Genomic DNA, 57,671 nt, shown 5'->3' on the forward strand with positions numbered 1-57,671 from the left:
GCTGTAATCTTTCTGTGTTCGCTTAATATAAAGCGGTTCTTGATGTTCTTTCATAACGATGTTTTTTTTGTGTATCGCTATTTCAGGACTAGACAATGATATAAAAAAGAAAACCTTGAGTTCATCTCAAGGTTTTTTTATTTTTAGAAAATTAGAATTTACAAATCCATTCTTTTTAACTCGTCTATAACTTGTTGAGTAAATTCTTTTAAAGTCTTTAAATCAGTATTATTTTGGATCACAAAATCAGCTAATTTTACTTTATCAACTTCAGGCATTTGTTTATCGATGATTTCTTTTACTTCTCGGTATGTTCTGCCATCTCTATCCATCACTCTTTTTATTCTGATGTTTTCATCAGCAGTAACCAAAATTGAATGATAACAACTTTCATTCAGTTTTAATTCAAAAAGTAAAGCCGTTTCTTTGAAAACAAATTCAGCGTTTTGAGCATTTACCCAATTTTCAAAATGTATTTTTACTGCAGGATGAATGATTTGGTTCAGTTTTAAAAGCAATTCTTGATGGTTAAAAACCTTTTCTGCAACAAATTTTCGGTTGTATTTTCCGTGTTCATCATAAGATTCTTCGCCAAGAAGTTCTATAATTCTAGACTTTAGATTTTCGTCTATATTCACCAATTCTTTTGCCCAAAAATCAGAATCATACACAGGAAATCCCAGCTCTTCAATAAATTTAGAAACCGTAGATTTTCCACTTCCTATTCCGCCCGTAATTCCGATGATTTTAGTTCCGAGTTTCGGGTTTCGGGTTTCGGGTTTTTCAGAACTCGTATCTGGTATCTCGTAACTCATATCTAATACCCAAAAACTTCGTTAAAACTGAAAGTTTCATCTAGCTTCACGCCTTTTTCAGTCATTTTCAGACTTGCCAATTCGTTTTGTGCATCATGTTCGAAGAACAGTAAGTATTCATTCTCTACACATTGTTTTAGAAATTTTCCTTTTTCTTCCATGGTAAGAAGCGGTCTCGTGTCATATCCCATCACGTAAACTTGCGGAATGTGCCCAGCTGTTGGAATGAGATCTGCTGCAAAAACAATCGTTTTTTCTTGATATTGAATCACAGGAAGCATTTGTTTTTCGGTGTGTCCGTCTACAAAGATCACGTCCATTTTCAAATCTGGTGCGAAACCATAATTTCCCGTTTTTGGAGTAGGCAGAAATTGCAATTGTCCGCTTTCTTGCATCGGTAAAATGTTTTCCTTCAAGAAACTTGCTTTTTCTCTTGGATTGGGTTCAGTTGCCCATTGCCAATGATTTTCATTAGTCCAAAACTGTGCGTTTTTAAATGCTGGTCTATAACCTGTTTTGTCATCATTCCACTCAATGGCGCCACCACAATGGTCAAAGTGAAGGTGTGTCAAGAAAACATCTGTAATGTCTTCTCTTACAAACCCGAATTTTTTTAAATTTTTGTCTAAAGATTCGTCTCCATAAAGCGAATAATGCCCGAAAAACTTCTCATCTTGCTTATTTCCTAATCCACAGTCTATTAAGATGAGTTTTTTGCCATCTTCCACCAAAAGAGAACGAGTCCCTAGTTCGATTAAATTTTTAGAATCTGCAGGATTAGTACGTTCCCAAAGAGATTTCGGGACGACGCCAAACATAGCACCGCCATCTAATTTAAAATTTCCGCATTGTATAGGGTAAAGTTTCATATAAAGTGTGATTTTTGCTAATTTAATTAATTTTCTGATAGTTTATATTTTTCATTTTCTTAACCTAACTCTTTGCCTCAACCTAAAAAAGTTCTCCTGGGTTTTTCGGCCTCGAAATTCCTAAATGTTTGTAAGCTTTTTCCGTCACTTCTCTTCCTCTTGGAGTTCTAATGATGAAACCTTCCTGAATTAAAAACGGTTCATAAACTTCTTCCAAAGTTTCAGGATTTTCGCCAATAGAAGTTGCCAAAGCAGAAATCCCAACTGGTTTTCCTTTGAAATTTTCGATCATCACACGCATAATTTTATTGTCCATGTCATCCAATCCATATTCATCTACATTCAGAGAATTGAGTGCAAACTTGGTAATCTCTATTTCAATTTCACCGTTTCCTTTAATTTCTGCAAAATCTCGAACTCTGCGCAAAAGTGCATTGGCAATTCTCGGAGTTCCTCTGCTTCTTCTTGCAATTTCCAGTGCAGCATCTTCATAAATAGGAACGCCCAAAACTCTTGCACTTCTCTCGATAATTATTCCCAAAAGTTCTACCGTGTAATATTCTAATCGAGATTGAATCCCGAATCTTGCTAACATTGGTTTTGTAAGCATTCCAGAACGAGTGGTAGCACCAACTAATGTAAAAGGGTTCAAGCCAATTTGTACAGAACGAGCATTTGGGCCTGTTTCCAGCATAATGTCGATTTTATAATCTTCCATCGCAGAATACAAATATTCTTCAACCACGGGTGAAAGTCTGTGAATCTCATCAATGAAAAGCACGTCGTTTTCTTCCAAATTTGTTAAAAGTCCAGCCAAACTCCCAGGTTTATCTAAAACTGGCCCAGAAGTAATTTTACAATTTACACCCAATTCATTGGCAATAATATGCGCCAAAGTAGTTTTTCCCAAACCTGGAGGCCCATGTAAAAGCACGTGGTCTAAAGCGCCACCTCTATTTTTAGCAGCCGCCACGAAAACCTCTAAATTTTCCAACGTTTTTCTTTGTCCCGCAAAATCCTTAAAACTTTGTGGGCGAATCTGTTCTTCCTGCATTAATTCCTCATCAGAGAAATTTTCTTTATCTGCGTGTAAAAAATCTGGCATCAGTGAAAATTATATCTTCAAATTTATTCTTTTTTACTCAATTTACGACATAGAATTCGGAGGCGTTAAGAAAATTTTGAAATAATTCGTTAAAAAGTTTCTGCTGTTTGAGCATTGTTGGGTTTGTGGTGGAGCGAGTTTCAGGGATTTTAGAATTATTTAGAAATTTTTAGCCGAGAATTCAAGTCTTGAAATAGTATTCGCCGACATAAAGGAGGCAATTTTTGGTTCTTTTGTATCAAGACAAAAGAACAAATTGTTTATTTTTACAATTATGAAACTAATCGGTCCTTTCAAACAAATTCTTACACTCAATAATCTTCCACTTCGAGGAAAACTCTCTGATGAACAATTAGAAATTATCGAAAACGGCGGAATTTTAATTAATAATAACACCTTAATTGAAGAAGTTGATGATTTTGAAAAATTGAAATCTGACTTCCCAAACGCTGAACTCGAACCTCGAACCTCGAATCTCGAACCTCAAATCCTTCTTCCCGCATTCATAGATTGTCACACACATATTTGTTTTGGAGGAAACAGAGCCAATGATTTTGCGATGCGAAATGCGGGGAAAACTTATCTAGAAATTGCAGAAAAAGGCGGTGGAATTTGGAGTTCGGTTCAGCATACCAGAAATGCTTCCGAAAAAGAACTTTTAGAAACGCTTTTAGAAAGAATAAATCGATTAATTTCATTGGGAATTACGACTATTGAAATCAAATCTGGTTACGGATTGAATGTAGAAAGTGAACTGAAAATGCTTCGTGTGATTCAACAGGCGCAAACTAAAACCAAAGCAACTTTAGTCCCAACTTGTCTTTCTGCCCATTTAAAACCAAGAGATTTTGAAGGAAATAATGAAGAATACTTACAATATATTGTAGATGAAATTCTACCAAAAGTAAAAGAAGAAAATTTAGCGAAAAGAGTAGATATTTTCATCGAAAAATCTGCATTTCAACCAGAAGAAAGTCGAAAATTTTTAGAAAAAGCAAAGGAATTAGGTTTTGAAATCACCGTTCATGCAGACCAATTTACAGCGGGAAGTTCTAGAATTGCAGTGGAAGTTGGTGCTGTTTCAGCAGACCATTTAGAAGCGACAATTGATGAAGATATACAATATTTAGCCAATTCAGAATCCGTTGCAGTTGCACTTCCTGGTGCGAGTTTAGGTTTGGGAGAACCTTTTACCCCAGCGAGAAAAATTTTAGATAAAAACGGAATTCTCGCTATTGCAAGTGATTGGAATCCTGGTTCTGCACCGATGGGAAATCTCATTACCCAAGCTTCCATTTTAGCCACTTTTCAAAAATTAAGCACTGCCGAAGTTTTGGCTGGAATTACATTCCGTGCTGCAAAAGCATTAAATTTGACTGATAGAGGAATTCTGAAAAAAGGAATGAAGGCAGATTTCGTAGTTTTTGAAACCGATAATTTTCAGAATATTTTATACAACCAAGGAAGTTTAATGGCGAATGAAGTGTATATTGATGGAGAAAAAATTTAATTAAACATGGACAACATTTGGCAAGGACGTAACGATGGAGATTCACCGCTTCATCACAGAGTATTCCAACGAGTAGAAATAGTGGAGAACTATGAAAATATTTCACCGAATAATTTCGTTTTGTATGGTTTTGCGGTAGATGAAGGCGTTAGAAGAAACAAAGGAAGAGTTGGCGCTGCCAAAGCTCCAGACATCATCCGAAAAAATATGAGCAATTTTCCTGTAGTTTCTCCAGATTTTAAATTATTAGATTTCGGAAATATCACTAGCGAAGACCGAAATTTAGAAAATACTCAAGAAAATCTTGCTGAAAAAGTTTCTAAAATTCTGCAAAAAAATGGAAAATCAATTGTTTTAGGTGGCGGCCATGAATTGACTTTTGCGCATTATTCTGGTATCAAAAAAGCATTTCCCAACCAAAAAATTGGTATCATCAATCTCGATGCACATTTTGATAACCGTGAACCCGAAAATGGAGTAGGAGCAAGCTCTGGAACGGGTTTTTGGCAAATCGCCCAAGAAGGAGAAATTCATTCATTGCACATCGGGATTCAGAAAAATTCTAATACACTCAAATTGTTTGATACTGCTCATCAATTCGGCATGAAATATATTTTGGCAGACGAAATTTTCTTCGAAAATCTTTCTAAAATCTATCAGCAAATAGATGAACTAATTCTTTCGGTAGACCAATTGTACCTCACCATTTGTATGGATGTTTTCAACGCGTCTATTGCGCCCGGAGTTTCGGCTGCTGCGTACAACGGAATCTTTTCAGATGCCACTTTTCTGCATTTTTACAGACATATTTTGAAGTCAGAAAAATTGGTCGCGCTAGATGTTGCCGAGGTAAATCCAGATTTTGATATTGCCGAGAGAACCGCCAGATTGGCCGCCAGTTTGGTAAATGAGTGGTTTATGATTTAGAAGCAACACGTTTATATTTTCTTTCACTTTCAGTCCTGCTTTCGCTACTCGCTTTTTTGTTTTTTTTTTTTGTCATATTGAGCGAATTCGAAATATCTAAAAAAAACAAAAAGAGCTCAAACATGTCGCTCAATCAGGGCTAGAAATTGGTTTCGGTTTTATTTTCACTTTTTTAAATGATAAGCATTTAAAATTTTTATCTTTGGCAAAACCACGTTTAGGCTTTAGTACAGTATCTTTGTACACTTTTTTAATCAAAAATTATGGAACAATTCCTTCAAAATAAATTACAAAATTCTCAAGACGCTTTCCAAAAATGGAAAAAAATTCCATTTGAAGAAAGACAAAAATATTTCACTCAACTATCTGAAATTCTGAATAATAGAAAACAAGAGTTTGCGACAATAATTACCCAAGAAATGAATAAACCCATTTCGCAATCGGTTTCAGAAATAGAAAAATGTGCGGCGTTATGTGATTATTATGCGGCCGCAGAAAATGTACTGAAAACGGAACAATTAGAAACAGAGTTTCAAATTTCCGAAATCCATCACGAACCTTTGGGCGTTATTTTGGGCGTTATGCCATGGAATTTTCCTTTTTGGCAAGCGATTAGATTTGCAGTTCCTACCATTTTAGCAGGAAATGTAATTGTGCTGAAACACGCTTCTATTTGTGAAAAATCTGGTGTAACCATGCAAGAAATTTTTGAAGAAGCAGGTTTTCCAAAAGGTATTTTTACTTTTTTAAAAGTTTCTCACACCGAAGTTGAAGAAATGATTGCCAATCCTATTATCAGAGGCGTTTCTCTCACAGGTAGTGAAGCTGCAGGAAGAAAAATTGCCGAAACCGCGGGGAAAAATTTAAAAAAATGTGTTTTGGAATTAGGCGGGAGTGATGCTTTTATTGTTTGTGAAGATGCAGATGTAGAAAAAGCTGCAAAAGATGGAGCACAAGCAAGATTACAGAATAATGGACAAACTTGTGTAGCAGGAAAAAGATTTATCATTTACGAAAAAATATATCAAGATTTTGTAGAAAAATTCACAGAAGAGTATCAAAAATATCAACCAGAAAATCCTATGAATGAAGAAACGAAATTAGGATTAATGGCGAGAGAAGATTTAGCTACAGATTTAGAAAAACAATATCAAAAAGCGCTTAACAGCGGAGCGAAAGCTATTGTAGCGTTAGAATCTGTAGGAAGTATAGCTTTTAAACCAGGTATTTTAGAAATGAATCCAGATAATCCTATTGCTCAGGAAGAATTATTTGGTCCATTGGCAATGGTTTTTAAAGTAAAAAATGATGAAGAAGCTTTACAAATTGCCAATAATACGATGTTTGGATTAGGAAACGCCGTTTTCACCTCAAATAAAGAAAGAGCTTTGTTATTTGCAGAGAATTTAGAAAGCGGAAGCGTGGCAATTAATCAAATTTTTCGTTCAGATGTAAGATTGCCTTTTGGCGGAAGAAAAAATTCTGGATATGGAGTAGAATTGTCTATGTATGCACTCAAAGAATTTACCGCTCCCAAAACCATTATCGGTAAATTTTAGAAATTTTAAAAAATAAAAAAGCTCCAAATTTTGGAGCTTTCATTTTATATAGTTGTTAATCTGAGTGTATTGGTTTTTCCACCTTCATAAACTGGCATTGCATTGAGATTTACTACAAAATCTCCTTTTTCTACATAACCGTAATGGTGAGTTAACATGTTCACTTGGATTACCGTTTCGTCTGTAGATTTGTTCATGTCATAGTAGAACGCTCTTACTCCCCATAAAAGGTTCAGCATGGTAAGAACTCTTCTGTTAGAACTGAAAACGATAATTCTAGAAGTAGGTCTGTGTGCAGAAATTTGGAAAGCAGTATAACCAGAGTGAGTAAGCGTAATAATGGCTGCTGCACCAGTAGTTTCTGCAATTTTAACTGCGTTTAGACAAACCATATCTGTTACGAAACGATCGTCTACACAAGTTATTTTTTCTATAATATCATTTTTCTTTTCGTAAAGATTAGTAGATTCTATATTCTTAATAATCTTTGTAATGTTTTTAACTACATCTACTGGATATTTTCCTACAGAAGTTTCACCAGAAAGCATCACTGCATCAGCACCGTCTAACACGTTGTTTGCCACGTCATTTACTTCGGCTCTAGTTGGAGTAAGGCTACTGATCATGGTTTCCATCATTTGCGTAGCGATAATTACTGGTTTAGAGTAATATCTGGCTTTGTCTACTAATTTTTTCTGAATGACAGGAACTTCTTCCATTGGAACTTCTACTCCTAAATCTCCACGTGCAACCATTAATCCGTCACATTCTAGAAGAATTTCGTCAATATTTTTTACACCTTCTGGTTTTTCAATTTTTGCAATAATTGGAATTTTGAAATCAGAATGCGCTTCAATTAATTTCTTTAAATCAATAATGTCTTGAGCATGACGAACGAATGAAAGTGCAATCCAGTCGAATTCATTTTCAATCATGAATTTAGCATCTTCGATGTCTTTTTCTGTCAAAGCAGGAAGAGAAACATTAGTGTTCGGTAAATTCACTCCTTTTTTAGAGCTTAATGGTCCACCTTGAATCGTTTTTGCTTTTACCGTATCTTTTTGGTTGGTTTCGATGACTTCGAAAACCAATTTCCCATCGTCAATAAGGATTCTTTCGCCAACTTTTACGTCTTGCGGGAATTTTTCGTAAGTCATGAATACTTTGGTAGAATCTCCTTCGCAAGGCTCATTGGTAAAGGTAAGTACGTCTCCTGGATTAAGGAAAGAACCTTCTTTTACCACACCTACTCTTAATTTAGGACCTTGTAAATCTCCTAAAATAGAGATGTTATAACCGTATTCTTGATTGATTTCTCTAATAATGTCTACATTTCTCTTAACCAGTTCGTAATCGGCATGAGAAAAATTTATTCTAAAAACATCGGCTCCAGCTTTTACCAGTTCTAGCATGATTTCTTTCGTAGAAGAAGCAGGTCCTAATGTTGCGATTACTTTGGTTTTTTTCGCTCTCTTATTCATAATAATTAATTAGCTTGTATAGTTCGCTATTGGGTTGTAAAGAAAAATCTTGTATTTGAAACATGATGTTTTCTGGCAGCAAAATTAGTGAAAAATCTTTAAAACTATCCTTTGCATAAATAATGTAGTCTACATCTTTATTTTTGGGCATCAGAAATTTTATTTCTTCAGTCTGTGCAAAGAGTTCGTTGTCTGTTTTTTTTCGTAATGGTGCTGATTTGTTAGATACTATAGAATAGCAATTTTTAGTTTCTTTGTGATATCCTTCGAATTTTGTAAAACAAAACTGTTTTATTTTTAAGTCGTCTGTTCTTACGAATTGGAAGGGATTTATTTTGTTAATTTCGAAAAATATTTCGTGATCGGGTAATTTTTTAGCCAATCTTAGTAAACCAATGTCCATTGGTTCATCATCTTCTAGGTCAAGAAATATTTTTTTGTTTTTCAACAATGTGTTCTTTTTTATTTAAGGAGTAAAACGCTCTTTGTGCTGCTTTTTCTTCTGCTTTTTTCTTAGAAGTTTCTGTGGCAGAAGAGATTTTTACATTATTTAAGTAGATGCAACTCTTAAATAGAAGGCTCTTATTGGGCAAAGTTTCTTCGGTGATATCATATTTGATAGTCACCTTTTTCTTTTGGCTCCATTCTAGCAATAATCCTTTGTAACTTACGATTTTGTTTTCTAGTTTTTCTATATGTTTATCGGTAAACAATTTTTCTAAAACAATTTTTTCGCAAGTTTCATAATTGGTGTCTAAATATAGCGCACCAATAAAGGCTTCGAAGAGATTCCCCGAAATGTTTTCACCTAAATTACCATTTCCACCATTTTGAATAAAATCTGTAAGCTTCAGTTTTTCGCCTAGAGAGTTAAGGTTTTTTCGATTGACAATTTTTGATTTCATTTGGGTAAGAAATCCTTCATTGGCAACAGGATAATTTTTATAAAGGTAGCAAGAAATGATGCTTCCTAAGACTGCATCTCCTAAAAATTCTAATCTTTCGTAGTTTTTGGCTCCCGTAGTTTTATTAGGAATTTTCAGAGAAAAAGCTTCATGATAGTAATCAAGATTTTTCACATTCTGCCCAATTATTTTACTAACTCTGGCAGAAAGTAGCTTTTCTTTTTCAGTCTTTTTTTTGAAAGGTCTTTTAAGTAGAAATTTTTGTAATGAATTTTTTAAGCCCATTATAATTTCTTGAATAGAACGCAAGCATTGTGACCTCCGAAACCAAAGGTGTTACTCATGGCTACTTTTACATCTTTTTTCACAGGATGATTAAACGTAAAATCTAATCTGCTGTCTATGTTTTCGTCATCAGTAAAATGGTTAATAGTAGGAGGAACAATACCATGTAAAATAGTTCCTAACGCTGCTATAGCTTCTATTACACCAGCTGCACCTAGAAGGTGACCAGTCATAGATTTAGTAGAGTTGATTTGAATATCATATGCATGTTCGCCTAATAGTCTGGCAATTGCATTAGATTCAGCAATGTCTCCTAATGGAGTAGAGGTACCATGCATATTGATGTGGTCTACTTCATTTGGAGTTAATCCTGCGTCTTCTAAACAATTTTTCATTACTAAATAAGCGCCCAAACCTTCTGGGTGAGGTGCTGTCATATGATATGCATCTGCACTTAAACCACCACCTGCAAGTTCTGCATAAATGGTAGCACCACGTTTTTTAGCATGTTCATATTCTTCAAGGATGATACAACCTGCACCTTCTCCTAACACGAATCCATCTCTGTCTTTGTCAAAAGGTCTAGAAGCAGTTTTATAATCATCATTTCTTGTAGAAAGAGCCATCATAGAATTAAATCCTCCCATTCCTGAAGCGGTAACAGCAGCTTCTGAACCTCCACATACAATTACGTCTGCTTTTCCTAACTGAAGAAGCATTTTAGCATCTATCAAAGCATTTGCAGAAGATGCACACGCAGAAACTGTAGTGTAATTAGGTCCGTGAAACCCGTATTCCATAGAAATGTGACCCGGAGTAATATCCGCAATCATTTTTGGAATGAAGAAAGGATTAAATCTAGGTATTCCTTCAGATTTTGCCCAGCCTAGAACTTCGGTTTCGAAAGTTTCTAAACCTCCAATTCCTGAGCCCCAGATTACACCAACTCTGTTTTTATCTACTTGATCTTCGATAATTCTAGAATGTGAAACAGCTTCACGAGCTGCCACCACACCGAGTTGAGTGTTTCGGTCCATTTTTTTTGCTTCCTTTTTCTCAAAATGATCTAAAGGATTGAAGTTTTTTACCTCACAAGCAAATTTTGTTTTGAAGTTAGTAGAATCGAAGAGAGTGATAGGAGCAGCGCCACTTACGCCTTTTACAAGGTTTTCCCAATACTCTTGAGCATTATTACCAATTGGTGTAATTGCACCAAATCCTGTTACTACAACTCTCTTCAATTCCATAGTTTTGTTAATTTTTGTAATAAAAATTATTGTTTGATAACTTCTTCAATATAAGCGATTGCGTGACCTACAGTAGTGATTTTTTCTGCTTGATCATCAGGAATCTGAATGTTGAATTCTTTTTCAAATTCCATAATTAATTCTACAGTATCTAAAGAATCTGCACCTAAATCATTAGTGAAGCTTGCTTCAGGAGTTACTTCTGTTTCTTCCACGTCTAGCTTATCTGCGATGATAGCTTTTACTCTTGATGTAATGTCTGACATAGCAATTTGTTTTAAAAATTTTTGTTAATTCAAGTGCAAATATATAAAATTCTGTGCCAATACAAATTTTTTTCACATATTTTGATTTTAAATTATTGTAAATCAGTCTAATAATATTTTAGTAATATGATTTAGAGATTAATTCTTAATTTTGTGACATTATTTCAGACTATGAGTAACTTTTTTGAAAACGATGATGATGTTTTTACAGGCAAAGACCATACTCCGCTTCGTGAGGATGCTTTTGTAAAAACACCAGAAGAAAAAATAAAAATTATAGAAGAAAAGTTTGCAGAGATTATGCACACTTTAGGTCTTGATATGACCGATGATTCTCTTAAAGATTCACCAAAACGTGTCGCAAAGATGTATGTGAACGAAATTTTTGGTGGACTTTTGCCAGAAAACAAACCAGGGATTTCTACTTTCAGCAATAAATATAAGTATAGACAAATGCTGGTAGAGAAAGATATCACGGTGTATTCTTTCTGTGAACATCATTTTTTACCGATTATTGGCAAAGCGCACGTTGCGTATATTTCAAACGGAGACGTAATTGGGCTTTCTAAAATCAATAGAATTGTTGATTATTATGCAAAACGTCCGCAAGTGCAGGAAAGATTAACGATGCAGATTGTAGATGCACTGAAAGAAGCACTCGGAACGAAAGATGTAGCTTGTATTATTGATGCGAAACATCTTTGCGTAAATTGTAGAGGAATAAAAGATACCGCAAGTTCTACCATTACTGCAGAATTGAGCGGGATTTTTAGAACCAATCCTATTACCAGACAAGAATTCTTACATTATGTAGGAAGTCATGCGAAGTTGGATTAAATAATTTATCTAAAATAGTATTATGACCAGATTTAAAAAAATATCACACCAGATTTTTACAACTATAATTATTTGTTGTTGCTGATTTTTATAAAATAAAATCTTAATTCTTCATTTTTTTAAATCTATCAATCATTAAATAAAAATTCAATGCAACTTAAAATATACAATTCGCTTTCTGCGGAAAAAGAAATTTTCACACCTATTAACGGCAACAAAGTAGGAATGTACGTTTGTGGACCAACCGTTTACAGCAATGTGCACTTAGGAAATGTGAGAACTTTTATGAATTTCGACTTTATTTATAGAAGTTTGAAACATTTGGGTTATGATGTTCGTTACGTAAGAAATATTACAGATGCAGGACATTTAACAGACGATGGAGATGTAAATAACGACCGTTTCGTTAAGCAATCTCGCCTAGAAAAACTAGAACCTATGGAAATTGTACAAAAATATACTGTAGATTTTCATAAAGTTTTAGAAAAATTTAATCTTTTGCCTCCAACGATTGAGCCTACTGCAACTGGTCACATTATCGAACAAATTGAATTAACCAAAGATTTAATCGAAAAAGGTTTGGCTTATGAAAGCAACGGTTCTGTTTATTTTGATGTGCGTGCTTACAACGAAAAAGGCGGAAATTACGGCGAACTTTCTAAAAGAAATATAGACGAACTTTTTGCCAATACTCGTGATTTAGACGGACAAAACGAAAAGAAAAATCCACAAGATTTTGCCCTTTGGAAAAAAGCTTCACCAGAACATATTATGAAATGGATTTCACCTTGGGGCGAAGGTTTCCCAGGTTGGCATCTAGAATGTACTGCGATGTCTACCAAGTATTTAGGCGAACAATTTGATATTCACGGAGGTGGAATGGATCTTAAATTTCCGCACCACGAATGCGAAATTGCTCAAGGAAAAGGTTGCAACGGAGTTTCGCCAGTGAAATATTGGTTGCACGCGAATATGCTGACCATGAACGGACAAAGAATGAGTAAATCTACAGGAAACTACATTCTACCGCAGCAATTAATTTCCGGTGAAAATGATTTTTTTGAAAAACCGTTTCATCCAACTGTAGTTCGTTTTAATTTTTTACAAGCGCATTACAGAAGCGTTCTTGATATTTCAAACGAAGCGATGTTGGCTTCAGAAAAAGGTTTCCAACGTTTAATGGAAAGTTTGAAAGTTTTAAACACTGTCACGCTGAGTGGAGTCGAAGCGTCTTCTAGTTTTGACCTAAAAGAATGGAAACAGAAATGTTATGATGCTTTGAATGACGATTTCAATTCGCCAATTTTAATTTCTCATCTTTTTGAAGCAGTAAGTTTTATTTTCAAACTAAAAGATGGAAAAGAGTCTATTTCTTCGGAAGATTTAGAAGAATTAAAAACCTTGATGAATGCTTTTGTGTTTGATGTTCTAGGTTTACAAAATATTGAAGAAAATAACAATTCAAAATTAGACCAAACATTACAAGTGCTCATAGAACTTAGAAATCAAGCCAGAAAAGCCAAAAATTTTGAACTTTCTGACCAAATTCGTGATAAGTTATTAGAACAAGGTATAGAACTGAAAGACGGAAGAGAAGGAACTTCTTACGTTTTAAATTAAAAAAAAATAAATTTTTATAATAGACCCTTTTTGTGTTCTAAATGCAGAAAGGGTTTTTTGTTTTCTTGAAAATAACTCCTGATTGTAAATTGGGAATACTTTTCACTAAAAAGGATAAATTTTCAACAGAATAGAATTTTTTAAAATACCTTAATTTTTTAGATACTTTACTAAATATTATTATATCATAAAGAGACATTAAATCCCTTTATTTAAAGGCATAAATTATCAGAAACAAATTAAAAATCATATAATTAATTTTTTCTAAAGCATATATATTTTTGTAAATTCGTGAGTTGAAAAACGAAAAAAATGAAATTATATTTCACTATTAATTATGGAACTGAGTTTGGGCAGAAGTTAGCCATTCAAGTTTCTGAAGGGAAAAATGTGAAAACACATGACCTTCATTTCTCGGATAATAGAAATTGGAAGGGCGAAATCGATTTTTTCTCTAAATCTATAGAATACAAATATTTGGTTCTAGATGCTAATAATCAAATCATTAATGAGGAGATTTGTCATCATCGATTGAATTTTGTGAATAATTTCCAAGAGTATAATATTTACGATGTCTGGAACAATAAAAATTTCCCCGAAAACTATCTCAATAATAAAATTCTTCAAAATAAACTAGGAGATTTAAAAGCCGAGAAAGTTGCAATTCTTAAAAAACATACGCATCATTTTAGAATAGAAGCTCCGTTGTATTCGCCTGATTGGAAAATGGTGATTTTGGGAAATAATGAAACTTTAGGAAACTGGAATTATGCAGACGCTCCAAAAATGGCTCAAACTTCTGTTGGCGTTTGGGAATTGGCGGTAGATTTAAAAAAACAAAAAGAATTTGTACAGTATAAATACGGGATTTTCGACGAGAAAAAAGGCGAAGTTATTGCTGTAGAATACGGCGAAAACAGATTAGCTTTCCCTAATCAGGATGCGGAAGTTTTGCAAGTTCACGCAGATCATTATTTCAGATTTAATGCCGAACAATTATACAAAGCAGCTGGAGTTGCCATTCCTGTTTTCAGTTTAAGAAGCGAAAAAGGTTTTGGAGTTGGTGAGTTTGCAGATATTAAAAAATTAGCAGATTGGGCACATAAAACCCATCTTTCTATCATTCAGATTTTGCCAATTAATGATACTACCGCTAATTACAGTTGGACGGATTCTTATCCTTATGCGGCGATTTCGGTTTATGCACTGCATCCACAGTATTTGAGTTTAGAGAATCTGCAATTTTCAATTCCAGAAAATTTAAAAGTAGAATATAAGCACAAGAAAGATGAACTAAATGCTGAAAAGTTTGTGGATTATGAACAAATGATTTCAGGAAAATGGAAATTCATCAAAGCTGTTTTTGAAGAAAATAAATCTGAAATTCTTAAAGACAAAGATTTCTTGAAATTCTTGAAAGAAAATGCAGATTGGCTGAAACCTTATGCTGCTTTTTGTGTTTTAAGAGACAAAAATAACACTCCGAATTTTAACAATTGGAAAACGCATAAAAAATACGTTGCAGGAAAAATTTCTCAATTTTTTGATGCAAAACATGCCGAATTTGAAGGCGTAATGCTTCATTCTTGGGTGCAATATCAGTTGCATTTGCAGTTAAAAGACGCTGTAGATTACACTCACGGTTTAGGGATTTCTCTGAAAGGAGATTTACCAATCGGTATCTACAGATTTTCTGCCGATGCGTGGACAGAGCCAGAACTTTTCGGGATGGATTTTCAAGCAGGAGCACCACCTGATGAATTCTCTGATTTAGGTCAAAACTGGGAATTCCCAACGTATAATTGGGAAGTAATGAAAGAAAACAATTACGATTGGTGGAAAAAACGCTTTAACGTAATTGCGCGCTATTTTGATGCAATGAGAATAGACCATATTCTAGGGTTTTTCAGAATTTGGAGAATGCCAATGACTGCTACACAAGGAATTTTAGGGTATTTTTATCCTGCGGTTCCTGTGACTTTGCAAGAGTTTTCGGCAAGACATATTCCATTTAATTATGATAGATATTGCAGCCCTTTTATCAATGACCAAATTCTTTGGGATAATTTCGGTTACGAAAAAGAGGTGATTGCAGAACATTTCTTATATCAAGAAAATGGAGTGTATCATTTCAAACCAGAATATGATTCGCAAAGAAAATTAGTAGATTATTTTAAAACGCATCCTAGAGATTGGATGGAAGAGAAACTGATTTCACTTGCTGCAAATGTTTTATTTTTAACCGAAAATAACGGCGAAGACATTGTTTATCATCCAAGATTTAATATTCAAAAAACATCTTCATACCAACATCTTTCTGATTGGGAAAAGAATGCATTGCATGAATTGTATATCGATTATTTCTTCAGAAGACAAGATGGACTTTGGCATGAAAAAGCCATGGAAAAATTACCAATGCTGCTTTCAGCAACAGATATGTTAATTTGCGGCGAAGATTTAGGTTTGGTTCCAGATTGTGTTCCTGGTGTGATGGATGCTTTAGGAATTACAGCGCTTAAAGTTCAGCGTTCGCCAAAAGAAGATGTTCCGTATTACAATCCTCAAAATGCAGGTTATATGAACGTAGTTACGGCTTCTTCTCACGACAGTTCTACATTAAGACAATGGTGGAAAGAAAACCGAGAACTCACCCAGAATTACTATAATAATCAATTGAATCAATACGGAACTGCACCTTCGGAACTTCTTCCAGAATTGGCAGAGATTATTATGAAACAGCATTTGCATTCTCAAGCGATGTTGGCGATTTTCCCAATTCAAGAGTATTTTGCTACAGATTATGAAATTGTAAATCCTTATGCAGATGACGAGAGAATCAATAATCCAGCGGTTTTCCCTCATTATTGGAGATACAGAATGCATATTGCACTAGAAGATTTATTACAAAAAGAACATTTTAATGATAAAATTGCACAGTTTGTAAGTGAATCAAACAGACAATAATTGAGATTAAAATTCCTTAGTTACACAATAAAAAAGTTAAAATCGAGTTTAGATTTTAACTTTTTTTATTTTTCTACATCAAATTCTTAGTTAGTAAATATGGCTTAAATTCTACATTTTTAAAAGGATACAACTTCTCATTATCAAAAAATAGAAAGTTTGGCACGTATTTTTAATAATGCATAATAGAACATTAAATAACTAAGAAGATGAAATCTATATTCACAAAATTATTCCTCGTTTCTGCGTTATCAGTTACAGGAATTTCATACGCACAATATTATCCTAATGATGATTATGGCAACAATTATGGCTATGAATATTATTATGATGATTACAATTATCCAGACGAATATTATTATGAATATCCTAATGATTATTACACCAATGATTTATATAGAGGATATTATAATGATTATAGGAACACGATTATTAGCATCAATTGGGATAGATTTTTTGTAGAATTCAGGCTTTCTCCTTATCAAATCAGAGAAATAAGAATTTTAAACTCACGTTTCTCTAGTTACGGAAACTGGCACAGATATTACAGATATAATCCTAACAGATGGTACTATGACAGATTTATTGCATTAGAAAGAATTCTAGGTCCTAGAATTTACGTAGTGTATTATCAAAGATATTATCGCAATTATAATCCAATCGTTTATTATCAAAATTATAGAGTAAAATATTATAGACCAATAGTTTATGTTACGCCTAGATATAGAAATGTAGATGTAAGAACTTTTAAAAATGATGCTTACAGAACAGGTGGTTTCAGAAATAATGATAGATCGTATAATGACAATAGAAACTTCGAAAAATCTCGAGAAAATTCAGGTTTTAGATCAGGTTCATCTGATGAAAGACCTAGAAATAATGGTGGATTCAGAAGTTCAGATTCTAGAAATGATAATGACAGAAACTACGGAAACCAAAGTCAACAACCATCTAGAAATGAAGGCTTCAGAAGTGTTTCTCCTCAAAGAAGTGAAAACCAAAACAGAGGAAATGACGCAGTAAGAGGCGGTGGTTTTAGAAATCAAGGCCAAGAAAATAAAGCTTCAGAAAATCGTTCTTCAGGAAATGGAAGAGGAAATGGTAACGGAAACGGAAACAGAGGTGGCGGATTTAGATAGAAACATCATACTTTACATACTAATATTTTGATTTTTAAATGAGGAACGATTCTATAGTTCCTCATTTTTTATGATAAAAAACATAAACCAATTTTTAGGCACGAGATTTGTTACGTTAAATAAGAGAAGTAATTCTTCATATCAAATTAATTTTTACATTCACACAAAAGCGGAACTTTGGTTTCGCTTTTTTATTTGATATTAAATTTATTTAAACTTGAGTTTTGAGAAAATTTTTGTTCTAACTTCGTAGTTATGAAAATTTTATATGCGATTCAAGGAACAGGAAACGGACATGTTTCCAGAGCAAGAGAAATTATTCCCATCCTCAAAAAATATGGTGAACTAGATATTCTCATCAGCGGAACTCAAGCCGATGTAAATCTAGATGAAGAAATAAAATATCAGTTCAAAGGTTTCGGGTTTGATTTCGGAACCAAAGGTGGAATAGACTACAAAAGCAGTTTCCGAAAAGCAGATTTTTCACAATTAATAAAAGATATTAGAAATCTCCCAGTGAAAGATTATGACTTGGTGATTAATGATTTTGAACCTGTTACCGCTTGGGCTTGTAAACTGAGAGGGAAAAAATCGGTTGCGCTGAGTCATCAATCAGCATTTTTGTCTCCTAAAACGCCTATTATTTCTGGAATTCATTTGGGTGCAATCATTCTCAAAAATTATGCTCCAGCTACTGATAAAGTGGGATTTCACTTCGAGCGATATGATGATTTTATCAGAACTCCTGTGATTCGTTCGGAAATAAGGAATTTAAAACCAGAGAATTTAGGACATTATACGGTATATCTTCCTGCGTATTCAGATGAATTTATTTTGAAAAAATTATCAAAGCATCCAGACCAGAAATTTCAAGTTTTTTCTAAACATACTCGCGTAGATTATTCTCAAGGAAATGTAGAAGTTTACAAAGTGAATAATGAAAAGTTTAATCAATCTTTAGCAAAATCCGAAGGATTATTAACGGGTGGCGGTTTCGAAGGTCCCGCTGAAGCTTTATTCTTGGGCAAAAAACTTCTGTGTGTGCCTATGTTTCATCAGTATGAACAACAATGCAATGCTTTGGCTGCTGAAAAAATGGGAGCAACTGTGATTTGGAGTGAGAAAGAATTTGACCAAAAATTAAATCATTGGCTCAAAAATGCAGAACCCATTCAAGTCAATTTTCCTGATGAAACAGAAGAAGTCATTAAAAACCTCATCGAAAAATACAGCTAAGTTTTTTTAACAAAATTTTAGCTTTTCAGCATTTAACCTTTGTAAGGTTTTGTCATCAAAAAGATAATTAACCAAATAATTACAAAAAAATGACAAAGAAAATAATTTTAAGTGCAGCCATTTTTGGTGCAGTATTTATGTTCGGACAAGAGAGACAAAAACTTACGCCAGAACAAAGAGAAGCTAAAAAAGCAGAAATGGTTCAGAAAGCGAAAGAAAGACAACAGGCTCATTTAGACAAGATGACTACAGAACTTAATCTTTCTAAAAAGCAAGTGGAACAAATAAAAGCTTTGCAAGAAAAAAATAATGCAGAAAGAGAAGCGAATAGAGCAAAAATGGAAGAAGTGAGAAAGCAAAGACAACAAGAAATGCAAGCGAAAAGAGATGCTCATGATGCAGAAATGAAAAAAATCCTTTCGCCTGAACAATATGATAAATGGCAAAAACAAAGATTAGAAAACATGCAGAAACAAAGAGACGCATGGAAAAATAAAGCCATGAGAAAAGGAGGGAAACAAGGCGGAATGAAACCACAAAATACACCTCAGTAAAACACAAACTTTATAAACTTTTTATTTTAATTTTTAATTCACACAGCGAGAAAATTTTTTCTCGCTTTTTTTGTGATTTTTATCAAATTCTTAAAGGTTTGTTTAATAAAATAATTTTTATAAATTTAGCCAAAACTAACAAAACCATTTTATGAACAAGCTTTTCTCTTTTATCTTTCTTGTTTTCAGTACTTTACTATTTTCTCAAAATTATGCAGTTTCTGCGATTCCAGAAAATTTACTTCATAAAGCCAATGCTGTAGTAAGAAATGATGAAACCACTATTGATATTAATGCCATAGATAATATGGTGCAGACTTACAATAAAACCATTACCATACTGAATAAATCTGGTGATAATTTTTCAAGTATTCGTATTCCTTATGATAAAAGTGTTTCGGTAAGCAATATAAAAGTGTCTATTTTAGACCAAAATGGAAAAGTAATTAAGAAATACTCTAAAAGCGATTTTATAGATGCTAGTCATAGTCCTAGTTTTTCTTTTTATGATGATAGTAGAATTTTGTTTCTAAATTACATGTCAATTTCTTATCCGTATTCTATACAGTATTCTTATACCACAGAGACAAGAAATACAGTATTTATGCCAGATTTTTTCCCAATTGATGGCTATAATATTTCTACAGAAAAAAACAGTTTAGTAATTAATAATAAATCTGGAATTAAATTAAGAACTAAAGTTCATGAGAATGATTTCGCGAAAATTTCATTTTCAGAAAATGGGCAAAAATATTTTTACAGTTTTTCTAATGTTCCAGCAGTAGAAGATGAACCACGCTCACCTAGTTTAATAGATTTTTTACCAAAAGCTGAGTTTTCGTTAGATCAATTTTCCTTAGAAGGGAAAAAAGGAAACCTTACTCAGTGGAATGAATTTGGGAATTGGTATTACCAAAGTTTAATTCAGCCTGTTTCAGAAATTACACCAGCACTTCAAGCAGAAGTTGCAGCACTTAATTTAACAGGAGGCACTCATGATAAGGTGAAAAAACTTTTCCAATACATGCAGAGCAAAACCAGATATGTTTTGGTAGCAATAGGAATTGGTGGTTGGAAACCTATGTTGGTAGAAGATGTTAGAAAAAAAGGATATGGTGATTGTAAAGCATTAACCAATTACATGAGAACATTATTGCAAGCGGCAGGAATTAAATCTTATTACTGCATCATCACAGATGATCGGTCACCGATAAAATTTTCTGAAGATTTTCCAAAAATGTTTGGAAATCATGCTATTCTCATGATTCCTACAGAAAAAGGAAACATTTGGTTAGAAAATACTTCACAAGAAATTGCTTTTAATCATTTGAATTATACTTCTTTAGATAGAAATGTGATGGCCATTTCTGAAGATGAAATCAAGTTAGTCAATACGCCTACTTATAAACCAGAAGAAAGCAGTGAAATTCTAAATGCTGAAGTTAAACTAAATCCAGATAATAGTATAAATGTGGATGCTAAATTTAGATTTTCTGGGGCGCAATATGATTTCCAAAGACCACTTACTTCCTTAAACAAAGATGAGGTAAAAGAAGCGCTTAAAGAAAGATTTTATTACCTTAATATGGAAAATCTAGAGGCTAATAATGTGACTAATAATAGAGATGAAGCGCAGATAAATTATGAAGTGAAGTTGCAAGCGAAAAATTATTCTAAAAAATTAGGAAATGACATCATTTTAAGAGCAATGCCGTTCTTAGATCTTATGCAAACTACTATTCACGAAGACAGAAAATTACCATTAGAAGTCTATTTTTCTTATCAAGATACTTACAATTTTTCTCTAGAAATTCCAGAAGGATATAAATTGGCAGAAGTTCCAAAATCTGTACAGTTAAATTCAGAGTTTGGCAGCTATTCTCTCCAATTTTCTATGGAAAATGGCAAATTGGTTACTCAACGAAAAATTACCATTCTGAAAAATATTTATCCTAAAGAAAAATTCAAAGAATATATAGAATTCAGAAAAAAAACCAATAACCTAGATAATACTAAAATTCTTTTAACTAAAATATAACCATGAAGACTAAAATTTTAACTGTTTTTTTATTTTCTATTTCAATGTTTGTGTTTTCGCAGCACAAGTTTTTGAAATATCCAGAATTTAATAAAAATGACCTTTCTAAAACGAAATCTACCATCAAAGAAGATGCTCATGCAGAAATATTATACAGTTCTATTAGTAATTTGATTATTAATGGACAATTAGAAACCAAAGTTTTTAAAAGAATTAAAATTTACAATAAAGAAAAATCTTCTCAGTATCTAGATGTTGAAATACCTTTATATGAAGGAAATGGAGAAAGAGAATATGTTTCTGGATTGAAGGCGGTAACTTACAATTTAGAAAATGATAAAGTCATTAGTTCTAAAGTAGAAAAAGACGCAAAATTTAAGTCTAAGGAACAAAAAAATCAAGTAATTCAAAAATTCACGTTTCCTAATGTAAAAGATGGGTCTATTATAGAATATCAATATCAATTAAATTCTCCTTTTTTACAATTGCTAGACAAAACTTATTTGGAGTTTGATATTCCTGTTATTTATGAAGAATATATTTTTGATTTTCCTAAATTTTTTGGGTACAATTATAATTTTCAAGGAGGATTAATGCCAAAATATAAAGAAGATCAAGCTCAAATGATGTATGGTCAAGATTACTACAGTTTGAGATTAGGTTTCGAAAATGTACCGCCTTTTAAAGCCGAAAATTTCATGAAAAATGAAAGGAATTATATTGCTAGTGTGAGACCTGAGTTAAATTCTACAAATTTTAATAATATTTTTAAATCTTACGCTACAACTTGGGATGATGTTAGAGATAAGTTAAAAGAGTATGATGATTTTGGAGGACAATTAAGTAAAAAATCTTTGGCAAGAAATGTGCTTTCACAAGATATTTTAAGCATGACTTTGCCAAAAGAAAAAGCGGGTAAAATTCTAAAATTTGTTCAATCTACTTATACTTGGGACGGAAATGTTGGGTTATTTACAGGAGATGGTATTAAAAGTTTAATAGACTCTAAAATAGGAAATAGTGCAGAGATTAATCTTTATTTAATTATGCTGATGAGAGAAGCTGGCCTTAATGTAAGTCCAATGATTATGAATACTGTAAATAGAGGAATTTTGAATATTGCATTTCCTACAATTGGTGCTCCTAATTATGTAGTAGCTTGTTTAGAAGATAATGGTAATTACTATTTGTATGATGCAACTTCTAAATTTTCTTTGCCAAACTTATTGCCACCAAGAGCTTATAACTATAACGCTATTCTGTTAAAAGATAAAAAAGCGGAAATTCTACAAATTAATAATTTCATCGAAAGTAAAACCTATCTTAATGTAGATGCTAAACTGAATGAAGATACTACTTTTGAAGGCAACTTTAAAGATAGAGATACTAAAACTTTTGCGATTCTTGCCTATGATGAATATGTAGACAATAAACAAGACTACGAGAAAAAGTACAAAGAAAGATACACCTTTAATTTTAATAATTATAAATCAGAAGTAGTAAATGATAATGAGTTTCAGACCAGTTTTGATTTCAATACAGACGGTTTTGTAGATGGAGTTGGGGGTAAATTAATTTTCAATCCACTGCTATTTTTATACCGACAAAACCACGAATTTAACCAAACCGAAGAAAGAAAATATCCTATAGAGTTTCTTTCTCCTTATGAAACGGTGAAAAAAGTAACCATTACCATTCCAGATAACTATAAATTTGAAAATCTTCCGAAGTCTAAAAAATTCAAAACCGAAGATGAAGGGATTGTTTATTCTTATCTAGTGAGCACTGAAGGGAACAAAATCACTGTAGAAACCTCAGTTAAAATAGACTCGGATAATTTTCCTAAAGAATATTACCCTGCATTTAAGCAGATTTTTGATGCCATTACACAACTCGAAGGTCAGCTCATAACGCTGGTAAAAAAATAAACGAAAAGCGAGATTTTTTCTCGCTTTTTTCTTTGCAAGGATTTGTGTAATTTTAGACAAAATAATTTAAAATGTTAATTTACGGAGTAGACCACTTTACTTACCAAGATGTCATCAATATTATCAATGGTAAGCAAAAAGCAAATTTGGATAAAAAATCAAAAACCCAAATCCAGAATTCTTACCAAAATGTACAGAAAATCGTAAAATCAGATAAAACCGTTTATGGAATTAATACAGGTTTTGGTCCACTTTGTGATGTGAAAATTTCCGAAGAAGAAACCGCACAGTTACAAGAAAATCTTATCATTTCGCATTCTGTAGGAGTAGGAAAACCGATTGCTAAAGAACTTTCAAAAATTATGATGGTGTGTAAAATTCACGCTTTGTCAAAAGGATTTTCGGGGATTTCTTTAGACGTTGTAGAACGATTGATGCTCATGCTAGAAAAAGACATTATTCCTGTAGTTCCAGAGCAAGGTTCAGTTGGCGCAAGTGGAGATTTAGCGCCACTTTCTCATTTGGTTTTACCACTTTTAGGTTTAGGAAAAGTTTGGGATGGCGAAAATACAGTAGAAACTGCTCAAATTTTAGAAAAACATCAATTACAGCCTCTAAAATTACAAGCCAAAGAAGGTTTAGCGCTGATTAATGGAACTCAATTTATCTTAGCACATGCAATTTTAGGCTTAGATAAATTTAAATACTTATTAGATTTAGCAGATGTAGCTGCTGCTTTTTCGATAGAAGCGTATCAAGGTTCTGCAAGTCCTTTTAAGAAAGAATTACACGAAATTAGAGCATACAAAGGCAGCCAATTGGTGGCGAAAAGAATGACCAAACTGCTCAAAAATTCTGAAAATTTAGAATATCACGAAAATTGCGGAAGAGTTCAAGACCCGTATTCTATGCGTTGTGTTCCGCAAGTTCACGGTGCGAGTAGAAATGCTTATGAGCACCTGAAACAAATGGCAGAAACAGAACTGAATTCTGTAACCGATAATCCTATCGTAATTTCTGATGAAGAAGCCATTTCTGGAGGAAATTTTCATGGTCAATTAATGGCTTTACCCATTGATTATGCAACTTTGGCTGCTGCAGAATTAGGAAATATTTCTGATCGAAGAAGTTATCTTTTATTAGAAGGAAAATATGGTTTGCCAAAATTATTGATTGAAAGTTCTGGATTGAATTCTGGATTTATGATTCCGCAATATACTACTGCTGCATTGGTTACCGAAAATAAAACGCTTTGTTTCCCAGCTTCGGCGGATTCTGTTCCTACGAGTTTGGGACAAGAAGACCATGTTTCTATGGGAAGTATTTCGGGGAGAAAATTTAATCAGGTTTTAGGGAATTTAGAAAATATTTTAGCAATAGAATTGATGTTTGCAGCGCAAGGTTTAGAGTTCCGTAGACCGCTGAAATCTTCTAAAATCATAGAAGAAAATTACGAAATCATTCGAGCTAAAGTGAAAAAACTAGAAAACGACAGATTAATTGGCGAAGATATTCTTACCATTGCAGAAATGGTGAAAAATAGAGCATTTAAAGTGGAAATATAAATCAACGATAGCTTAAATAAAGAAAAGGACTTCTATTTTGAAGTCCTTTTCATCTAAATAATGGAATATTAAAGTAAAATTGTTTTAATTTGGGGGTAATTCTATCTTGTATATTTTAGAATTTCCAGCTTCTGCAATGTATAAGAAACCTTTTTCGTCTAATGTAATTTGTTCAGTAGAAAGAAGGTAATTGTCATCTAAAATTACGATTGTATTTTTTGTCTTTGGATCATATCTTAAAATATTAGATTTCGAATAGTTATAAAAATAGATAAATCCATTTTTATCAACATCTAAATCCTTTGGCTCGATTTCGTCGTTAATAGGTAGCTTTTCTAAAGTGTTTTTTGTAAGATCATACTTTAGAATGACTTTGTTATCTCGGTCACCTAACAATACATTACCATCAATATCTACTGCAATGCCCAAATCGTCTCCTACATTTTCAAGTTCTATGTCCTTAAATTCGTGGGTTTTAAAATTGTAAGTTTTTATTCCTTTGTGAAAAAATTCAGTGTAAAAGAGATTTCCATTTTTATCCAAAGCAATATTATAAGGTGTTCCCCAACTTACATTTTTATCAACTATAGAAACTTCTTTTGTTTTAGGGTTTATTTGCTTTATCTGATGATTATTAGTGTCTGCAAAATACATTAAACCAGTAGAAAAATCGGTTGCCATTTGCTGTGGATAGAGAGCATTAGTTTTTTCTAGTATTTCTAATTTTTTAGAATCTACATCCCATATTTTAATTTCGTTGTTTTGAGTATCCGCTATATAGATATTTCCTTGATTATCTGCCGTAACACCTATAGGATATTTAAATTTTCCATCTATCGTTTCCACGATTTTTTGAGCTTGGCAAAAACAAGTACTTATTATTGCTACAAGAATTAAAGATTTTTTCATGATGTAATTATTGGTTTAAAAATCTAGTAAAGGATTTGTTTTCCACGAGACAGCTTCTGTTAAGAAAGTTTCTTTTTCTGCATGAATTTCAATTTCTTTTTCTTCGTTTTTTATTCCAACATTGATGATGTCTTTTTTGAAATCATAAAAAATATTGAAAAAAATGCCGTCACAATTGTGTTGCATACAACCATGAGCAATTAAGACATTGTTTTTGATGAACATTGGAGATTGAACATCAAAATGACTTTCTAAAAAATCAAATTTTTCTTTGCCCAATAATTTTTGTAGTCGTGTTCTTAAAGCACTTTTTTTCTCGATGAGTTTTACTTCGTAAGGATATTTTCCGTTATAATTTTTCATATAAGATAAACTGCTCTTTTTGGTTGTGCTTTTGATTTTCTTTTGTTGAGCATTCAATTGAAAACTTAAAAAAAACGATAAAATAATAATTAAATTTTTCATGAATTTTTATAATTTTTTACTGTAATTATTTGATTTTCTTTTAGATATATTAGACTGCCTTTTACGGTCTTTTAAATTGCTTTTATTTCGGTTACTTTAGATTTGTTGAGGTCTAAAGCACTTATTCCAAATTCATTTTTTCCTAGATAACTGCTTTGAAATTTCCTTTTGATTTTATAGTTAATTTGCAAACGTCTGTAGAACCATCTTTAGAAAAAGTTCCTAAAATGAAGAGTTTATCGATGATTTTATCATCTGTATATTTCATCGTAATTGCAGAAAGAATATATTTTGTATCGGTTGGTTTTCCTTGGTAAAAAAAACTGAACAGCAATTTTATCGTTTAGTTTATCCCAACCAACTGGATGAGCAAAAGTTTCCTCAACTTTCATGTATTGATTTTGGTCAAAAAGATATTTCCAAGCAAGGTTTTGCTCTACATTGAAGTCTAAATTTCCGAACATTTCGTATGAACCAACAGAAGAAATATCTTCGAGTTGCTTAAAACCTAATGCCAAATTTTTGAAATTTAAAATTTTAATGAAGTGCTTTTTCAGAAATTGGTCTTCCAAGTAGCCGGAATAGTTGTTTTTGTATGGTCTTAAACTTCCAGAAGCTATTTTTTCGTTCGAAGTTTTGCTTTTATAAATGCTTACATCAATAAATTCCGCATATTGAGAGATGCTAATTTTGAATTTAGATTTTGAATTTTTGATATAAAATAGATAACCTTCTAAAGTACCATCGCTATTACTTTTTAAGACAATATTAATGGCTTTGTCATCGTAAAATCCTTTGTAGTTTTTAGCTTTTTGAGCAAAATTCAAAATACTGAAAAACATTGTAAATAATAGAAAAATAGAATTGGTAGCTTTCATTTTCATTATTTGGCTCTTTTGTAAAGTTTTTCTATATGCTTGTGAATAGAAACCATATCTGCAACTTCTGGTTTTGATTCTCCGTTAAAAAGAATAAATTCTGAAATGGTAACTTTGGTTTTGTAAGGGTATTTCTTTCCAGTTTTAGAAACAAATATTACTCTTTTCCCAGCATCTACATTTATGGTTTTTATTTTCATACTGTCTAAATATTTTTGAGCTTGTGCAGTATAGTAATAAGCATCATCCGTAACAATGCTATAATCTTCTTCGTCTAAACCTTGCGTAAGACTATCAATTTGTTTTTCAGTAGCAGAAACATGTACCACTTCAAAAGGGTGAATGATTGTTTCTTCTTCTTTTGTGGATTTTTCTAGGGCTAATTTTTCTTGGTTTGTTGAAGAGATAGTATTTTTTTCAACGGTATTTCCAGATTTTATTTTTTGGGTTTCAACTTTATTACAAGAAATAATAGTAAGGATTGATAATACAATTGTTATGGTTATTTTATTGATATTCATGTCTTTAATTTTCTGCGAAAGTAAATTTATTAATCATAATTTTTCTTTAGTAATTAATTAAATGAGGTTTTGAGTTAATTAAATCCCCCAAAATACCGTTTCAAGTTATTTTGAAACTAAGTAAATTGAGGGATAACGTTTAAACTGAAAAAAACTATTACTTTTTGATTATCTTTTTTGTAGTTGTATTGTTTTTATCATCTTCTATTCGCACCAAGTACACACCAGAAGATAAACTAGAAATATTGATTTGTTTTTGAGTGGTTGTAATTAACTTTTGCCCATGAAGGTTATAAATTTCAACTGATTTTATTTTTCCATCAGATTGAATATTGATGAAATCTTTTGCAGGATTTGGGGAAATAGAGATGTTTAATTTGTTTTTCAAATCATTAGTACCCAGATTTGATGTTGTAAAAGAATATACTGCTGGGTAATTAGTTCCACCTACGTTTAGAGAAGCTTGTCCTGTACCTGCACTATTAGTAGATTCAGCAATATAATAGTACACTGTATTTGGTTGAAGATTAGTTAAGCTAATTATTTGATTTACAACTTGATTTCCACCTTGAATTGGAGTAGGTGATGATGCTATATTGGTAAGCGTTCCTGTAGATAATCCATATTTTATAACAGATGTTGTGAGTCCGTTATTTGGGTTTACATCAAATCTTATATCAGCACTTGTAGAGGTAATATTAAAAGCAGGAGTAGAAGATAGATCCCAAGTTACTGTAGGTCTTGTAACGGCTAAAGTGGTAAAGCTCTTTACTTCAGATTCAGTAGTTCCGTTAGAATTAGTAGAAGTGATTTTGTAATAATATGTAGTATTTGCTTGTAAGCCAGTAAGGTCAATGTTTCCTGAAATTGTTCCTGAATTTCCTGATGTACCCGTAGAATGTAAAGTCAAATTATTGCTAGAAGTTCCTAAGTATAATTTACAATCACTGGTTACTCCATCTAATGGAATGTAAGAATAACTAATTTTAGCACCATATCCTGTTACCTCTGTATGAGATGTATTTGTAATAATAGAATAATTTATACCATTATATAAATTGGTGATTTCTGTTGCTGTTAAAGCTCTATTGTATACAAAGAGTTCATCAATAGTTCCTTGATAACCTTTAAAGGGATGAAATCCGTTTCCACTCATGCCATTTCCAAAGACAAAATTATTTGTAGATTTATTAAGCCAAGCTGAAGAGTTAATATTTCCTTTGTAAACTCCATTAAGGTATAACTTCATAGCACTAGAAGAAGATGGCTCATATACTACGGTATAATGACGATAGCTATTCATGTTAGGAAATACATCAGTATAGTCTACTGATAAGTAGCTATTATTGGCATAAACTTCTGAATGTAAATAACTGGTTTGAAATCTTAAAAGATAGCCTCCATATAATTCAAATAAACTTCCATAACTACTTTGTGGGTTTACAGATTCTTTAGCCCAAAATGATAGTGTGAAAGGAGTATTACTATAGCCACTAGTTGCGGGAGATATAATTGGAGAAAGGCTGGTATTAATAATTCCTGTTTGACCTTGAAAATAGACTCCACTTCCTCTTTTTGCTGTATTGTAAGAAATAGTAGCGGTAGTATTAGATCTAGCGGTAAAATTGTTTTGGGAATCATGGCTATTAATATTGGATTCAAAGCCGTAATATGCAATTAATCCATTAGTTGGAGCTTGTCCAAAAATGAAAATATTTGCTAATAATATTAAAAAAAATAGAGATTTTTTCATTCTATGATGTTTTTTATGTATTTGTTTTCTTTTTTAAAGAATTTTTTTTGAAAATTATATAATGCAAAGACCATCAAAAATGGTGGTCTTTGCAAAAAATTAATTATAATTTACTCAGTAATTGTACTTTTCCGTTCATATCAGACGAAGCTTCAAGAAGTAATTTACCTTTTTTTCCTTTTTCAGAAATGTAAAGTTTGTCGCCTTCTTCCATTTTAATAGTTGTAGTAGCGCCTTTGGTTAAAGAATAAGTTCCGCCACTTCCGGCATTGTAAACTTGTACTGCTTCGCTGGTGTCATTTTTGATTTTAATGTCAATTTTAGCTTGAGCAATTATTTCTTTTGCAATTGTATTTGTATACACATTTGAGTTAGCTGTAAGATATGCACTCGCCATAAGACAAGTAAAAAGTACTTTTTTCATAAGTTTAAAATTTTGAGATTATTTTATTAATTGATTGTGTAAAGTTTTGGCAGCAGCTTCGGTTTTAATGAATATAGGGAGATAAGCATTGCCCATATTCATTACAAATCCGTCTTTGTTATATTCGCCAGAAAAGTAATTTGCATCTTTGTTCTTGGCAGAAAGTTGTATTTTGTAGATGTCATCATTAGACCATTTTTCAACATTGCCAATTTCTAAATTAGTATCTTTAAGATTAATGGTGTAATTAAAGACATGGCGTAAATCTCCTCCTTCAGATTGCTTATTATAAGATTCTATAGTAAGATATAGTTTGCCGTTTTCTACTCTGGCATATTGTTTTTCGAAGTCTTCTTCGTCTATGCTATCATCTGGCATTGCAGTTTTGGTGCAGAGTTCTTTACCAGAAATATTGTACGTTTTGCCATTGCTAAATTTACCTGTACTTTGAGCTGAAAGAGAGAGGACAGATCCTAATAAAAGGATTAAAAAAGTTTTTTTCATAAACGTTTTTTTATTTTTTTATTAATTTTTGAGTTTCAGTATTTCCATTTTTATCAGAAATCTTAAGAAGGTAATTACCCCTTGGTAGAGTTGAAATATTCATTTCTTTTAAAGTTGATTCTTTCAGCTTTTTACCAGACAAGTCATAAAGCTCTATTTTAGAAATTGCAGTTTCAGATTTTATCGAAATTTTTTCTGATGCAGGATTAGGATAGATTGATGTTTTTAGCTTAAGTTCATTTTCTTGAATCGCAAGGTTTGTGTTGGAAATTTTTTTAATTTTTGAATTGAAATAATCCGCAATAAAAATATCTCCTGTAGAATTTTTTGTAATTCCATAAGGTGTAAAAAAACTTGAATTAAGTGTAGTTCCGTTTACGTCTCCTGCTGTTCCGTTTCCTGCAAAAGTAGTTACAACACCACCATTAATGGTCAATTTACGAATTCTATTATTATTACTATCAGAAATCAATAAATCACCATTATTATCTGCGAAAATAGCTAGTGGCATATTAAACCTAGCACTAGTTCCCACTCCATCAATATAGTCATATGCATAATTACCAGAAAGTGTGCTTACATAGCCTGTAGGAGAGATAACTTTAATGGTATTTATGTCTGTTACATATAAATTACCATTTCCGTCAATAGTGATTCCCGAAGGATAGCTAAACTTTGCTGCGGTTCCTTGCCCGTCAATCTGTCCATTAGTACTTCCAGCAAAAGTAGTAACGATACCTGTAGGAGTTATTTTTCGGATTCTATGATTATTGTAATCAGTCACATAGAGATTGTCATTATTATCAATTGCAATACCTCTAGGAGCACTAAATTTTGCTGAAGTTCCTGTTCCGTCAGTATTCCCTGCGACACCAGATCCTGCTATAGTAGTTACATTTCCAGTTGGAGTTATTTTTCTGATGATATGGTTACCTGTATCAGCTACATATAAATTATTGTTAGAGTCAATTGCAATTCCAGTAGGGCTATTAAATCTAGCCCAAGTTCCAAAACCATCTGTGTTTCCTGTACAACTTAAACAACCTGCAAATACTGAAACAAACCCAGCTGGTGATATTTGTAAAATGTTAGATCCAGAGCCATTAACTACATATAAGTTATTATATGTATCAATTGTAATTCCTTTTGGACCTGCTAATTCGGTAGAAGATGAAAATGTGGTTACAGTTTGTGCAAAAGCTACACTATTTATTAAAATTGTAACTGCGAAAAGTAGTATTTTTTTTATCATTTTATATGTTTTTTAATTTAAAATTTCGTTTTTTTGATTGTTAAAAAATAATTTTGAAATTCGTTTTCTATGTCTGTTATATCTATTTGTTTTGCGCTTTTTTTCGGCATGTAGAAAATAATATCCCAAGAAAGTTCTTTAATGTTGAATTTCTTAAATCGGCCATTTTCTAAGAATCTTACTTGATCAGAACTATTGATTTTAATGGTTTTGATGTTTTTCTTTTTTAAGAAAATTTTGGCTTGATCTAAATAATATAAGCCATCTTCTACAATCACAGAAAACTCATCTTCACTCGCCGATTCTTTTTTCAGTTGGTTAATTTTATCGTTAGAAGGCATTACAATCACTACTGTTTTTTCTTTAATATTCAATGTTTTTTGAGCCGGTAATACGTTGAATGTGAAAAGAAGTAGAAGAGCAAAAAGGTTTAATTTGAATTTCATCATTTTTAGAAAATTTAAAGAAATTACCACGGAACTTATAGAAAAGTCCCGCAGTAATCATATGAAGAAGGTTACTTGTTTGCGTTTGCTTTAGCACAATCTATCGGGTCCATTCCAGAGTTGGCATAATCTGTAGGTGGAGTGATATAGTTTTCGGCTAAACTTCCTGGTGCAGAATAAGAATTTTGCTGTTCTATTTGCATATTCATAAATCCACAAGTTCCGTCTGGTTTTTTGAAAACTGCTACAATAGCCATAATTCTAGAAGTTAAAGTTTTTACATAAATTCCTTGATTGTTCCTTAAATCTTGATATTGTGGCGCCCATTCACTTGTTGGGTAACAATAGATTGGCGTTTCTTTCCATCCGTAATCTGCTACACGTTTTTTTACTGCTGCCATCATTGCTTGTTGAGAAGGTGCTTTTCCTGGAGTTGCTTTTTTAGGAAGATTCATATTTGCAGAATAAGCTTCTTCTTTTTTCTTGTCCATATCTTTAAAGATTTGAGCAATTTTTGCGGGAGGATAATTTTTAATTTTGTCTTCCATTCCTGCTTTATAGAAGAATAAATATTGCTGACCGTCAAATAAATTATGACCATAAGGATCACCACCCGAAGCTGCGTAAGGTTCGTCTGAAGCATAGAATAATCCTGGTTCTAGTTGTAGCAAACCTTTTACTTCTCCTTTTTTTACACCTTTTGCGGGATCTTTGTCTAAATACTGTACATATGCAATATCTGGCATATAACAGTCTCTGTAATGTAAAATTCCTTTGGATTTCATTTGTTGCAATAGCATGGCTTTGTATTTTGCATTTACACCAGAGCTAATCCAAGTGGTATATTGAGCATCAATAATTGGATTTCCTTCGCTGTTTTTTTGGAAATGATATCTTGAATAAAGATTGACTTTGAAATTAGCATCATCAAATTCTAAATACACTTTTTTAAGGGCTAAAACCTTACCATTAGTAATATTTTTAATTCCTAAAGGAACTGATGCGTAGTAAATTCCACTTGGTCCATCTTTTTTGAAATTTTGTTTTTCTAAAAAAGGATCTGCAGCATCTTCTTCTAGTGCTTTTAAATCTTTTTTGTCTGGAGTAATCGCTTTTTTAGCATCTCCTTCTGGTGTTCCTAATGTTTTTTCGGCAACTTTGGTAAGGAGTTTTCCGAATTGAGCATTTGCTTGTAGAGTAAAGCAAGTAAGAAGGAGAATAGAAATAGTTTTTCTCATAATGTTTTTATATATTAAATTGTGTTTTCATCAATAAACCAATAGCGATATAATTTTTGTAAGAATTGGCTAAAGTGTTTCTTCATGTTTTTTTTGCAAAATTATTTCTAGTGATGCTTTGTTCTGGAGTACATTTAACCAAATCTGATTTTGGATTAACGTAACTAACTTTTAGATTTTCGTTAATTCAAAATGGTTTTTAGTAAACTCTGAAACGGAGTGAGAAGAATTATTGTTAATTTTGTTTATAATGATTAAGAAAATCTTATTTTTTCTCGCGGTTTTAATAAATTTTGTGCTTTCTGCACAAAATAATATTCCCTATTATTACCATCTCAGTAAGCAAAACGGAATGCCTACAGAAGTGGTTTATGATGTTTATCAAGATAGAAAAGGTTTTATTTGGCTTTCTACAGAACAAGGTCTATTCAGATATGACGGTAAAAATTATCAGAATTATGCATTAGATGAACAGACTTCTAAATCAGGTTCTTGTATCAGCGAAGATAAATATGGAAGAATTTGGTATAGCAATTTTGATGGTTATCTTTATTTTATAGAAAAAGGACAACTGAAATTGTTCAAACCTCACATTCCTATTGGTTATCTTAAATTTGGACTCATTAATAATTCGCTTTTTACGGTAGAAGAAGAAGGAGTAATCGTTTATGATTTGATGACGGGAAAGAAAAAGAAATCTTATCTTATCAATCAAAAAAAACTCAATTTTACGCATAGCGATGGAAAGAATTTTTATGTTTTCGCAGATGAATTACTCATCATTAATGAAAAAGGAAAAACCGCAGTTCAACTTCCAGGAGCGCTTAAAAATTTCAGAGCAGGAATTATGCAGAACACCAAAAATGGTTTGCTTTTTACTTCTAAGCATGAAAATTTTGGGTATTATTTTAAAAATAATACATTTTCTAAAGTTAGTCTTCCTAAAGAAATCACTTTCGTGCAAAACACGTCTTTTGATGGAAAAGAAAACTGGCTTTGTACTACTGATGGCGCTTTTAGCACGAATTTAGCACAACCTTTTTTCAAAGGATATAACATTTCTACGGTTTATAAAGATAGAAATCAGAATTATTGGTTTGCTACCATCAATAATGGAATTTTCTTAGTTCCCAATCTTCATGTGCAGTTTTTTGAAAGTAAAAATATTATCACTTCACTTTCTGCGTATAAAAACCAACTGCTCATCGGGACACAAAATGAAGAGTTATTTCTGAAAAATATTGAAAATCAAAAAGAAAAGTTAATTTTTAAGGGAGAAAATAAACACGAGATTTATTTGTTGAGATCTTTCAATAATTCTCCGAATATTTTTACTTCTTCTTACGGTTTTAGAATTCTAGACCAAAATGGAAAATTAGTCTACCAAGACGAAGCAGCCATCAAAGATATTGTTCCATTAGACGAGAAAAACTTTGCTTTTGCAGCGAGCGGAACTTGCGGTTTTCTCAGTTTTGGAAATACAAAAGCCGATTGGAAAAAAATCTTTCCTCCTCAGATTACTTTAGGAACTCAGAATACTTTAATCAATAAAGTGAGAGGGAAATCTGTGGTTTTCAATGCAGAAAATTTGAGATTATATTTTGCAACCAATAAAGGTCTTTTTGTGGTTTCAAAAAATAAAACTCAAGAAATTTTATATCGAGGAAAATCTGTGTATATCAGTAGATTGGTTCAATATGGCTCGCAGATTTTTGCACTTACTCAGAATAATAAATTGTTGCAAGTAAAAGACTTTCAAATCATTCAACCAAATGTTTTTCAGTCGCTTTCTCAGAATAAAATTCTCAATATCAGAATGATTAATGAGAGATTGTACTTGAACTCTGACAATGGAATTTTTGTCTATGATTTTAAAACTCGAAAACAATACAAAAAACTTTCTTACAACCAAGATTTTGAATTCAGTCAAATTACAGAAATAGGCGATAAGGTTTTTATTGGTGTAAATAGAGGGATTTTATCCTTGCCACTTTCTTATCAAGAACATCAGAATTACCCGAAATTAATTTTAGATGAGGTGAAAGTAAATGGTAAAATCACTTCTTTTTCTTCTCAAAAATCATTTGAAAATGATGAAAACAATTTGGAATTAAAATATGCTTTGCTCAATTTTACTCCAGGAGAAAAATACAAGGTTTTTTATAAAATAAATAATGGAAATTGGCATCTCGCAGACGAAAATTCTAGAAAATTAGACTTTCCGTCACTTTCGGCTGGCGATTATCAAATCACATTGAAAACCGAAGATAAAAATGCATCGCCCATTGTATTAAATTTTACCATAAAACAAGTTTTTTGGAAATCTTGGATTTTTATACTTTTTGTAGGAGGTTTGTTGATTTTTTTAATCATTTTTTATTATCGATATCAAATCAGAAAAATAAATTATACCAAACAGCTAGAAATTGACACCATTCGTTTAGAAAAAGAGAGCAATAGTTCAAAACTCAAAGCTTTTAAATCGCAAATGAATCCGCATTTTTTCTATAATGCACTCAATACTTTGCAGTCGTATATTCTAACCAATGAAAAAAAGCCAGCGCTTACTTATTTGTCTCAATTTTCTGGATTAACGCGCAAAATTTTAGAATTTACAGAACAAGATTACATCTCTTTAGAAGAAGAAATAGAAACGCTGAAACTGTATTTAGAATTAGAAAAAGCGAGATTTAATGGAGATTTACACTATGAAATCTCGACTAAAAATATGGACCATCTTTCTAAAATTCATATTCCTGTTTTGCTTCTGCAACCTTATGTAGAAAATGCAATTAAACACGGACTTCTTCATTCTAGAAAAGAAAAAATATTGAATATTTCCTTTGAACAGAAAAAAGATTTTCTCTGTATTATTATTGAAGATAACGGAATTGGTATCGAAAAAAGTAAAATTATTAATGCTCAAAAAGGCAACCAAAAACCAGCTTCTTTTGCAACTTCAGCACAAGAAAAAAGAGTAGAAATCCTTAATAAAATGTATAAAAATTCGGTTTCTATCATCATAGAAAATAAGGAAAACGAAAATGGAGTTTCTACAGGAACTTTGGTGAAAATTCAACTAAAACCCATGAATGTATTATGAAAGCACTGATTGTAGATGACGAAGAAAGAGCTAGAGTTTCTCTTAGATATTTAATTGCAGAATTTTTGCCCCATTTAGAAATTGTGGCAGAGTGTGATGGGATTCCTAATGCTGTAAAATCTATACATAAACATAAGCCAGATTTGGTGTTTTTAGACATCGAAATGCCTGGACATTCTGGATTAGAAATTCTAGACTTTTTTGACGAAAAAGATTTAAATTTTGGAATAATTTTTACCACAGCTTATCAAGAATATGCCATTAAAGCGTTTAAACTTTCGGCGGTAGATTATTTGTTAAAACCCATTAATCCTACAGAATTGCTAGAAGCGGTAAATAGATTTCAGAAATTAACAAGTCAGAAAATAAAAGTGCTTCACGAAAACTTAGGAAAAGATTTTTCAGAAACCAAAAAAATAGGAATTTCTCATAGCAACGGAATAGAACTTATTTTGCCAGATGAAATTGTTTATATCAAAGGAGAAGGCGCTTATTCAGAAATACATTTGACGGATGGTAAGAAGATTTTGGCAAGTAAAAACCTGAAAATGTTCGAAGAAAATTTAGCCGAAAATCCACAATTTATAAGAGTTCACAAATCTTATATCGTGAATTTTAATAATCTCATTTCTATTAATAAATCAAACGGAGGAACCATTGTTATGACTAATCAGATGGAAATTCCGTTTAATTCTGATAGTTATGAACTGATTTTAGAAAAAATAAATTTGATAAAAAAATAAAAAAAAACTTTGCCAAAAAATCTTGACAAAGTTTATAATTTTCAATTTTCAATTCTCCATTTTCAATTAATCAAAACACTCGTCATACTTAGACTCCCACCGATGATTTCGTCGTTAAAAAGTGATATATTGTCGTTTTTTTCCTTCAAACCAAGCGTATAAATCAGAGGTAAATAATGATCTGGAGTAGGAATGGCATTTTGTAGCGCCGTTCCTTGTTTTTCAAAATGAATTAAATTCTGAAAATTTCCATCGAGAATCCATTCATTTGTTTTGGCTCTCGCTTCTATTGCCCAATCCCAACCAGCGCCAACCGTATTGATGTTCTTCCAGTCAATCATTCTAAGATTGTGAACTACGTTTCCGCTTCCGATAATCAGAATGCCTTTTTCTCTTAATTTTTGTAATTTTTTAGCCAAATCAAAATGATATTGAGCAGGCTGAGTATAATCTATACTCATTTGAATTACAGGAATATTTGCTGCGGGATATAAATGTTTAATCACACTCCACGCTCCATGATCTAGTCCCCAACTATCGGTTTCTATAACTGAAGTGGGCGCCAAAAGTTCTGCTGTTTCTTTCGCCAATTCAGGATTTCCTTTGGCGGGATATTCTACCTCGAAAAGTTCTTGCGGGAATCCATAAAAATCATGAATCGTTTTCTGCATTTCTCCCGAAGTTACATAAGTTCCTTTGGTGTACCAATGCGCAGAAATACACAAAATAGCATTGGGAGTAGGAATTTTTTTAGAAATTTCTCTAAATCCTCTCACAAATTGGTTTTCTTCTATTGCATTCATCGGCGAACCGTGTCCTAAAAATAGAACTGGCATTTTTTCGCTTTTGGGCAATTGTTCGGAAATGTATTCTAATACGTTGATGTTCATTTTAATTAAAAATTGATGCAGAATGCTCTAAAGCGTTCTGCATCTTTCATCGTTTGTGTTTGTTATTATCCTTTTACGAATTGTAATTCTCCAGCGATTTTTACTTCATCGCTTACTAAAACACCGCCAGTTTCCAAGGCTGCATTCCAGTTTAAACCGAAATCACTTCTTTTAATTTTTCCTTCAAAAGTAAATCCAGCTTTAGTGTTTCCCCAAGGATCTTGGTTGATTCCACCAAATTCTACTTCTAATTGTACAGGCTTAGTTACACCGTTGATGGTTAAATGTCCTGTTACATCATCAGCTAAAGAAGCACTTTCGAAAGTAATCGTTGGGTTTTGTTCAGCGTTGAAAAAATCTGCACTTTTCAAGTGAGTATCTCTATCTGCGTTATTTGTGTCAATAGAATCTGTTTGGATAGTCGCGCTTACTTTTGCGTTTTTGAAAGTATCATCTTCTGCTTCTACTTCTGCAGTAAAAGTGTTGAAAGCTCCTTTTACGTTAGAAATCATCATGTGTCTTACTTTGAAGGTAATTTCACTGTGTGTAGTGTCTAAGTTCCATTTTGTTGCCATAATATTTTGTATTTTAGTTATTTATTATGATGCAAATGTACAGCGCACAGAATCCTAGATGCATTGATGTAAGATAAGAAATGATTTTTTTAGGAGCAAGACGTTTTTGTCAACTTTTGAACTTGCAGTCCGGCTTTCCATTACAATTTTTTTCTTGCCACTTTGCTCTGCTCCATCAACAAGAAAAAAGATTTTCATTTCAATCCGGGCTAGAACAAGGTTTCGGTTTTCTTTTCACTTTTTAGAAATTCAGCTTAATCAGCGAGATAAAAATGAAACCTCTCTTAAACTGAGAAATTCCTCCGTAAAAATTCTTTATTTTTCCATTTTCAACTTTCCATTTTCCATTCATTAAAACTTCTCCGTCAGATATTTCCAATAGCGTTTCGGAACCCACTGAATATGAAGTTTCATGTTTTTTCGTTCAGGAATTCCAGTTTTTACAAAATAACTTTGCCAAAGTTTTTGGTATTTTTTCTCTTCCTCGTGATGGAATTGTTCAGAATTTCTAAAATTTTGTAATTGAGAAGAATCTGGCGTGAAGAAATGAACTTCTTTTAAATCATAGAAAATTCCATAATGCCTTTTCAAATCGAAAATCATCCATTTTTGATCAGCGTATCTTTCTTTAAAATGTTTTCTAATAAGTGGTAAAACATTAAAATCAGGTTCTATTTTGGCAAAATACACTTCGTCTTGCAGTAATTCAAAACGTACAAAAGCCAGCATTCGGTGTCGTTCTCGGCTCACGCTTCTGCAAATTTTAGAAATTTCTAAAATATCATCATTTCCAAAATCTTGTAAAATATTTTGTTTCGGATGTTTTATAGAATGCTGGATTGCGCTCAAAATTAATCTTTCTAAGTCTTTTCTCTCCGAAAAATAAACCATCATGAGTTGAGAAATGCCTTGCTTTCCTAGGTTTTCTTCTATTTTTTTCAGAACTCGGTCAGATTTGTTAAAATCAGTAATGACTTCGTGTGTTTCTGCGAAGAAATTCTCTTGACTGTAATTTTGTTGAGCCACAATTTCCACCACATCATATTTGTACTCGAAAACTTCGAATATCGCTGTAAATAAACCTTCAAAAGTGGAATCGTAGAGTAAGGTGGTCATATTTTAAACGCAAAGGCGCTAAATAATTTTCATTTTATCATTGTTTTTAAGACGCAAGAAAATCAAAGATTTTCAGATTAGTATTTCAACGAAGTTGAAAACTTTGCGACTTAATTTTTTGTCATTATTTTTAAAAGTGTTTTGCGTCATTGCGTAGATTTAAAACAAACTCAATTGCTCCGAAAACGGATTTTGCCATTTAGATTTCATGCCGTTTACAATGATTTGTCTGAAATTCTGCTCGTCTATCAGTTGGTTGAAAATATTTTGACTTTCAAATTCTATAAAATATTTGGCTCTGTTGGTGGCAACGCCCATTTTTTTGAGGTGCTCTAAATTCAGTTTCTGAAATTTTCTCGCCATCAGAATTTTATTTACAGAAGTTACGCCCACTCCAGGAATTCTTAACAGCATTTCTTTCGGAGCTGTATTGATATTTACAGGGAATTTTTCTCTGTTTCTAAGCGCCCAAGCTAATTTTGGGTCTACTTCTAAATCTAAAAACGGATGATTTTTGTCTAAAATTTCATTCGCGTCAAATCCATAAAAACGCATCAACCAATCTGCTTGATACAGTCGGTTTTCTCTTTGCATTGGAACTTGCGCATGAATGGAAGGTAAATTTTTATCTTCTAAAACAGGAACGTAACCAGAATAGTACACCCGCTTCATGTTGTAATTTTGATAAAAATGTTTGGCTACATGAATAATTTTCAGGTCGGTTTCATTGGTTGCGCCCACAATCATTTGGGTAGATTGACCAGCTGGGGCGAATTTCGGAGTTTTTCTGAAAATTTTTCTTTCTTCTTGATAAACCGTTAAAGCATTTTTAATAAAACCCATCGGTTTTATCATGTCTTGATGGGATTTTTCGGGAGCGAGAAGTTTTAAGCCAGATTCTGTAGGGATTTCCAAATTAATGGAAAGTCTGTCTGCATAAAGACCCGCTTCTCTAATTAATTCATCACTTGCTCCAGGAATGGTTTTTAGGTGAATGTAACCATTGAAGTTATGTTCTTCTCTCAGTTTTTTGGCAATTCTCACCAATCGTTCCATGGTGAAATCTGCATTTTTAAAAATTCCAGAACTTAAAAATAAACCTTCAATGTAATTTCTGCGGTAAAAATTCATGGTGAGGTCTACCACTTCTTCCACAGTGAAAGCTGCTCGTTTTATGTCGTTTGATTTTCTGGAAACGCAATATAAACAGTCGTAAATGCAATGATTGGTCAAGAGAATTTTGAGCAAGGAAATACACCTGCCATCTTCTGTGTAAGAGTGACAAATTCCCGCAGTGTGACTGTTGCCTAACCCGCCTTTGTTTTTACGATTTCCACCACTCGAAGAGCAGGAAACGTCGTATTTAGCAGCGTCTGCAAGGATTTCTAGTTTTTCTTTTATTCTGTCGAAATTCATAATCTTCTCTGGTCAAAGATAGTTCGCGCAAAATAAAATTTCAATAGATTTTGTCTAAAGTTATCCGCAAAAAATGTTAAAATTTATAGCAATTCTTTTCTGATTTTTGCAATCGCTTTTTTCATGCTTTCATTGAAGTGTTCTTTTTCTAATCGGGTTGGCGGTGCTTTTCTTACTTCGCAATCAGAAATGCTGCATGTTTCACAGGTTACGCCTACATCTTCAGATTTAATGCTGTCGTTTTTCGCAAATTTTATTTTTTTCAAAGAGTTTGAATTCAGTAAAATTCCCAAGCAGTAACTTCTGTTGGTTCCGTCTGAAAATGGATTTCTGTGCGAGGTAGAAATAACCAGATAACTCAATCCAGAATCTTTATAATGAGAAATTTGTGCAGAAGTGGCGGTCTCGTTTTCTTTTAGTTCTTTTAGATTTTTAATGGCAACCCAACGTCTGCAATAATGTTCATTGGTAGCATTTCCGTGTGGAGCTTGCTGTTGATTTAGGTGTAATTCCTTGAGAATTTGAACCTTGTCTGTATTTTTCTTTTTGACGAAACACAAATAAAATAAATCTTTTATCCCAAATTCGGCTGAAAGTAAATTGGTTAAGCGATAATAAAAAGTTTCAGGAGAATTGGTAAAATGGGCAATTAATTCATCGAATTTTTGAGAATCAAAGTCTGGTTCGTCAAAAAATTCTTCTGTTTTTTCAATCAATTCATCTTTTGGAATCAGAATACAACCTGCAAAATAAGATGCGTAAAAATTGCTTAATAATTCTTCGAAACTCGTGAAATCTAACCAAGAATAAGTATTCGGTCTTGGATTAAGTTCTAAAACTTGAAAGCCAATTTCTTTGGCTAGGATGAAGGTTTTTTGGTTCTCGTCAAGTAAACGATTCAGAAGCAATAATTTTTTTTCAGGAACGTAAAGCGAACGAAGATGATTTAAGGTTCCGTATTGCTCAAAATCTTCGGATTTTATTTCATAGTCGAAAACATCAATCAAGATTTTTTCTAAATGTTTAATGTCAATATTTTTCCCAAGCTTTAATTGATTTTCTTCAGCGAAATTTTTTGCTTTTTCTTCGATATCGGGGAAGTGATTGTCGTATAATTCTTGAAAACTTCTCACTACAGCGAAGTAAAAACGCTCTTTTCCTAGATTATAATTTTGGGAAATTTCGATTAAAGTATTAAGGAAGGCAGTTACTTTTTTTGGCGCTTCGCTGATGATATTAATAAGCGTGTTCTTATTGATTCCAAAAAGTTCTAGCGGAACTTCTTTGAAGAAATCACTTTGTAAAATCTCACTAAATGGAGCAAGATTTTTGTCTAATTTGGTAGAGACTAAATCGTCAAATTTACAATTCAACACATCAGCTAACTGAATGATTTTGTCGTGTTTAGGGTATTTTTTTCCGTTTTCTATTTCGTTGAGATAAGATTTAGAAAGTTTGGTTTTGTCTGCTAAATCTTGCAGTGACCAATTTCTTTTTTGTCTCTGTTGTCTCAGTTTTAAACCAAAAACGGTCTTGATAAAATCACTTTCGCTGCTCATGATAAAATTTTTATTGAATCTAAATAAGGCGAAAAAGCCTTTAAAATTCAAAGATAAGAAATATAAGCGATTTTTCGCATAATAAATCATATTAAAAATTTAGCGAACGTTCGCTGTAAGTGAAAATATTTTTTATATTTGCAAAAGAACAAATTCAAAATCTATTCATTTTGTTTCAAATAAAAACTAATGACCACATTTTTTTGAAACCCACAACAAAATATATTATGGAGTCTAATTTCAAAATCACAGCCGCTCATCATTATCCCGAAATTTTCTCGGAAGAATTGGTGAAATTTTTGGTTTACTTGCATAAAAAATTTAATCAAGACAGATTAGAATTATTGTCTGCAAGAAAAATGGTGCAACAAAATATAGATGGAGGAGTTTTTCCAAAATTTCCCGAAGAAACTTCAGGAATTAGAGAAGAAAATTGGGTATGTAGCAGATTGCCAAAAGATTTACAAGACAGACGTGTAGAAATTACAGGTCCAGTTGATAGAAAGATGATTATCAATGCTTTGAATTCTGAAGCGTCTACTTTTATGGCAGATTTCGAAGATTCTAATTCGCCAACTTGGGAAAATTGTATGGAAGGACAAATTAATCTTTCTGATGCAATCAATAGAACCATAGATTTTGTAAACGAAGAAGGGAAATCATACAAATTGGGCGAGAAATTGGCGGTGCTTTTGGTAAGACCTCGAGGTTTACATTTATACGAAAAAAATATTACAATAAATGGAGAAAAAGCTTCTGGCTCTCTGATTGATTTCGGGATTTATTTTTTCAGAAATGCGAAAAAATTATTAGAAAACGGAAGCGGTCCTTATTTCTATTTACCAAAATTAGAGCATTATAAAGAAGCACGATGGTGGAATGAGATCTTCAATTTCTCACAAAATTATTTAGGTATTTCTCAAGGCACTATTAAGGCCACAGTTCTCATCGAAACCATTACTGCTTCTTTTCAGCTCGATGAAATTTTATACGAACTCAAAGAACACAGTTCTGGACTTAATTGTGGAAGATGGGATTACATTTTCTCGTACATCAAAAAATTCAGAAATCACAAGGAATTTTTAGTTCCGGACAGAGATCAAGTGACCATGACTTCACCTTTTATGAGTGCCTATTCTAAACGAGTAATTCAAGTTTGTCACAAACGTGGAGTTCATGCAATGGGAGGAATGGCAGCGCAAATTCCTGTGAAAAATAATGAAGAAGAAAACGAATTGGCATATGCGAAAGTTAGAGCCGACAAAGAACGTGAAGTGAAAAACGGGCACGATGGAACTTGGGTTGCACATCCTGGTTTGGTTCCTGTAGCAAAGAAAATTTTTGATGAATTTATGCCTACACCAAATCAAATAGATAAAAAACACGAAGAATATCATATTACAGAGGCAGATTTATTAGAAGTTCCAAAAGGTGAAATCACCGAAAAAGGCGTAAGAAAAAACATCAACGTAGGAATTCTTTATATAGAATCTTGGCTCATGGGAACTGGAGCAGCTGCATTGTATAATTTAATGGAAGATGCTGCCACTGCGGAAATTTCTAGAACTCAAGTTTGGCAATGGCTAAAAAATCAAGCAAAACTTAATGACGGAAGAACATTGACCCAAGAAATGGTTCTGGAATTTGAGAAAGAAGAACTTGAAAATATCAAAAAATATGTAGGCGAAAATCGTTTCGAGAAAGGAAAATTTGATTTAGCAACCAAACTCTTTAATGAATTGGTTTTCGATGAAAATTTTGAAGATTTCTTAACCTTAAAATCGTATCCGTTTATCTAGATGTGAGATTCGAGATACGAGATACGAAATTTTTAACTCGGAACTCGGAACACGGAACTCGTATCAAAATTTTAACAAACAAACCCAAAATATCATGAACAGACAAGAACAAATCCAAGCGCTCGAAAAAGAATGGAGAGAAAATCCAAGATGGAGCGGAATTACAAGACCTTATTCTGCTGAAGAAGTTTTAAAACTAAGAGGAAAATACAAGTTAGATTATACCATTGCTGCTCAAATGTCAGAGTTGCTTTGGAAAAAGCTAAATAGTCAAGATTTTGTTGCAGGATTAGGAGCTTTAACAGGAAATCAGGCAGTTCAGGAAGTGGATGCAGGTTTAGAAGCGATTTATCTTTCTGGTTGGCAAGTTGCCGCAGATGCGAATCTTTCTGGAGAAATGTATCCTGACCAATCGCTTTATCCTGCGAATTCAGTTCCAGCAGTGGTGAAAAAAATCAATAATGCACTTTTGAGAGCAGACCAAATTCAGTCTGTAAATGGAGGTGGTGAAAAAGATTATTTGGTTCCAATCGTTGCAGATGCAGAAGCTGGTTTCGGAGGAAATCTGAATGCTTTTGAATTGATGAAACAAATGATAGAAGCTGGTGCAGCTGGTGTTCACTTCGAAGATCAATTGTCTTCTGCTAAAAAATGCGGTCACCTTGGTGGAAAAGTTTTGGTTCCAACTCAAGAAGCGATCAATAAATTGATTGCGGCAAGATTAGCAGCAGATGTTTGCGGAGTTCCTACTGTTTTAGTAGCAAGAACAGATGCTGATGCAGCAGATTTATTGACTTCTGATATTGATGATAGAGATAAAAAATTTGTAACTGGTGAAAGAACTTCTGAAGGTTTTTTCCAAGTGAATTGTGGAGTAGAACAAGGTATTGACAGAGGACTTTCTTATGCGCCTTATGCAGATTTAATTTGGATGGAAACTTCTAATCCAGATTTAGAATATGCGAGAAAATTTGCAGAAGGAATTCATGCAAAATTTCCTGGAAAAATGTTGGCGTACAATTGTTCTCCATCTTTCAACTGGGCAGCGAAATTAACCGTTCCTGAAATGGAAACATTCCGTGAAGAATTAGCGAAAATGGGATACAAATTCCAATTCATTACTTTGGCTGGTTTCCACGCTTTGAATACTGCGATGTTTGAACTAGCATTGGCTTACAAAGAAAGAGGAATGGCGGGTTACAGCGAATTACAAGAAAGAGAATTTGCATTACAAGCGAAAGGTTTCCGTGCAGTGAAACACCAAAGTTTCGTAGGAACTGGTTATTTTGATGCAGTTCAAACCGTTGTTACCGCAGGAAATTCTTCTACCACAGCTTTAGCTGGTTCTACGGAAGCGGAGCAGTTTCATTAATCAAGAGCCAAGTAAAAGTTAAAAAGAGCCAAGTAAAAAGACTCAAGTAAAAAGTAAGAATAAAGTTTAAAAAGGATTCTGAAATTTTAGAAAATAAAAAATGATTTATTCATAATTCATTTCCATTTGTCACTCTTAACAAACAAAGAGTCCATAGTTTTTAATTTGTTGAAAAAATCGCCTCGCAATTTTGCGAGGCGATTTTGGTGTTATAGTTTTATTTTCACTTTACTTTCTTTCGCAGAATCCCAAACCAAATTCACTTTCAAAGTTTTCTTCTCAGAATCATAAGTGTATTCTAATTTTTTACAACCTGCTTTTACAGAATTTGGATTTTTAGAAACATGGTGAATAATGAGTTCTAAATTTTTAGATTTTGCTGAAAAATTTGTGCCCACTTCATTTTCTAACTCAAAATTGATGGCCCTTCCATTGGTTTTAGCTTCGAAATTCATCATTTCAAATTGACCTTTTTCGTAGGCTTCGTTTTGTAAACCATCGTCATTATACAATTTCAGTTCGGTTTCTTTTACTTTTTCGTCAAAATAATAATGTAAAATCAAAGAATTTCCATCGTATTCCTTAGTAGATTGCATCGGTTTCGCCATCGGAATAATGCTTCCTGCTCTTACAAAAGTTGGGATTTTATCTTCTTCCGTGGCAAAAATTTGAGTAGTTCCGCCAGAAGTTTTTTCATCAGTATAGAAATTTACCCAATCAGAATTTTTAGGAAAATAAATGCTTTGTTCTTTTTGTCCTTTATTTAAAATCGGAGAAATTAAGAAATCTTTGCCCCAAAAATAAGCGGTATTATACGTGTACAATATTTGATTTTCTGGTTCTTCAAAAAATAAAGGTCTCATTAACGGAGTTCCGTTTTTATGATTTTCGAAAACTAAATTGTAATTATAAGGAAGCAAAGCGTAACGCAATTCAATGGCTTTTTTCGCTAAATTTTTTGCTTTTTCGCTTCTGTAAACCGGTTCGCTTGGTACATTTTCGTCAGCGTGAGGTCTGTAAATTGGGTTGAAAACGCCATATTGCAACCAACGAGCATACAATTCATCGTCTTCATTTTTTCCTGCAAAACCTCCTAAATCACTGTGCATAAAAGCAATTCCTTGCAATCCCATTTGCAAAGCAATGTCAGGCTGACTTTGCAATCCGCCCCAATTTCTAGAAACATCGCCACTCCAAGGAACAAGACCGTTTCTTTGAGCACCAGAATAACCTGCTCTCATCAAAATAAACGGACGAGCATTTGGTGAAGTTTCAGCAAAACTTTCTTTGACCAATTTCGCCCAATCCATTCCGTAAATGTTGTGAACTTGGTCGCCGTTTTTTCCGTTTCCGTGAAGAATGGTAGAAGGATGAACTTCTGGCTCACCTAAATCTCCCCAAATTCCTGTAACGCCTTGATTTAATAAGTCTTTGTAAATATTTTTGAACCAAGAATTTCCTTTTTGGCTGTAAATGTCAATCAAACCAGTGTGCCCGAAATAAAAATCGTACATAAATGCTTTTCCCTCGTTGTTTTTTGCTAAAATTTCTTTGTCCAGCGCTTCTTGATAACGCGAAGAAGTGTTCACTACGAAAGGTTCGGTGATGAGAATGGTTTCTACGTTGTTTTTTCTCAAATCGTCAATCATTTGTTGAGGTTTCGGGAAATTATCTTTGTCCCAAGCAAAATTTCCTAGCGTTCCTTGAATGGATTTTCCGAACCAATATAAATCTAAAATAATGGCATCAACTGGAATTTTTTCTGCTCTGAATTTCTCAATCGTTTCCAAAGTCTGTTGCTGTGTACGATAGCCAAATCTACTTGAAAAATTTCCTAAACTCCATCTTGGAAGCATCGGTTGTTTTCCTGTTAAATTGGTATAATTTTTAACCAAATCTTCCCAAGAATTTCCAGAAATTACCTGATAAACTTTTCTTCCAGAAACGGTTTCGTAAGTCAATGAATTGTCTTTTTTGCTGTCTAAATCAAGGTAACCAATCGGTGCATTGTCAAAATGAATCAAATATTTTTTACTCGAAACTACAATAGACATCGTGTAATTGAGTAATTCAGATTTGGTTTCGTAGCCGTAATGAGCACGGTTATAAAGCATTAATCTGTTTCCGCGACGATTCATTCCGAGTGCTCTTGCTCCAGCTCCATATAAAACTTCGTCTGGAGAAAGATTGAAATTTAATGTTTCAAAATTTTGCGGATGATTATTGATTTCTCCATTTTCATAAGTTCCGTAACCATTTTTTTCAGAAATCAAGAGTTCATTACCTTTATAATAAGAAATTTGAAAAGGCACTTTTTGAATTTTTACGGTAATTCCAGAAGTTTCAATCCATGCAAAACCTCTGGTTTCTCTGAAATTGTATTTTACAGATTTTGGAGAGAGAATTACGGCGTGAGAATTTTCTGCAAGCGTTTGATTTTTTGGGATAAAAGCCGTTTCTACCATTTCTGGCGTGTAGAATTTCACTTGATATAATCCATCATTGACAGAAATTTCGGCGGTGTTATTTTTAAATTCAATTTTTTGAAAAAATCTTTGATTGTTTTGTGCGAAAAGACTTGCTGCAAAGAAAAGCAGCAAAAATTTGAAAAGGTTTTTCATCTGATTATAATTATTTTTTTAGAGGACAGATGTAACACCCTAAATTATACTTTTGATATAAAAACAAGAGTTTTGAAAATGGGTATTTCATTTCCTAAAACATTAAAATTTGTTAGCGTAAAGGTAAGGAAATTGAAATTTAAAAATTTATGAAATTTATCTTGAATTTTGTCTCGCTGATTTTGCTGATTGAGCAGATTTTTAAATCAAATTTAAGCTAATTAAATGATGGTTTTAAAACAAATTCAATTTCAAAAATTCTCTATCTTTGCACCATGATACGCATTACTAAAATTTTCACCTTCGAGACGGCGCATGTTTTGTATAACTATGACGGCAAATGCAAAAATATGCACGGACATTCTTACAAACTTTTTGTGACCGTAAAAGGAACTCCAATTAATGACATCAATAACGTGAAAAACGGTATGGTAGTGGATTTTGGAGATATTAAAAAAATTGTAAAAGAGGAAATTGTAGATGTTTGGGATCATGCGGTTTTACTCAATGCTTTGACACCGCACAAAGAATTGGGCGAAGATTTGGCTCAAAAAGGACATAAAGTAATTGAGTGCAATTACCAACCCACTTGCGAAAATATGCTCTACGAAATTGCCGAAAAAATTAAAAATAAATTGCCTTCTCATGTTCAATTGGCGTATCTGAAACTCCACGAAACCGAAAATTCTTACGGAGAATGGTTTGCGGAAGAAAACAGTTAATGTGCTAATTTGATGATGAGATAATTTTTTACTTTGAACCTTGAAACTCGAACCTTGAAACAAATAAAATTACAACCCAATAAAAAAATCTACTTTGCTTCTGACCAGCATTTTGGTGCGCCAACTCCTGAGTTGAGTAAGCCAAGAGAAGCTAAATTTCTAGCATGGTTAGACGAAATAAAACAAGATGCGCAAGTGCTTTTTTTAATGGGCGATTTGTTTGATTTTTGGCACGAATGGAAATATGTAGTTCCGAAAGGTTACGTGAGGATTTTAGGGAAATTGGCCGAACTGAAAGACAATGGAATAGATATTTATTTCTTCGTGGGTAACCATGATTTGTGGATGAAAGATTATTTGGAAGAAGAAATCGGCATTCCAGTTTTCTTTGAAAAACAATATTATGAAGTTTCAGGGAAAAACTTCCTTTTAGCTCATGGTGACGGACTTGGACCAGGCGATAAAGGTTATAAGAGAATGAAAAGACTTTTTACCAATCCTATTGCGCAGTGGTTTTTTAAGTGGCTTCATCCTGATATTGCGATGAAAATTGCGATTTATTTTTCTACCAAAAATAAGATGATTAGTGGAGTAGAAGACATGAAGTTTTTAGGCGAGGACAAAGAGTTTCTTATCATTTATTCTAAAGAAAAATTGAAGTCTGAAAACTTAGATTACTTCGTATATGGTCATCGTCATTTACCTATGATTATAGATTTGAAAATTGATGGAAAGGAAGCAAAACATGTGAATCTAGGTGATTGGATTTCGTATTTTACGTATGGCGTTTTTGATGGAGAGGAATTTAAAGTTTTAGAATATAAATAAGGCGTAAGTTTTGAAAAACATTTTCAACATAAAATCTGAAGCAGATTTCCAAGCAGTATGTTTGGAAACATTTCTTTATCAGTACGAAAATGTAGAAGTTTACCGAAAATTTGTAGATTTTTTAGGTAAAAATCCATCGGAAATAAAAGAAATAAAAGATATTCCATTTTTGCCCATTGAAATGTTTAAAAACCATTTGGTTTTAGACAAAGTCTTCGGCTCCGCTCAGACTGACAAACCTTTAAGTTATTTTCAAAGTTCGGGAACTACGCAAATTCAGACGCGTTCTAAACATTATATTGCAGATTTTAACCTTTACGAAGAAAGTATTTATAAGAGTTTTGAGCAGTTTATAGGGAAACCAGAAGATTATATTTTCTTAGGATTATTGCCCAATTATTCAGAAAATCCACATTCTTCATTGATTTATATGGTAGATTTCTTGATGAAAAAGTCTGGAAAGCCAGAAAACGGATATTTTCTTTATAATCACCAAGAATTGTTTGAACTGTTACAGAAATTAGGTCAAGAAAATAAAAAAGTAATTCTTTTCGGTGTTTCTTTTGCCTTATTAGATTTCCTAGAATCTCATAACGATTTTACGACTTTACAAATCAACGATTTTACAGTCATAGAAACGGGCGGGATGAAAGGCAGAAAAGAGGAAATGACCAAAGATGAACTTCTGAAAATTTTACAAAAAGGCTTCGGAACAGACAAAATTTTCTCTGAATATTCTATGACAGAATTGCTTTCTCAGGCATATTCTCTAGGCGAAAATATATACGAAACGCCCAACTGGATGCGTGTTCTCATCAGAAATACCGAAGATCCATTTTCTTATATGGAAGCAGGCAGAACTGGCGCTATCAATATTATAGACTTGGCGAATAGACATTCTTGCAGTTTTATTGCGACACAAGATTTGGGCAAAATTGTAAATGATTTTGAGATTCTTCACTATGCTCAGAATGACAAACATGGGTTTCAGGTTTTGGGAAGAATAGACCATTCTGATATTCGCGGTTGTAGTTTATTGGTTTCATAAAATTCTGCTATGATTAAAGTAGAGGAACTTACTTTTGCCTACATTCAAAAATTTTGTGATTTTGAAAAAGATATTGTCTTGACCAATCATTTTCATACCGATTGGGAAGCCGATATTTTGGTGATTAATCAGGAAGGTTTTTCTCATGAAATTGAAATTAAGTTATCGAAGAGCGATTTCAAAAATGATTTCAAAAAATTTTATCAGAATCAAAATAGCGGAGAGAAATTTTTGAAGCATGACAAAATTTGTTGTGGTGATTATGTTTGTAATCATTTCAGCTTTCTATTGCCAATGGGAATGATTGCGTTGGAAGAAATTCCCCAGCATTGTGGCATAATAGAATTTTATCACAATGAAGATACTTGGAAAACGGAATTCTATATCCGAAGATTGCCTCAAAAAATTCATGAAGATCTTTATTGGAATCTAGTAGACCAAAAAGATTTTTTAAGAAAATTATCTAGAAATTATTACTTCAAAAAACTAGAATTAAAAGGAAAAACAGAAGAATTTATTTTCAGAAATGAATTGGGAAATAAAAAATAATATTCCTTTTTTTAAGATTTGTGTTAAAAAAATGACATTTTTTTCTAGAAAAATTACAAAAGTCATAAAAAAATGGCTTTGAAAAAGATTTCTTTTATATATCTTTACTTTCTGAAATACGAACAAAATGAAACATAGATTTACTTTATTGCTGGTACTCTTATTATCTGTAATTTCCGTAAAAGGACAAGATTATTTAGATGATATTATGTTCCAGTCTTTTGGTTGGGATGAATACTCTCAGTCAAGACACACCAGTGAAGGTGGCTTTTACGAATATTATAACTCAAGAGCCGGAAATTTAAAGGCGATGGGTTTTGATATGATTTGGTTGCCACCACCAAGTGCTTCTACAGGAGGTGTGGGTTATTTTCCTACAGAATTGTATAATTTTTCTCAAACTTCTTGGGGTTCTGAAGCTCAATTAAAAAAAATGCTTGCTAATATGAATGCAAGAGGTCTTTATCCTATTGCAGATGTAGTGGCAAATCATAGAAGTGGAACTACTGGTTGGGTAGATTTTACAAATCCAGCATGGGGTTGTGAAACAATTTGTAGTAATGATGATGCAGCGAGTGCTTCTTATGTAGGTTGTAGACCTTCTGGTGCTCCAGACACAGGAATGGAATTTGGCGGTTCAAGAGACATGGATCATACCAATTTAACCGTTCAGAATGGGTACAAAGAATTTTTAACTAGACTAAAAGGTTTAGGTTTTAAAGGATGGAGATGGGATGTAGCGAAAGGTTTTTCTGCATCATATTTTGGAAACTATATCAATGATAGTAAACCATATTACTCTGTAGGTGAATTTTGGGATAGTGATGTAAATGCTCTTAAAACTTGGATTAACGGGACGTATTCTGGTGGTGCAACTATTTCTGGAGCTTTTGACTTTTCTTTATATTATACTCTTTCTGGAGTTATGGTTACTAATGGAAAACAATTTGCCTCTAATAATTATGCGTCATTAAATTGGTCAGGAAGTATGGCTGGTTTAGCAGGGCAATATGGATTCAGCGAAAAAGCAGTAACTTTCGTAGATAACCATGACACTTTTGTTCATGACTCATCTTTTCTTGGCTCTGATATTCCTAAGGCTTACGCTTATATTCTTACTCATCCAGGAATTCCATGTGTTTTTGCGCCACATTATTATGGAGGAACTTATACTAAAGATGGGATAACAAGAAACTATGGTGCAGGATATGCGACAGCAATTAATAAGTTAATGGCAATAAGGAAAACTACTGGAATAAATGCTTATAGCCATATTACCATTGATAAAGCGGAGGCTGGATTATATGCAGCTTATATCAAAAAGAGTTTCACAGATTCAGAACCAGTAGTTGCTGTTAAAATTGGTCCATATAGTTGGACTCCTACTTTAGGAACAGGATGGGTGCTTTCTGCTTCTGGTACTGATTATGCAGTTTGGACTAAAACAGCTGTAAATGTTGCTCCTAATATTAATATTACCCCTGCTGTTAGTAAATATACTCAAGGAACTAATTTAACAGTAACTATTTCTTCCACTGATGATAGTGGAGTAGCTCCTGTTGTTAGGTATACATTAGATGGTTCCGATCCTACAGCTTCTTCACCTATTTATTCTTCTCCATTTGTAATTAATTCTAATACTACTGTAAAAGCGGTAGCTTTTGATAACTTAGGATTAAGTTCGGGAGTAGTTGAAAAAGCTTTTTCTTTTGAAGCTCCTCAAAATATTGTAGTGAGATTCAAACCTCCAACTACAACTCCTAATTGGCCATTGCCGAAAATTCATTATTGGAATTATTCTCCATCTAATGCACTTCCTGCTGCAAATTGGGGAACTCCTATAAATATGACGGCAGATACTGAAAATGTAGGTTGGTTTAAATATACTTTCCCGAATGTTAGCAAAGTAAGTTTCTTATTCAGAGATGGAAATTCTACTGGTACTTTAGGAGTAACCCAGACTGGTGATATTGTGAATGTAACTCAAGACTCTTGGTATGAATGGGACCCTACAAATTCTTTATTCGTGAAACAAGTGAGTTTGTCTACAGATGATCTAGCGGTGAATGCTAAAAAGGTAACCTTAGACATTTTACAAAATCCTGCTTTAAATGGTGTGATTCGTGTAAGATATTCTAATGCAAAAGGCGGTAACCTTTATCTTTATGATTTAAGTGGTAAAATGCTTAAAACTCAAAAAGTTTCTGCCAATTCTGGAGATGATACCATTTCAGTAAGCAATTTACAAAGTGGTAATTATTTACTGATGCTGAAATCAGATCAAGGAATGTCTGTATCAAAAGTAATTATCAAATAAGATTACAATATAAAATCAAATAAAAAGCCATTCTTTCGAATGGCTTTTCTATTTTTGAAAATAGAGCAAATGGTTTTTTTATTTTCGAAAAATATGGACATAAAAAAACCTTCAGAAATATTCCGAAGGTTTTTATGTTTGATATTATTTCTTGCTAATTATAAAGAAGCAGAATGTAATAATAAATCTGTTAACTTGTTAGAGTAACCAGTTTCGTTGTCATACCAAGAAACTAATTTTACGAAGTTTGGTGATAACATGATACCAGCATCTTTGTCAAAGATAGAAGTTCTCTTATCTCCTACGAAATCTTGAGAAACTACTAAATCTTCAGTGTAACCTAGGATTCCTTTTAATTCCCCTTCAGAAGCAGCTTTCATAGCAGCGCAAATTTCTTCGTAAGAAGTAGCTTTTTCTAATCTTACCGTTAAATCTACTACAGAAACGTCAGCAGTTGGTACTCTGAAAGACATACCTGTTAATTTTCCATTAAGTGAAGGAATTACTTTACCTACCGCTTTAGCAGCACCAGTAGAAGAAGGGATAATGTTTAATAATGCACTTCTACCACCTCTCCAGTCTTTCATAGACGGGCCATCTACAGTTCTTTGAGTAGCTGTAGTAGCGTGTACAGTTGTCATAAGACCTTCTACGATTCCGAAGTTTTCGTGAACTACTTTTGCTAAAGGAGCAAGACAGTTAGTAGTACAAGAAGCGTTAGAGAAAATTTGTAAATCAGCAGGTAATTCTTTGTGGTTTACTCCCATTACAAACATTGGAGTATCGTCTTTAGATGGAGCAGAAAGAACTACTTTTTTAGCACCTGCATTAATGTGAGCAGAAGCTGTACCTTTATCTAAGAAAAGTCCTGTAGATTCTACGATGTAATCTGCACCTACTTCGTTCCATTTTAAATTATTAGGGTCTCTTTCAGAAGTGATTCTGATTGTTTTTCCGTTTACTACTAAGTTATTTCCTTCTACTCTTACTTCTCCATTAAATTTGCCGTGAACAGAATCATACTTCATCATGTAAGCCATGTATTCTGCGTTGATAAGGTCATTAATCCCTACGATTTCAATGTTATCTCTTTCTAACATTGCATTGAAAACTAGACTTCCAATTCTACCGAATCCGTTGATTCCTACTTTAATTGTTGACATATTTTTTGTTTTTAGTTGTTTAAATTAATTTACATTGCCAAGATTTCTGCAATCTGGAGTAAATCTTGATTGATTTCATTATGCTTTTTAATCGCATCTTCTATTGGCGTAAAAACTAAATCGTTTGATCTAATTCCTGCCATTACATTCGTTAATCCTTTCATAAGTCCTACTACAGCTCCATATCCCATTCTACTTGCCAAAACTCTGTCTGCACAACTTGGCGCACCACCTCTTTGGATGTGTCCTAGAATAGAAACTCTAATATCATAATCTGGGAATTTTTGTTTAGTTTGTTCGGCTAACTCATAAGTAGAAGCTAATCTCTCACCTTCAGCTACAATAACAATACTAGATGTTTTTCCTCTTTTTTGTGCTTTTTCGAAAGTTTCGAACAAATCTTCTAAGCTATCTTTCTTCTCAGGAATAAGAATATCTAATGCTCCAGAAGCAATACCACTATTCAAAGCGATAAAACCAGCATCTCTTCCCATTACTTCGATGAAAAATACTCTATTATGAGAGGTAGCAGTATCTCTAATTTTGTCAATGGCTTCCATTGCAGTATTCAGTGCAGTATCATAACCGATGGTAAAGTCTGTACCGAAGATATCATTGTCAATGGTTCCTGGGACACCAATTACTTTTACGCCAAATTCTTCTGCGAAAATTTTAGCTCCTGTAAATGTTCCATCTCCACCAATACATACTAAAGCGTCAATACCATTTTTCTGACATTGTTCGAAAGCTTTTTGTCTACCTTCCTCGGTTCTGAATTCTTTAGAACGAGCCGAACGAAGGATGGTTCCTCCTAAATTAATGATATTGCTTACAGAACGAGGTCCCATTTTGGTAAAATTACCTTCGATAAGACCAGTGTAGCCTCCTCTTACTCCTACACATTCTATTTTATGGTAGTTTGCAGTTCTTACCACTGCTCTAATTGCTGCATTCATTCCCGGTGCGTCTCCACCCGAAGTAAGCACCGCGATTTTTTTCAAACTTGCGTTACCCATAGTGTTTTAATTTGACATGCAAATTTACAAAATAATACAAAACGGGATACCATGTTTTTGGTCATATTTGATTTTTTGGCTATTAATAAAATATTGCTATTTTTGCAGAAATGAACAAAAAATTACATTCAAACAGAAGATTTCTGGCATCACTTTTTGCAAGTGTATATCTGTTTGCTGTAGTATTTTCGGGCTTTTTCCATACCCATACCAATAATTTCAAAGAAGATTTACTGTCTTTTAGCAAGAAACCTGTTTCTGAAAAAATTGTAAATTTTGGTGGAGTAGATGATTGTTTCTCTTCACATTTTTTTAATGCTGGGGTAGGAATTTTAGATTCCGATGCAAATTTTCTGTTCATTATTTCTAAAAAAATTACGCTTAAAAATTTCCAATATCACTTTACTGTACCTACAGAAAAAGTAGTATTCTTCTCATTACGGGCGCCACCAGTTTTCATTTAGATTTTTTACGACTTGCGATGCTATTTTTAGAAGTTCGCAAATTCCTTTATTATTTCAATTTTAACAAAAATTAATCTAAATGTTAATCAAAAAAATATATTTTTTTGTTGCAATGTTTCTTGCAACACAGTTGGTAATGGCGCAATATAAATTAAGTGGAAAAATCACTGATTTTGATACTCAAGAGCCTGTAAAAAATGCTTCGGTTTATCTGGTAGACCTTAAAACCAGTACCGTTTCAGACCAAAATGGTAATTACTCTTTCCAAAATCTAAAATCTGGAAAATATTTCGTAGAAATTACAGGTGATAACTATACTTCATTGTTGGTTTCAATAGAAGTAAACCAAGATGCTGTTTCTGATTTCACTCTTCAAAAATCTACCAAAGAAATAGATGAAGTGGTGGTAACTGCAGTAACCAGAGCTTCGGAACTGAAAAAGATTCCAGTAGTCATTAAATCTGTAGATAAAAATATCATCAACCAAAATGCTTCCACCAACTTAATTGATGGATTGAAAAATATTCCGGGAGTGAACCAAATTACTTCTGGAGCTGCTATTTCTAAACCTGTAATCAGAGGTTTAGGTTACAATAGAGTAATCACTTTGGTAGATGGAATCAAGCAAGAAGGTCAACAATGGGGTGGCGAACACGGAATAGAAATCGATGAATTTTCTGTTGGGAAAGTAGAAATTGTAAAAGGTCCGGGAAGTTTAATGTACGGTTCAGACGGAATTGCGGGTGTACTGAATTTTATTTCTCCAAAAGTTGCAGCAAATGGTAAAATCGAAAATCAATTGATTACCAATTATCAAACGAATAACAACTTAATTGCGACTTCTTTTTCGAATAAAGGAAATAAAAACGGCTTCGTTTGGGAAGGTAGATTGACCAATAAATTGGCTGGAAATTATGAAAATAAATATGACGGAAAAGTCTTGAACTCGGGTTTTAAAGAATTTGATGGCAACTTAATGTTAGGAATCAATAAAAACTGGGGACATTCTTATTTCAACGTGAGTTCTTATAATACCACTTTGAATATTGTAGAAGGAGAAAGAGATGCTGATGGAAAGTTCACGTTCATCAATAACAATGGCGACGATGTTACTGCAACAGATGAAGATT

50 protein-coding genes (1 of these 50 running past the window's edge) are annotated in these 57,671 nt (G+C 32.9%); 23 read left to right on the forward strand and 27 right to left on the reverse strand.

Annotation, left to right across the window (positions count from 1 at the left end; genetic code table 11):
* Positions 1 to 158 precede the first annotated feature (158 nt).
* The 3 genes from coaE to ruvB form a co-directional block, all read right to left on the reverse strand.
* Positions 159 to 815: a dephospho-CoA kinase gene (coaE, locus tag C3729_RS11155; RefSeq protein ID WP_104794226.1), complete on the reverse strand. Its 657-nt coding sequence runs from the start codon at positions 813 to 815 to the stop codon at positions 159 to 161.
* 2 nt (positions 816 to 817) lie between these two features.
* A complete protein-coding gene (locus tag C3729_RS11160) occupies positions 818 to 1,684 on the reverse strand; it encodes an MBL fold metallo-hydrolase (protein ID WP_104794227.1) in 867 nt (288 codons plus the stop codon).
* 82 nt (positions 1,685 to 1,766) lie between these two features.
* Complete coding sequence (gene ruvB, locus C3729_RS11165; protein WP_104794228.1) at positions 1,767 to 2,789, reverse strand: Holliday junction branch migration DNA helicase RuvB; 1,023 nt, start codon at positions 2,787 to 2,789, stop codon at positions 1,767 to 1,769.
* A 274-nt stretch (positions 2,790 to 3,063) separates the two neighbouring features.
* Here ruvB and hutI point away from each other — a divergent pair, with 274 nt between their 5' ends.
* The 3 genes from hutI (at position 3,064) to C3729_RS11180 (ending at position 6,785) form a co-directional block, all read left to right on the forward strand.
* Complete coding sequence (gene hutI, locus C3729_RS11170; RefSeq protein WP_104794229.1) at positions 3,064 to 4,299, forward strand: imidazolonepropionase; 1,236 nt, start codon at positions 3,064 to 3,066, stop codon at positions 4,297 to 4,299.
* 6 nt (positions 4,300 to 4,305) lie between these two features.
* Entirely contained in the window at positions 4,306 to 5,226 is a 921-nt protein-coding gene (hutG, locus tag C3729_RS11175; protein WP_104794230.1) for a formimidoylglutamase, read from the forward strand.
* 263 nt (positions 5,227 to 5,489) lie between these two features.
* The gene (locus tag C3729_RS11180; RefSeq protein WP_104794231.1) at positions 5,490 to 6,785 is read left to right on the forward strand and encodes an NAD-dependent succinate-semialdehyde dehydrogenase; all 1,296 of its coding nucleotides are present in this window, start codon (positions 5,490 to 5,492) and stop codon (positions 6,783 to 6,785) included.
* 44 nt (positions 6,786 to 6,829) lie between these two features.
* Here C3729_RS11180 and pyk read toward each other — a convergent pair whose 3' ends face one another.
* The 5 genes from pyk to C3729_RS11205 are packed head-to-tail and all read right to left on the reverse strand — an operon-like array spanning position 6,830 to position 10,969.
* Complete coding sequence (gene pyk, locus C3729_RS11185; RefSeq protein WP_104794232.1) at positions 6,830 to 8,266, reverse strand: pyruvate kinase; 1,437 nt, start codon at positions 8,264 to 8,266, stop codon at positions 6,830 to 6,832.
* The gene (locus C3729_RS11190) at positions 8,259 to 8,714 is read right to left on the reverse strand and encodes an IPExxxVDY family protein (protein ID WP_104794233.1); all 456 of its coding nucleotides are present in this window, start codon (positions 8,712 to 8,714) and stop codon (positions 8,259 to 8,261) included. The genes pyk and C3729_RS11190 overlap by 8 nt, the downstream gene beginning before the upstream one ends.
* Positions 8,689 to 9,456 (reverse strand): ribonuclease III, encoded by a 768-nt coding sequence (gene rnc / locus C3729_RS11195; protein WP_104794234.1) that lies wholly within the window; start codon positions 9,454 to 9,456, stop codon positions 8,689 to 8,691. The genes C3729_RS11190 and rnc overlap by 26 nt, the downstream gene beginning before the upstream one ends.
* On the reverse strand, positions 9,456 to 10,703 hold the full coding sequence (fabF, locus tag C3729_RS11200; RefSeq protein WP_104794235.1) for a beta-ketoacyl-ACP synthase II: 1,248 nt from the start codon (positions 10,701 to 10,703) through the stop codon (positions 9,456 to 9,458). The genes rnc and fabF overlap by 1 nt, the downstream gene beginning before the upstream one ends.
* A gap of 26 nt (positions 10,704 to 10,729) precedes the next feature.
* Entirely contained in the window at positions 10,730 to 10,969 is a 240-nt protein-coding gene (locus C3729_RS11205) for an acyl carrier protein (RefSeq protein WP_069800766.1), read from the reverse strand.
* A gap of 171 nt (positions 10,970 to 11,140) precedes the next feature.
* Here C3729_RS11205 and folE point away from each other — a divergent pair, with 171 nt between their 5' ends.
* The 9 genes from folE to hutH all read left to right on the forward strand — a co-directional run bounded on the left by folE (position 11,141) and on the right by hutH (position 24,850).
* Entirely contained in the window at positions 11,141 to 11,806 is a 666-nt protein-coding gene (folE, locus tag C3729_RS11210; protein WP_104794236.1) for a GTP cyclohydrolase I FolE, read from the forward strand.
* A gap of 150 nt (positions 11,807 to 11,956) precedes the next feature.
* Positions 11,957 to 13,426 (forward strand): cysteine--tRNA ligase, encoded by a 1,470-nt coding sequence (gene cysS / locus C3729_RS11215; protein ID WP_104794237.1) that lies wholly within the window; start codon positions 11,957 to 11,959, stop codon positions 13,424 to 13,426.
* 312 nt (positions 13,427 to 13,738) lie between these two features.
* Positions 13,739 to 16,390 carry a 4-alpha-glucanotransferase gene (locus C3729_RS11220; protein ID WP_104794238.1) on the forward strand — a complete coding sequence of 884 codons (2,652 nt, stop codon included), beginning with the start codon at positions 13,739 to 13,741 and terminating at the stop codon, positions 16,388 to 16,390.
* A 209-nt stretch (positions 16,391 to 16,599) separates the two neighbouring features.
* Positions 16,600 to 17,529 (forward strand): hypothetical protein, encoded by a 930-nt coding sequence (locus C3729_RS11225; protein WP_104794239.1) that lies wholly within the window; start codon positions 16,600 to 16,602, stop codon positions 17,527 to 17,529.
* Positions 17,530 to 17,784: 255 nt separating this feature from the next.
* Complete coding sequence (locus C3729_RS11230) at positions 17,785 to 18,765, forward strand: glycosyltransferase family protein (protein WP_104794240.1); 981 nt, start codon at positions 17,785 to 17,787, stop codon at positions 18,763 to 18,765.
* A gap of 89 nt (positions 18,766 to 18,854) precedes the next feature.
* A complete protein-coding gene (locus tag C3729_RS11235) occupies positions 18,855 to 19,319 on the forward strand; it encodes a hypothetical protein (protein ID WP_104794241.1) in 465 nt (154 codons plus the stop codon).
* A 151-nt stretch (positions 19,320 to 19,470) separates the two neighbouring features.
* Positions 19,471 to 21,357, forward strand: coding sequence for a DUF3857 domain-containing protein (locus C3729_RS11240; protein WP_104794242.1), 1,887 nt, complete (start codon positions 19,471 to 19,473; stop codon positions 21,355 to 21,357).
* Between the two features lie 2 nt (positions 21,358 to 21,359).
* Positions 21,360 to 23,285, forward strand: a complete 1,926-nt coding sequence (locus C3729_RS11245; protein ID WP_104794243.1) for a DUF3857 domain-containing protein — start codon at positions 21,360 to 21,362, stop codon at positions 23,283 to 23,285.
* Positions 23,286 to 23,356: 71 nt separating this feature from the next.
* Positions 23,357 to 24,850 carry a histidine ammonia-lyase gene (gene hutH / locus C3729_RS11250; RefSeq protein ID WP_104794244.1) on the forward strand — a complete coding sequence of 498 codons (1,494 nt, stop codon included), beginning with the start codon at positions 23,357 to 23,359 and terminating at the stop codon, positions 24,848 to 24,850.
* An 84-nt stretch (positions 24,851 to 24,934) separates the two neighbouring features.
* Here the strand turns inward: hutH and C3729_RS11255 are convergent, their stop codons facing one another.
* The 11 genes from C3729_RS11255 to C3729_RS11300 all read right to left on the reverse strand — a co-directional run bounded on the left by C3729_RS11255 (position 24,935) and on the right by C3729_RS11300 (position 33,240).
* Positions 24,935 to 25,759, reverse strand: a complete 825-nt coding sequence (locus C3729_RS11255) for an NHL repeat-containing protein (protein ID WP_104794245.1) — start codon at positions 25,757 to 25,759, stop codon at positions 24,935 to 24,937.
* 15 nt (positions 25,760 to 25,774) lie between these two features.
* Positions 25,775 to 26,224, reverse strand: a complete 450-nt coding sequence (locus C3729_RS11260; RefSeq protein ID WP_104794246.1) for a hypothetical protein — start codon at positions 26,222 to 26,224, stop codon at positions 25,775 to 25,777.
* 142 nt (positions 26,225 to 26,366) lie between these two features.
* Positions 26,367 to 26,492: a hypothetical protein gene (locus tag C3729_RS13415; RefSeq protein ID WP_260204517.1), complete on the reverse strand. Its 126-nt coding sequence runs from the start codon at positions 26,490 to 26,492 to the stop codon at positions 26,367 to 26,369.
* On the reverse strand, positions 26,476 to 27,108 hold the full coding sequence (locus C3729_RS11265) for a hypothetical protein (protein WP_104794247.1): 633 nt from the start codon (positions 27,106 to 27,108) through the stop codon (positions 26,476 to 26,478). The genes C3729_RS13415 and C3729_RS11265 overlap by 17 nt, the downstream gene beginning before the upstream one ends.
* Positions 27,108 to 27,623, reverse strand: a complete 516-nt coding sequence (locus C3729_RS11270; protein WP_104794248.1) for a hypothetical protein — start codon at positions 27,621 to 27,623, stop codon at positions 27,108 to 27,110. The genes C3729_RS11265 and C3729_RS11270 overlap by 1 nt, the downstream gene beginning before the upstream one ends.
* Before the next feature lie 157 nt (positions 27,624 to 27,780).
* Positions 27,781 to 29,376: a LamG-like jellyroll fold domain-containing protein gene (locus C3729_RS11275; protein ID WP_104794249.1), complete on the reverse strand. Its 1,596-nt coding sequence runs from the start codon at positions 29,374 to 29,376 to the stop codon at positions 27,781 to 27,783.
* Between the two features lie 103 nt (positions 29,377 to 29,479).
* On the reverse strand, positions 29,480 to 29,800 hold the full coding sequence (locus tag C3729_RS11280; protein WP_104794250.1) for a hypothetical protein: 321 nt from the start codon (positions 29,798 to 29,800) through the stop codon (positions 29,480 to 29,482).
* Positions 29,801 to 29,818: 18 nt separating this feature from the next.
* On the reverse strand, positions 29,819 to 30,304 hold the full coding sequence (locus tag C3729_RS11285; RefSeq protein WP_104794251.1) for a hypothetical protein: 486 nt from the start codon (positions 30,302 to 30,304) through the stop codon (positions 29,819 to 29,821).
* A 10-nt stretch (positions 30,305 to 30,314) separates the two neighbouring features.
* The gene (locus tag C3729_RS11290) at positions 30,315 to 31,556 is read right to left on the reverse strand and encodes a T9SS type A sorting domain-containing protein (protein ID WP_104794252.1); all 1,242 of its coding nucleotides are present in this window, start codon (positions 31,554 to 31,556) and stop codon (positions 30,315 to 30,317) included.
* A gap of 17 nt (positions 31,557 to 31,573) precedes the next feature.
* Positions 31,574 to 32,005 carry a hypothetical protein gene (locus C3729_RS11295; protein WP_133159980.1) on the reverse strand — a complete coding sequence of 144 codons (432 nt, stop codon included), beginning with the start codon at positions 32,003 to 32,005 and terminating at the stop codon, positions 31,574 to 31,576.
* A 68-nt stretch (positions 32,006 to 32,073) separates the two neighbouring features.
* Positions 32,074 to 33,240 (reverse strand): hypothetical protein, encoded by a 1,167-nt coding sequence (locus tag C3729_RS11300; RefSeq protein WP_104794254.1) that lies wholly within the window; start codon positions 33,238 to 33,240, stop codon positions 32,074 to 32,076.
* Positions 33,241 to 33,490: 250 nt separating this feature from the next.
* On the opposite strand from C3729_RS11300, the gene C3729_RS11305 reads away from it, so the two are divergent.
* Positions 33,491 to 36,343 (forward strand): histidine kinase, encoded by a 2,853-nt coding sequence (locus C3729_RS11305; RefSeq protein WP_104794255.1) that lies wholly within the window; start codon positions 33,491 to 33,493, stop codon positions 36,341 to 36,343.
* Complete coding sequence (locus tag C3729_RS11310; RefSeq protein ID WP_104794256.1) at positions 36,340 to 37,086, forward strand: LytR/AlgR family response regulator transcription factor; 747 nt, start codon at positions 36,340 to 36,342, stop codon at positions 37,084 to 37,086. Before C3729_RS11305 ends, C3729_RS11310 begins: the two co-directional genes overlap by 4 nt.
* Before the next feature lie 62 nt (positions 37,087 to 37,148).
* Here the strand turns inward: C3729_RS11310 and ygiD are convergent, their stop codons facing one another.
* The 5 genes from ygiD to C3729_RS11335 form a co-directional block, all read right to left on the reverse strand.
* Complete coding sequence (ygiD, locus tag C3729_RS11315) at positions 37,149 to 37,976, reverse strand: 4,5-DOPA dioxygenase extradiol (protein ID WP_104794257.1); 828 nt, start codon at positions 37,974 to 37,976, stop codon at positions 37,149 to 37,151.
* 65 nt (positions 37,977 to 38,041) lie between these two features.
* A complete protein-coding gene (locus C3729_RS11320) occupies positions 38,042 to 38,551 on the reverse strand; it encodes a YceI family protein (protein WP_104794258.1) in 510 nt (169 codons plus the stop codon).
* Positions 38,552 to 38,902: 351 nt separating this feature from the next.
* Complete coding sequence (locus tag C3729_RS11325) at positions 38,903 to 39,667, reverse strand: TIGR03915 family putative DNA repair protein (protein ID WP_104794259.1); 765 nt, start codon at positions 39,665 to 39,667, stop codon at positions 38,903 to 38,905.
* Between the two features lie 159 nt (positions 39,668 to 39,826).
* The gene (locus tag C3729_RS11330; protein WP_104794260.1) at positions 39,827 to 41,083 is read right to left on the reverse strand and encodes a putative DNA modification/repair radical SAM protein; all 1,257 of its coding nucleotides are present in this window, start codon (positions 41,081 to 41,083) and stop codon (positions 39,827 to 39,829) included.
* Between the two features lie 83 nt (positions 41,084 to 41,166).
* Positions 41,167 to 42,642: a helix-turn-helix domain-containing protein gene (locus tag C3729_RS11335; protein ID WP_104794332.1), complete on the reverse strand. Its 1,476-nt coding sequence runs from the start codon at positions 42,640 to 42,642 to the stop codon at positions 41,167 to 41,169.
* Between the two features lie 227 nt (positions 42,643 to 42,869).
* Here C3729_RS11335 and aceB point away from each other — a divergent pair, with 227 nt between their 5' ends.
* Both aceB and aceA read left to right on the forward strand, forming a co-directional pair.
* On the forward strand, positions 42,870 to 44,441 hold the full coding sequence (gene aceB / locus C3729_RS11340; RefSeq protein ID WP_104794261.1) for a malate synthase A: 1,572 nt from the start codon (positions 42,870 to 42,872) through the stop codon (positions 44,439 to 44,441).
* A gap of 94 nt (positions 44,442 to 44,535) precedes the next feature.
* Positions 44,536 to 45,813 (forward strand): isocitrate lyase, encoded by a 1,278-nt coding sequence (aceA, locus tag C3729_RS11345; protein WP_185117743.1) that lies wholly within the window; start codon positions 44,536 to 44,538, stop codon positions 45,811 to 45,813.
* 209 nt (positions 45,814 to 46,022) lie between these two features.
* Here the strand turns inward: aceA and C3729_RS11350 are convergent, their stop codons facing one another.
* Positions 46,023 to 48,434: a TIM-barrel domain-containing protein gene (locus C3729_RS11350; protein ID WP_104794263.1), complete on the reverse strand. Its 2,412-nt coding sequence runs from the start codon at positions 48,432 to 48,434 to the stop codon at positions 46,023 to 46,025.
* 275 nt (positions 48,435 to 48,709) lie between these two features.
* Here C3729_RS11350 and queD point away from each other — a divergent pair, with 275 nt between their 5' ends.
* The 5 genes from queD (at position 48,710) to C3729_RS11375 (ending at position 53,898) form a co-directional block, all read left to right on the forward strand.
* Entirely contained in the window at positions 48,710 to 49,156 is a 447-nt protein-coding gene (gene queD / locus C3729_RS11355) for a 6-carboxytetrahydropterin synthase QueD (RefSeq protein ID WP_104794264.1), read from the forward strand.
* Positions 49,157 to 49,210: 54 nt separating this feature from the next.
* Positions 49,211 to 49,984 (forward strand): UDP-2,3-diacylglucosamine diphosphatase, encoded by a 774-nt coding sequence (locus C3729_RS11360; RefSeq protein ID WP_104794265.1) that lies wholly within the window; start codon positions 49,211 to 49,213, stop codon positions 49,982 to 49,984.
* Between the two features lie 10 nt (positions 49,985 to 49,994).
* Positions 49,995 to 51,032: an acyl transferase gene (locus C3729_RS11365; RefSeq protein WP_104794266.1), complete on the forward strand. Its 1,038-nt coding sequence runs from the start codon at positions 49,995 to 49,997 to the stop codon at positions 51,030 to 51,032.
* Positions 51,033 to 51,041: 9 nt separating this feature from the next.
* A complete protein-coding gene (locus C3729_RS11370; protein WP_104794267.1) occupies positions 51,042 to 51,581 on the forward strand; it encodes a hypothetical protein in 540 nt (179 codons plus the stop codon).
* Positions 51,582 to 51,708: 127 nt separating this feature from the next.
* On the forward strand, positions 51,709 to 53,898 hold the full coding sequence (locus tag C3729_RS11375; protein ID WP_104794268.1) for an FN3 associated domain-containing protein: 2,190 nt from the start codon (positions 51,709 to 51,711) through the stop codon (positions 53,896 to 53,898).
* A 158-nt stretch (positions 53,899 to 54,056) separates the two neighbouring features.
* Here C3729_RS11375 and gap read toward each other — a convergent pair whose 3' ends face one another.
* The gene (gap, locus tag C3729_RS11380) at positions 54,057 to 55,061 is read right to left on the reverse strand and encodes a type I glyceraldehyde-3-phosphate dehydrogenase (protein WP_104794269.1); all 1,005 of its coding nucleotides are present in this window, start codon (positions 55,059 to 55,061) and stop codon (positions 54,057 to 54,059) included.
* Positions 55,062 to 55,090: 29 nt separating this feature from the next.
* Positions 55,091 to 56,077, reverse strand: a complete 987-nt coding sequence (pfkA, locus tag C3729_RS11385; protein ID WP_104794270.1) for a 6-phosphofructokinase — start codon at positions 56,075 to 56,077, stop codon at positions 55,091 to 55,093.
* 110 nt (positions 56,078 to 56,187) lie between these two features.
* Between pfkA and C3729_RS11390 the strand changes: the two genes are divergently transcribed.
* The gene (locus C3729_RS11390) at positions 56,188 to 56,541 is read left to right on the forward strand and encodes a hypothetical protein (RefSeq protein WP_104794271.1); all 354 of its coding nucleotides are present in this window, start codon (positions 56,188 to 56,190) and stop codon (positions 56,539 to 56,541) included.
* A gap of 79 nt (positions 56,542 to 56,620) precedes the next feature.
* Positions 56,621 to 57,671, forward strand: the 5' portion of a protein-coding gene (locus C3729_RS11395; protein ID WP_104794272.1) for a TonB-dependent receptor. Its footprint extends 1,319 nt past the window's final position; 1,051 of the gene's 2,370 nt are visible here — the first part of the coding sequence; its start codon is at positions 56,621 to 56,623; its stop codon lies beyond the right edge, outside the window.

Origin of the sequence: Cloacibacterium normanense (assembly GCF_002943105.1) — a bacterium.
Taxonomy (GTDB): Bacteria; Bacteroidota; Bacteroidia; order Flavobacteriales; family Weeksellaceae; genus Cloacibacterium.

Coding starts and splice junctions, on each gene's coding strand:
- coaE (WP_104794226.1), bottom strand. CDS start 815: ATGAGTTACGAGATACCAGATACGAGTTCTGAAAAACCCGAAACCCGA.
- C3729_RS11160 (WP_104794227.1), bottom strand. CDS start 1,684: ATGAAACTTTACCCTATACAATGCGGAAATTTTAAATTAGATGGCGGT.
- ruvB (WP_104794228.1), bottom strand. CDS start 2,789: ATGCCAGATTTTTTACACGCAGATAAAGAAAATTTCTCTGATGAGGAA.
- hutI (WP_104794229.1), top strand. CDS start 3,064: ATGAAACTAATCGGTCCTTTCAAACAAATTCTTACACTCAATAATCTT.
- hutG (WP_104794230.1), top strand. CDS start 4,306: ATGGACAACATTTGGCAAGGACGTAACGATGGAGATTCACCGCTTCAT.
- C3729_RS11180 (WP_104794231.1), top strand. CDS start 5,490: ATGGAACAATTCCTTCAAAATAAATTACAAAATTCTCAAGACGCTTTC.
- pyk (WP_104794232.1), bottom strand. CDS start 8,266: ATGAATAAGAGAGCGAAAAAAACCAAAGTAATCGCAACATTAGGACCT.
- rnc (WP_104794234.1), bottom strand. CDS start 9,456: ATGGGCTTAAAAAATTCATTACAAAAATTTCTACTTAAAAGACCTTTC.
- fabF (WP_104794235.1), bottom strand. CDS start 10,703: ATGGAATTGAAGAGAGTTGTAGTAACAGGATTTGGTGCAATTACACCA.
- C3729_RS11205 (WP_069800766.1), bottom strand. CDS start 10,969: ATGTCAGACATTACATCAAGAGTAAAAGCTATCATCGCAGATAAGCTA.
- folE (WP_104794236.1), top strand. CDS start 11,141: ATGAGTAACTTTTTTGAAAACGATGATGATGTTTTTACAGGCAAAGAC.
- cysS (WP_104794237.1), top strand. CDS start 11,957: ATGCAACTTAAAATATACAATTCGCTTTCTGCGGAAAAAGAAATTTTC.
- C3729_RS11220 (WP_104794238.1), top strand. CDS start 13,739: ATGAAATTATATTTCACTATTAATTATGGAACTGAGTTTGGGCAGAAG.
- C3729_RS11225 (WP_104794239.1), top strand. CDS start 16,600: ATGAAATCTATATTCACAAAATTATTCCTCGTTTCTGCGTTATCAGTT.
- C3729_RS11230 (WP_104794240.1), top strand. CDS start 17,785: ATGAAAATTTTATATGCGATTCAAGGAACAGGAAACGGACATGTTTCC.
- C3729_RS11235 (WP_104794241.1), top strand. CDS start 18,855: ATGACAAAGAAAATAATTTTAAGTGCAGCCATTTTTGGTGCAGTATTT.
- C3729_RS11240 (WP_104794242.1), top strand. CDS start 19,471: ATGAACAAGCTTTTCTCTTTTATCTTTCTTGTTTTCAGTACTTTACTA.
- C3729_RS11245 (WP_104794243.1), top strand. CDS start 21,360: ATGAAGACTAAAATTTTAACTGTTTTTTTATTTTCTATTTCAATGTTT.
- hutH (WP_104794244.1), top strand. CDS start 23,357: ATGTTAATTTACGGAGTAGACCACTTTACTTACCAAGATGTCATCAAT.
- C3729_RS11255 (WP_104794245.1), bottom strand. CDS start 25,759: ATGAAAAAATCTTTAATTCTTGTAGCAATAATAAGTACTTGTTTTTGC.
- C3729_RS11260 (WP_104794246.1), bottom strand. CDS start 26,224: ATGAAAAATTTAATTATTATTTTATCGTTTTTTTTAAGTTTTCAATTG.
- C3729_RS13415 (WP_260204517.1), bottom strand. CDS start 26,492: ATGAAATATACAGATGATAAAATCATCGATAAACTCTTCATTTTAGGA.
- C3729_RS11265 (WP_104794247.1), bottom strand. CDS start 27,108: ATGAAAATGAAAGCTACCAATTCTATTTTTCTATTATTTACAATGTTT.
- C3729_RS11270 (WP_104794248.1), bottom strand. CDS start 27,623: ATGAATATCAATAAAATAACCATAACAATTGTATTATCAATCCTTACT.
- C3729_RS11275 (WP_104794249.1), bottom strand. CDS start 29,376: ATGAAAAAATCTCTATTTTTTTTAATATTATTAGCAAATATTTTCATT.
- C3729_RS11280 (WP_104794250.1), bottom strand. CDS start 29,800: ATGAAAAAAGTACTTTTTACTTGTCTTATGGCGAGTGCATATCTTACA.
- C3729_RS11285 (WP_104794251.1), bottom strand. CDS start 30,304: ATGAAAAAAACTTTTTTAATCCTTTTATTAGGATCTGTCCTCTCTCTT.
- C3729_RS11290 (WP_104794252.1), bottom strand. CDS start 31,556: ATGATAAAAAAAATACTACTTTTCGCAGTTACAATTTTAATAAATAGT.
- C3729_RS11295 (WP_133159980.1), bottom strand. CDS start 32,005: ATGATGAAATTCAAATTAAACCTTTTTGCTCTTCTACTTCTTTTCACA.
- C3729_RS11300 (WP_104794254.1), bottom strand. CDS start 33,240: ATGAGAAAAACTATTTCTATTCTCCTTCTTACTTGCTTTACTCTACAA.
- C3729_RS11305 (WP_104794255.1), top strand. CDS start 33,491: ATGATTAAGAAAATCTTATTTTTTCTCGCGGTTTTAATAAATTTTGTG.
- C3729_RS11310 (WP_104794256.1), top strand. CDS start 36,340: ATGAAAGCACTGATTGTAGATGACGAAGAAAGAGCTAGAGTTTCTCTT.
- ygiD (WP_104794257.1), bottom strand. CDS start 37,976: ATGAACATCAACGTATTAGAATACATTTCCGAACAATTGCCCAAAAGC.
- C3729_RS11320 (WP_104794258.1), bottom strand. CDS start 38,551: ATGGCAACAAAATGGAACTTAGACACTACACACAGTGAAATTACCTTC.
- C3729_RS11325 (WP_104794259.1), bottom strand. CDS start 39,667: ATGACCACCTTACTCTACGATTCCACTTTTGAAGGTTTATTTACAGCG.
- C3729_RS11330 (WP_104794260.1), bottom strand. CDS start 41,083: ATGAATTTCGACAGAATAAAAGAAAAACTAGAAATCCTTGCAGACGCT.
- C3729_RS11335 (WP_104794332.1), bottom strand. CDS start 42,642: ATGAGCAGCGAAAGTGATTTTATCAAGACCGTTTTTGGTTTAAAACTG.
- aceB (WP_104794261.1), top strand. CDS start 42,870: ATGGAGTCTAATTTCAAAATCACAGCCGCTCATCATTATCCCGAAATT.
- aceA (WP_185117743.1), top strand. CDS start 44,536: ATGAACAGACAAGAACAAATCCAAGCGCTCGAAAAAGAATGGAGAGAA.
- C3729_RS11350 (WP_104794263.1), bottom strand. CDS start 48,434: ATGAAAAACCTTTTCAAATTTTTGCTGCTTTTCTTTGCAGCAAGTCTT.
- queD (WP_104794264.1), top strand. CDS start 48,710: ATGATACGCATTACTAAAATTTTCACCTTCGAGACGGCGCATGTTTTG.
- C3729_RS11370 (WP_104794267.1), top strand. CDS start 51,042: ATGATTAAAGTAGAGGAACTTACTTTTGCCTACATTCAAAAATTTTGT.
- C3729_RS11375 (WP_104794268.1), top strand. CDS start 51,709: ATGAAACATAGATTTACTTTATTGCTGGTACTCTTATTATCTGTAATT.
- gap (WP_104794269.1), bottom strand. CDS start 55,061: ATGTCAACAATTAAAGTAGGAATCAACGGATTCGGTAGAATTGGAAGT.
- pfkA (WP_104794270.1), bottom strand. CDS start 56,077: ATGGGTAACGCAAGTTTGAAAAAAATCGCGGTGCTTACTTCGGGTGGA.
- C3729_RS11390 (WP_104794271.1), top strand. CDS start 56,188: ATGAACAAAAAATTACATTCAAACAGAAGATTTCTGGCATCACTTTTT.